The organism is Sphingomonas vulcanisoli, from assembly GCF_011761305.1.
GTDB lineage: Bacteria > Pseudomonadota > Alphaproteobacteria > Sphingomonadales > Sphingomonadaceae > Sphingomonas_I > Sphingomonas_I vulcanisoli.
The window spans coordinates 1-57,671 of record NZ_JAAOZC010000009.1 but is presented as its reverse complement, the minus strand read 5'-3'; the positions used below and the strand labels follow the sequence as shown (position 1 = coordinate 57,671).

Below are 57,671 nucleotides of genomic sequence, written 5' to 3'. Positions count from 1 at the left end.
CGCGGCAGGATCGGAATCAGCTCGTTGATCGTATCAGGCCGCGTCGTCGGCATGATCAGGCCGACGATTTTGTGATCACCCCGCGCTGCCGGCTCCGTTTTCAACAAGACGATTATCCTTCCGCAGTGGTGCTAACCTGGGTCGCTCGCCAACGCCTTGGTTAGACTGATCCATAATTGCCTTCGCCGACGGGAATGACAGCGCCGGCGAGTTAAGTGTTCGGCGCAACCATCGCGCGATATCGTGCGATGACCTCGGGCGGAGTTTGCGCGGCGGTCTGAATCAATTGCTTGATGCCTTCGCCGCTGACCGGACTGATATCGAGCTTGATCTGTTCGGCATCGGCCAGAAAGTCCGGGTCCGCCATCATCCTGGTAAAGCCATCCTGCAGCATCTTGGCCCGCTCGGCCGGCACGCCGGGAGGCGCCATGAACGGCAATGCCATCCGAAACGGCAATTCCGCAAAATCGATGACCGCAAGCTCGATGGGATCGCTGGTAAGTTCGCGACCGGTGGGAACATCGGGCAGGATCGGGTGGCGGGTCTGTCGACCGAACTGGACCAGTGGCCGGACCTTTTTGCCTTCCCAAAGCGCCGGTTGATTGGCCCGGATAGAGTTGATGCCAACGACCTGACCGTCCAGTTCGCCGGCCTGCATCGCTTTGAAGATGCTGGCCGCCCCGGTGTACTCAGTCGAGATGTCCAGCCTGTAGCCGAACAGGCTCTTGGCGATGGCGGCAATGGTGTAATTGGTCGAACTGATACCGACCGCCCCAAACCGAGCCGGGGTAGCCAAGGTCTTGAGGTCCTCGGCGGTGTATGCGGGATAATCGACGTTGACGAGGACCATATAGGCATCCTCGGCGAACGAGGACAGGCTTCCCAGCCAGGTGAATGCGAGCGGATCGAACGTGACTTCTGGATGACCCTCGATGGCCAGTTGCGGCACCGAACGCTGCACGACCGCGATCACCGATCCGTCGCGCGGAGCGTTGGCGGCAAATCCGTTGGCCAGCGCAATCCCGCCGCCGACCGGTTCATAATCGACCACGATCGTTGGGCTGCCTTCGATGAACCGGCCTAAATGGCGCGACACGAGCCGCGCAGAGAGATCGTCGATCCCACCAGGGGAATCGGGAACCAGTAACTTGATGCTGTCGCCCATGCGAAATTCCTCAACCGTTCGTGAACCCGGCGCAAAGCAGCCGTTATTCGCCTGCCATCATGACGGAACAGCCACCGTCGACGAAGATTTCTGTGCCAGCGATGAAGTCCGAATCGTCGGACACAAGGAACAATACCGCCCGCGCCAAGTCGATCGGCTCACCGGGCCGATTACGCAGGTTCACGACCTTGCGATCAGGATTGAAAGCATCCTTGCCGACCGGCGACCCGATCTTGTTGGGGACCACGCTGTTGACCCGGATATTGTGCGGCGCCAGCTGGATCGCTAGCGATCGGGTAAAATTAACCAGCCCGCCCTTGGCAGTAGTGTACGCCAGTGCACGCGCGCGGCCGAAATAACCGGAGGTGGACGTGACGTTGACGATCCGCCCGGACCGTTCCCCGGCGATCATTGCTTTGGCCGCGGCCTTGCTGGTCAAAAATGGGGCTGTCAGGGTGACGGCCATGACCTTATCCCATTCAGCCTTTTCGAGATCGAGCACCGACTTATTGTCCGAGATGGCGACGTTGTTGATGAGGATATCGAGCCCGCCGAAATCGCCGACAACCGAATCCATCAAGGCATTCACCGCAGCTTCGTCCGATACATCACAGACATAGCTGCGCGCGACACCACCAGCCTGCGCGATCCGTGACACTACAGCCTCCGCGCTCGCCTCGTTGAGATCGACGACGGCGATTTGCGCGCCTTCCGAGGCAAGCAGCACCGCCACTTCCTCGCCGATATTACGGCCTGCGCCGGTAACGATTGCGACCTTGTGGGCAAGCTTCATGCCGACCTCTCCCATGCGTACATTGTTCATAAAGTTGGCGTCACGCGCCTGCGGCGGCCGGCGCCGTCCAACCGGGCGGATTGGTCGCCTTGATCCGGCGGGCTTCCTTGACCATTTCCTTGACCGCTCCGGTCAGCGGCAGCGATAATCCCGCTTCATCGGTCATTGCCGAAACGATCTGCATGTCCTTGAGCGCCCAGGTGAAGCTGGTCTGCTCCCAATCCTCCAGTGCCTGGCTCTTGCCCGAACTGAGCATCAGCGCGGCGCGCAGCTTGGGCAAATCGATCCCCGTCGATTCTGCGATACGCCCTGCTTCGATGATCCCGATGGAGCCGATCCACAGCAGGAGGTTATTCAGGGCCTTGGCCACTTGGCCGTGCCCGACATCCCCCAGCGGCGCGATATCCGAACAGAACGCCCCATATACGATCCGGCCACGAGCGACGGCCTCATCGGCGCCGCCGAACAATGCCAAAAGCTTGCCTTCGTCAGCGAACCAGCGGCCACGGCAGATCGGCGCGTCTAGCACGTCACAGCCGCGTTCGCGGGCTGCCGCGGCCAAAGCCTTGACCGTCGCCGGAAACACCGTTGCGGACACCGCAATCAAAGTGCCCGGCGCCATCGTCGCAAACACACCGCCTTCTCCGGTCGTCACCGCCATAACCTCGGCGTCATAGCCAACACCCAGGATCACGAAGCTGACACTCGGTCCGAAATCCGCCGGCCTGGCCACGATCGTTGCGCCCAGCGCCCGGGCGGCATCGCAATTGCCCGGATTGATGTCGCAGGCGGTGACGGCAAACCCCTTGGCGATAAGGTGTTTGACCATCGGCAGCCCCATGCGACCAACGCCGACGATGCCGACGCTTTCCCGCTGATCCGTCATGACAAATGTTCCTTTTGGGTGCTCGAAGACGGCGGCCGGCTGACGCGGCCTTCATCGATATCTGCCGCACAGGCGGCGGGATCGCGCTCTGCAGCGGGGCCATAGCCACCCCCGCCTGCGGTCTGGATCATAAGGCGGTCACCCGCCTTGACGTCGAACCGCGCCGATGCGTTGAGGATGATCTCGTCCTCGCGCCCCGGATTGATCACCGATCGCGCGGCGCCGCCATCGGCGCCGCCAGCAACTCCGGAAGGCGGGAAGCGGCTCTTATCGAAACGGCGCACGACCGTGGCATCGGCCAGCATTTCATACTCGCGCTGCATCGCGAGACCGCCGGTCCACCGCCCTGCCCCGCCGCTGTCCGGCACGAGGTCAAAGCGCGAGATACGGCAGGGATATTCGGACTCGATTATCTCGATCGGGGTGATGTGCAGGTTGCTGAGGTGGACAGCCGTGGCCGATGTTCCGTCATGCCCCGCCCCTGCCCCGTAAGCGGACCCTACGATCTCATATTGCATCGAAGAGCCGCCCGGACGCGGAGTGTGCCAGTTGATGAGCACCGTCGAGGAAGAGCCAGCACCGGCGACCGCGCGTTCGGGGACGAAGTGTCCCATCGCCTCCAGGATCACGTCCACCAGCTTGAGGTTGGTCATCTGATAGCTGGAAACAGGCGCCGGCGCCTCGGCATTGGTGACGGTACGCGGCGCGACCACGATGCGCACGGCGTCGCGCATACCGTCGTTGAACGACAAATCCGGGCCGAGGCTGCCGATCAGCGCGTAGAAAACGCAGGCTTCGACCATCGACGGACGCAGGTTGATCGGGCCGCGGGTCTGGGGCGCACTATCGGAAAAATCGAACGTGGCGACGCCATCCGCCACCGTTATCGTGACGGCAAGGCGGACCGGCTGGTCCTTCACCACGCCATCGCTATCCATATAGCCGACGGCCGTGGAGGTGCCGCTTGGCAGCAGCGCAATCGCGGCGGCAAGTTCGTCACCCGCGCGACGGAGGATTGCAGCAAAAGCGTCGACCAGCGCTTGTGGCCCAAACCGAGAGCAAAGCTCTGCCACGCGCGCAGCGCCCAGTTCGGTTACCGCGATTTGAGCAGACATATCCCCCCGGACAAGCTCCGGCTGACGCGAATTGGCCAGGATCATCCGTTCGATATCGGGGCAAGGCGAGCCCGCCGCGCTGATTCGCACCGGCGGCACCAGCAGTCCTTCATGGAATAACTCGGTCGCATCCGCCGAGGTTGATCCGGCCACCGTACCCCCGATATCGGCCTTGTGCGCGATCGAGCCGGTGAAGCCGATCAGGCGTTCCCCTGCGAACACCGGCGCGACAAATGCCATGTCCGATGTATGAGGCAGCCCGGCTTCGTACGGGTGGTTCGCAACGAACACATCCCCAGCGGCGATCGTATCACCGTGCAGCTCAAGGATACGGCCGACCAGATGGCGGTAAACCGGGGCATGGAAGAACATGGGCGGGGCTACGATCACCCGTCCGGTCGCATCGAGAACGACACAGCTGAAATCGCGCGATTCCCGCACGATCGTGGAATATCCCGAGCGGTAGAGATGGTAATGCATCTCATCCATCAGGCTGGCGATCTTGTTCCGCAGGATTTCGATGGTGATCGGATCAAGCATGAGTCAACACCGCTCGATGATGAGATTGCGGAATTCGTCCACCCGGCCGCGCCAGCCAGGATTGACGACGACGGTGGAATCGAACTGCTCGATGATCGCGGGCCCTTCGAGCCGAGCGCCGATCTCCAGGCGTTCGCGCTCGTAGGTTTTGGCTTTTACGGCAGTCTTGCCGTCGAAATAGACGGCACGCTCGCCGGTTTCCGCCGCTCCGACATCTCCTGGCGTGACGGGAAACGGCTCTGAGCGCTGAATGTATTTGGGAACGGTGACCCGCGCGCGCAGACGATAGCTGACCACCTCGACCGGCCGATCGGCGGCAGCATGACCGTGGACCTGCTCGTGGCGATCGTCAAAGCGGGCGCGGGCCGCGGCCAACGCGGCCGCATCGAGCGGTCCGGCTGCCAGACCCTCGAGCGGAGTGCGCAGCTCATAGCCCTGCCCTGCATAGCGCAGATCCAGTTCGCGGATGAACGTCGCATCATCCGTCGACAGACCTTCATCCACCAGTTCGCGCGAGGCTTTTTCCTCAAGGGCGCGAAACACGTCTTCGACATATTCGGGCGCCAAGTCTTCGAACGCCCGAAGCTCGGACTTGATGTAATCGTGCATGACGTCAGTGCAAAGCAGACCAAGCGCCGAAAACGCGCCGGGATGCCGCGGCACCATAACTCGGGTGATCCCCAGTTCTTCGGCAACCGACACCGCATGGACGGCGCCGGCACCTCCGAACGGAAGGAGGGTGAACTTGCTCAGTTCGACACCGCGCTTGGCCGCGAAAACGCGCACTTCGTCCGCCATACGCATATCGACGATGCGGCGAATGCCGGCGGCAGCCTCAAGCGCATCAAGCCCAAGCGGATCGCCGATCTGACGTAAAAGCGCCTCACGCGCCGCGGCAATGTCGAGCCTTTGTTTGCCGCCGAGGAAATTATCGGGGTTGAGATAGCCGCAGACGATATCGGCGTCGGTCACCGTTGGCTGCGTGCCACCCCGACCATAACAGGCCGGCCCCGGCATGGCGCCCGCGCTCCGCGGCCCCACCGTCAGGAAGCCGCTGCTGCTGACCGCGGCAATCGATCCTCCCCCGGCGGAGATTGTCGTCATGTCGAGGGAGGGCACATCGATCTGCCGCCGGTCGATGATCCCTTCCGTCACTTCGAGCGGCACTCCGCCCTGGATAAAAGCAATATCCGCGCTGGTGCCCCCCATATCGAGGGTGACCAGTCCGTCACGGCTGCCTTCGTCAGCAAGATAGGCACTGGCTTGCGCACCGGCAGCGGGACCGGACAATAGGGTATGCACCGTCCGGCCACCCGAAGCCGCCGCATCGAACAGCATGACGCCGCCGTTGGACTGCATCAGGAACCGGCGGGGCGTGCGCACACCGACTTTGTCGAGGCCACGCGCCAGATGGTCGATATAGCGAACCAATACCGGCTCGAGATAGGCGTTCAGCAACGTGGTGGAGAGCCGTGGCCATTCGCGGATGCGCGGCAGAACTTCGCTGGACAAAGACACCGGCAGATCCGGAGCCACCTCCTTCAGAATGCGCCGCGTCTCCTCTTCGTGAGCCGGATTCATGAACGAGAACAGGAAGCATACGGCGACGGACTCGACGCCTTTGTCGATCATCTTGCGCGCGGCTTCACGCACCTGCTCGGCGTCCAGAGGGTGCAGCACATTGCCTTGGTAATCGGTCCGTTCGGCAATCTCGAACGTCAGACTCTGCGGCGCGATCGCCGCCGGCTTGACGTAGGAATAGTCGAACAGATTGCCATCCCGGGCCTGTTGCTGCACCTCCTGCACCGCGCGGTAACCCGCTGTGATTAACAGCCCGACACGGGCGCCACGCATTTCCAGCAGCGCGTTGGTGGTTATCGTGGTGCCGTGGGCGAAAAAGCCGACATCGGCGGGATCGATGCCCTTGGCAAAAAAGCGGGAGACTCCCTCCAACACGCCCAGCGCGGGGTTGGCCGGCGTGGACGACACCTTCTCAACCGAGAACGTACCCGCCTCAACGTCGAGGAGCACCAGATCGGTGTGCGTTCCCCCAACATCTACGCCGATCCGGTATCGGCCATCCTCCCGCACCATTTTTCGACCCAACATGATTTATCGTCTCTGATGCCGTTCATATGAACCGATCTGCATTCAGTAAATTCATACTTCTCTAACGGTAGGTTCAGTTATATTTAACCTGAATGCGGCCCGATGAACTCGATCTCAAACGCTTGAAGGCGTTCCGTTTAGTGGCTCGACACGGCAACCTGCGCCAGGCAGCGCAGCGCTTGCACCAAAGCATTCCTGCCGTTTCGGGCAAGCTGCGGAAGCTGGAGGAGGATCTCGGCGTCACGCTGTTCGAACGTGCGCCCAACAAGCTGATTCTTACCGAAGTGGGCCGACGCTTCCTCAATGAAGCCGACGCCGTGGTGGCCCGCGCGGAGCGTGCCATCGCATCTTTGCGGCAGCCATCGGAACCTGCGGGGCGTATCGCGGTCTCGATCGGCAGCGACCAGAGCTGGTATTTCGCGCCGCGCATAAGCGCTTTTCTCAAGCGATTTCCGAAAGTTGAGCTAACCTTATCGATCGTTCAGGCGGCGGATTCCTTGCAGCGGTTGCGCCAGGGCGATCTGGACCTGGCCATCGGAGTATTCCCGCCGCTGGCCGCCGAGTTTGATCAGTGTCAGGTCGTGGAGACGTCACTGTCGCTGTTATGCCGCAAGAATCATCCGTTATTGAGCTTGCTGAACCCAACGCTCGAAGAGATCGCAAACCATCGCCTTATCGTGCTGCCCAAGCATGCCGAAACGCGAAAGCTGGTCGATCGGGCGATGTCGCTGGCGCATATTGACGGGCTCAACATCATCGAAGTTGCCAATTGCCACACCGCGAGCACCTTCGTGGATTTGGATGTCGGTGTCGCGCTCGTCCATTCGATTTGCTGCGCAAACGCGGCAGGCGAAACGACCGCGCGCATGGAGTTGGGCCGGCAGTTCGGCAAAATCGGCTTCTCCCTCGTCAGCCGCACCGATGATCGTGACAACACTCTCCTGGCAACGCTGATCGAGCGGCTCGCATCCTGATCTTCCGGGACGCACGGGTCCCGACAACGCAGCATCATAATCAGGCTTAGACGCGCCGCTATGTTTGCGCTATGCCGCGTTAGGACCATCTGACGATACATGTTCTACTCAGGAGAACGTGTGGGACGAGGGGGTATTTGGCGGCGAGATCGGCGCAGGCTTGAACGGTAAATCCTACAAAATGAGACATGTAGTTTTGATTTGATCGAGGCGCCGCATAACATGCGAGTTCCTAAAAGCGGGGTAACCGCAGGGAAAATTGGTGGCGAGGATGTTTTGGGAGGGCAAAAACCATGAAATACAAACTATTGGCGACAACAGGGCTGTTAGTAGTTGCGCTGCAATCATCGATTGCCCCGGCGCAAGCTCAGACCACGGCCGCGGCAGCCGTTCAGGCCGATCCGACAGTCGGCGGTTCGTCGATCGCTGATATTATTGTTACGGCACAACGCCGATCAGAATCGGTACAGAAATCGTCGCTGGCCATCTCAGTGTTGCAGTCCGCTGCACTGAAGGACGCGGGCGTTAGCCAATTGCGCGATCTCATGGCGGCGACCTCCGGCGTTATTATCGGACAGGGCGGCCCGACGACGCAGGTCTATATTCGTGGCATCGGTGATGCCGGCTCCACCCCGAATACCAATCCGTCGGTGGCCACGTACATTGATGGAGTATATGTTGCGCGAGCCAATTCAATCGATGGCAACTTCTTCGATATTCAGCGCGTCGAAATCCTCAAAGGGCCGCAGGGCACTTTATACGGGCGCAACAGCGCCGGCGGTGCCCTGAATATTCTTTCCAATGTGCCGAGGCTGGACAAGGTCGAAGCCGCGCTCAATTTCGAAGGCGGCAATTACAAAGAGATCAACGTCGACGGCATGATCAACATGCCGCTGGGCGAAAAGGCCGCCCTGCGCGGCGCGTTTCAGGTGGTCAGCCGCGATGGTTATTCATCGCAAGGGTTCGATGATGATCACAAGCAATCAGGTCGCCTGACCCTATTGGTAAAACCCAGCAGCGATGTCTCATTGCGCGTTACCGGCGGCTATACCCACGTCGGCGGGACCGGGCCTGGCTATGATTTGAACATCAACAATTTCCCCACGGCAATCAGCTCGCAGCTTGCGCAGCTCTCGGGCGCTGGCCTGCCTGCCGGAGGCGTGACCGTTCCTACGGATCCGCGGATCAGTGTGACTGATCCGCGCGCGTTCAATGTGTTCTGGGGTGTGGAGCGACTGTCTTATGGACAGCGCAATGGCGGTCCCGGCGAAGTCGGTCCGTTCAACGGCGTGACGTCCCCGCCATGGTGCGTTCCGGTAGTCGGGGCAAACACGGCCTCGGTCAACGGAGTGGTCACGCCATTGCCGTTCCAGAATCCGGGGCTTTGCAACGCCTTGTTCAACGGAAGGGCGCTACCATCCCCTCCAGGCGGCTTGGTCACAACCTGGGATCCGTCGCGGTGGCAGGCTTATGCCCATCAGGACAATCGCTACTGGAACCTTAGTGCGGAGCTTACGGCAAATCTGGGCTTTGCTAATCTCACAATCCTGCCCGCCTATCGCAGCACCCAGATGGACTATTCGACCTATCCGGTCGCCTTGTTCGACAACGGCGGCCGTTCGCCCGAGACGTCGAAAAGCGGTTCACTCGAAGTTCGGCTATCCAAGGACACGAAATTGGTCAATCTCGTGATTGGCGGGTATGTATTCAAGGAAAAACAAGATCAGTACTCTGGCTCCGACACCGGAGAGCTGCAAAGTGGATATCTGTTCAATACCTATAACCCTACGCACATCCGGACCAATAATTTCGCGTTTTTCGGGCAGGGGACTTGGCATCTATCCGATCAGCTGCGTTTGATCACCGGCTTGCGCTATTCGCATGAGACCAAACGCAACTATGGCCAGAACATCTCTGTGTTTCCGAGCACGGACTTTCTTGCGGGGCAGCCTTGCTTCAATTCATCGACCACCGATTGTGTTACCGATGCATGGAACGGCCGGATCACATTCAATGCGGTCAACTGGAAGGCCGGTATCGAGTATGATCTGTCGCCGACCAGCATGCTCTATGCTACCGGTGCAACGGGATTCAAGGCAGGCGGCTTGAACACTCGATCGATCAATTATCCGACCGATGTCACTCCAATTCCGTTCAAGCCTGAAAAGCTGACCGCCTTCGAACTTGGGTCGCGCAATCGCTTTCTTGGTGGCCGTCTACAGGTCAACATAGAGGCGTTCTACTGGCTCTATAAGGATCACCAGGAAAGCGTCAGCTACGCCAATCCGGCCGGCAAGTTCCTGTCGGCAACGCTGAATGCGGGTTCGGCGAAGGTATATGGTGCCGATGTCGATATCGTTGCACGGGCAACGTCCGCCGACACGCTCCGCTTCAATGCCGAATACAATCACTCGCGGTATACCAAGTTCACCTATCTTTCGACCGGGAACATCCAGGGCGTGGATACCGGATGTGCCGTTACGCCAAGTGGGACCGGCCAATCTGTTGATTGCTCAGGCTTTCCGCTCTCCCGGGCTCCCTTGTGGACAGGTTCGGGTTCTTGGACGCATAGTTTCCAGTTTGGGGGCGGCAGCCATATCGATGCCACGCTGAGCGGACAATATTCCAGCAAATATTACTTGAGCAACTTCTTCAACAACCAAGTGCTTGCCCCTTCCAATTTCGTGGGCAATTTCACGGCCAACTATATTCCTGCCAACGGCCGCTGGTCCTTCGGTGCCTTCGTCCGCAATTTTACTGACGAAGTTGTCTATACCGGCGCCTTTGCCATCCGCGGGCTTAACCACGGAATCCAGGCGGTAAACGTCGGCGCGCCGCGGACCTACGGCGTGCGAGGAGGCCTTAAATTCTAAGTAGCCAGCCGGGAGCACTCGCACGGGTGCTCCCGGTGATTTAAACAAGAGGACGTGTGATGCTCGACCAAGTATCAAAGCCTGCTTACCCTGATTTCCATGCCTTGGTTGATCTCCAAGCTGGGCTTGTGGACCGGTCGATTTTTTCGGACGAGGAGATTTACAAGCTTGAGCTGGAGCGTATTTTCGCGCGCGGCTGGAACTTCATGTGCCACGAGAGCCAGATCCCCAAGCCGGGCGATTTCTTCCTGAGCTTTATCGGCGACGATTCCGTCATCGCAACGCGTGACAAGACCGGCAAGCTGCAGGTCTTCCTCAATACCTGCCGGCATCGCGGCAATGCGGTGTGCCGCGCCGAACAGGGCCACACCAAAAGCTTCCTGTGCACCTATCACGGCTGGACATATGGCCTCGACGGCAAGCTGATCGGCGTCCCCGGCTACAAGGATTTCTACCACGAGGATCTCGACCGTTCGCAATGGGGCCTCGTCGCCGCACCCCATGTCGAAAGCTACAAGGGCTTCGTCTTCGCCTGCATGGACCCCGATGCCCCCAACCTAAACGAGTTCCTCGGACCCGTCGGAAGAATGTGCATCGATCAGATTGCCTCGCGCGGCAAACTGGCCATCGTCGATGGCGTCTCCAAGAACATCATCGGCTGCAACTGGAAGCTCGCCGTCGATAACGTGTTCGATTATTATCATGTCATCACGCACATGTCGGCGTTCATGTCGGGCGGCACTGCACCGGTTATTCGCGGCGGCCCGGGTGGGAGCGAGCCGCAGCGGACGGTGCTGGGCGAATATGGCCACGCCATCGGCGGCCCCAAGCTGACCGAAGAAGACGTCGATGCGATGAAGGCCAGCCCCAACGATGCCGTCGCCCAGTCCCGTGATCTGTATCACCGGATGCTGCCCGAGGTGCAGGAAACATTGGGTGACGTCGGGGTCTACGCCCAAGGGCACCCGCATATCTTCCCCAATTTCTGGGTGAGCGGAAACCAGGTCAGCCTGCGCATTCCGCGTGGCCCGAACAAGACCGAGATCTGGTGGTTCACTTTCCTCGACGAGGATATGCCCAAAGAGACCCGGGACATGCGCATGCATCGTGCGATCCACGCCTTTGGCGCGGCCGGCATGCTCGAGCAGGAAGACGGCGAAAACTGGGACCAGTCGACACGTGCCACACGGGGCGTCCTGGCAAAGCGTTATCCGCTGAACTTCAGGATGGGGATGGGGCACGATATTGTTCAGAAAGACGAGAAGTCAGGCATTTCCTATATCGATACGCTCGTCAGCGAGCATCCCCAGCGCTGGACCTATCGTGCCTGGGCAGATTGGATGACCGCGGAATCATGGGCTGATCTCAAACGTGACCGCGCGCCCATTCCCGAAGGCATAGCTTAAACCAAGGCTCGGGCCCAATCTGGGCCCAGCCTGGCCGCCTCTATAAGAATAATATCGCGAACTCTAATTACCGATTCTGGCCTGCCCATTTGCTGAATTAATAGAACATAACGAGCCACATTGATTGGCGAGGAGAGAGTATGGGAACGTCTTCAGATCCAGCAGTCAGAACGACTTCACATGTCTTGATCCGCACGCCTTGGTATTACGGGTGGAATATCGTTGCGATCGCGGTTCTCTATCAGTCGGTGATCTGGGGAATAGGTCTCTCGTCCTTCACTTACTTTGTACATGACTGGATGGCGGCATTTCACGTCGGTCGCGCTCAGATCATGATCGCGCTTTCGCTGGAAATCCTGCTTGTGGGTGCGCTTGCACCTTTGGCGGGGCACCTGCTCGATCGCTTGTCGACCACGATGCTCGTAACCTTCGCCGTGCTGTGTTTCGGGATGGGGATGTTTCTCATTTCGATCGCAACCGCGCTGTGGCAAATCATCGTAGTTTACACCCTTCTCCTTTCCGTCGGGATGACCTTGGCTGGGCCATTGAGCGCGACCACGCTCGTGGTGCGGTGGTTCCGCGCGCGGCGAGGCCTTGCCATGGGATTCGCGTTGTTGGGCAGCCCGCTGGGAGCCATCGCAATTCCACAACTTGTGACACGCTGGATGGTCGGCGACAATTGGCGGGGAACACACGTTTATCTTGGTTTGATTTGCATCGCATTGCTGCCGATCGTTCTGCTGATCGTACGCGGGTCGCCAGCCGTAGCCGGCATCGAAATCGAAGCGGATAGCCCGCGTACCGCCGCGCTTGAGGCAAAACGTCCGCAGCAGACATGGTCAATCCAGCAGGTGATTAAGACGCCCGCCATTTGGATCATCGTGTGCGCCTTCGTGCCACTCAGTATCACCAACCTGGGAATGAGCGGCAATCTCGCTCCGTTTGCACTGGACCTGGGCCTGACACGGCCACAGGTCGGCGCACTCGTCCCGATTATCGGGGCGCTCGGTTTTCTGGCCAAACTGGCCTTCGGTTCGCTGTCCGACCGTATCGATGCCCGTATCCTCTTCTACACATCGGTCGTCTTCGTGGCGGCGGCCTTGATCATGATGTGCCAGAAACCGGGCTTTCAGATGATGATGGCGGCTTGCGGGATCTTCGGCTTTGGCGAGGGCGCCGCTCTGGTTTTGATCGGCGTCATGGTCGCGGCACGCTTTGGATCAGAAGCTTATGGCACGGCCGTGGGGATCGTTTATTTCTTTGTGATGACGCTGGCTGCACTGGGCCCGATCATAGGCGGTTATCTGCGTGACGTGACGGGCACCTATACAGCAATGTGTCTGGTCATGTTGGCGATGCTCTTTCCCGCTGCCTTGGCAATCACTTTGCTGCGTGCGCCAACAAGAAAAGCCCGTCCGCCCAAGCTGGCGCTGAATCCCAACCAATAAGGTTGGGTGGGGACGCCGGCATACGAGACTGCGAGATTGTGCGGCGCAGAACTGCTCCTCTCACAAGCTGAGTGAGATCTAGCGCCGCCATTCGCTTTTTCCGAGTAAACCGCTATTTCTCAAGACCATAATCAAGCACAACATCAAAGGAAGGGTGAGCGCCATGGCTTTACTTGACGGGGCAAACTCGAACAACAGCGGCCTCACCGACGAGGGGCTTATTCGTGTTCCCGGCCTCCTCAGTCGCTATGTCAAACTCGCCAATGGCGCCAAAGCGCATTATATGACCTCTGGAGAGGATGGTCCGGCGGTCATCCTGCTCCATGGTGGCATCGATGGGTCATCCGGTACGGCAGGATGGCGATTCATGGCGCCGATGCTGGGTGCCAACGGCTTTCGCGTCTACTGCCCCGATCGCCCTGGCTACGGCCTTTCCGATATTAGCAAGCCTGAGTTCCTGGTTCAGGATCGCAAGGCAAACGTAGATTTCGTGACGATGTTTGCTGATGCTTTGGGCATCGACAAGTTTCACATCGGCGGCAATTCTGCAGGCGGCGTTATTTGTGCCGACTATGCCGTACACAATCCGGAACGGCTGCTGAGCATCGCGTTCATAGCCTGCGACTTGGGCGATATCGCGCCGCAATTTCCCAACATCATGAAGCCGGCAGAGGGAAAGTTCACGCCCAATCCCGGATTCACGCCGCCGCCGCCGTTCGATGGCACCGACGAAAGCATGAAGGTGATGATGGAAAGCATCATCTACGCCAAAAAGGCGGTTTCGCCGGAGCTCGTGGCGATGCGCGCGAATGCTGCGCGGCGACAGCGCGAGGCGCGCCCTGGTGAAACGGCGCAGTCGCGCCGGAGGCTTTTGAATGCAAACCCCAACATGAAAATCGTTTTCACAACCAAGGATCGGATCGACAAGCTCGATATCCCCATGATCTACATGTATGGCATGCAGGATGTGATGGCGATCGTCGAGAACGGTTTCGTCCAGGAAGACAAAGTACCGAACGTACAATTCTTCTATCCTGACGAATGTGGTCATCAGGGCCAGACTGATCAGCCCGACCTATTCAACGATGTCTTCCTGGAATTCTTCCGCGACGGCAAGGTGAGCTGGGAGACGGCACAGCGGGCCAAGGTTTCGCGGCGTCGCCCAATCAACCCTGATCGCGTCGAGGAGCCGGCTGGTGGTTTTCCGAAGCCGGTGCCCGATGCCTATGTCGATTATCCCACCTTGATGAAGGCTTTGGCCGAATAAGCGATTTGGCCTGCCGTGGCCAGGCCAGTCCAAGAAAGCCGGACAGGAGGCATCAATGTTGAAAACCAAAGCTAAATCCAGACTGCCCGAGGACTTCCACGACTTGGTCGATCCGGAACAGGCGACGGTGGACCGGTCGATTTTTTCGGACGAGGAGATTTACAAGCTTGAGCTGGAGCGTATTTTCGCGCGCGGCTGGAACTTCATGTGCCACGAGAGCCAGATCCCCAAGCCGGGCGATTTCTTCCTGAGCTTTATCGGCGACGATTCCGTCATCGCAACGCGCGACAAGACCGGCAAGCTGCAGGTCTTCCTCAATACCTGCCGGCATCGCGGCAATGCGGTGTGCCGCGCCGAACAGGGCCACACCAAAAGCTTCCTGTGCACCTATCACGGCTGGACATATGGCCTCGACGGCAAGCTGATCGGCGTCCCCGGCTACAAGGATTTCTACCACGAGGATCTCGACCGTTCGCAATGGGGCCTCGTCGCCGCACCCCATGTCGAAAGCTACAAGGGCTTCGTCTTCGCCTGCATGGACCCCGATGCCCCCAACCTAAACGAGTTCCTCGGACCCGTCGGACGGATCGGCCTTGACCTGATCGCCGAGCGCGGGCGGATTGTGCCGATCGACGGCATCAAGAAGAATATCATCGGCTGCAACTGGAAGCTCGCGGTCGACAATGCGTTCGATTATTATCACGCACCGCTAACCCACGCCTCGACGATCATGGTGCGCAATCCGCGCGTCGACAAGGAGGGCAACGCCCTGCCTCCGCGGGCCAATTCCAGCGCAAACGATCATCGGGTCATGCTCGGGTCCTATGGGCATGCCATCAGCGGCCCCAAAGTGTCCGAAACCGAGCGCTCGCTGGCCGCCCTCCTGCCCGATCATAAGATCGAACCAAGGGTTGACCTGGCCTGGCGCGATAAGCCCGAAACGCTGGAGGCGATGGGCCCGGCCGGTATCGAGATCAACAGTCATCCCAATATCTTCCCGAACATGTGGGTAACGGAATCGTCGCAGGTGGCGCTGCGCATCCCCCGCGGCCCTCGATCGACGGAAGTCTGGTGGTTCAGCTTCGTCGATGCTGATCTGTCAGACGAACGGCAGAAGGCCTATGTCGAACATTCGAATTTTCTGCACGGCCCATCGGGAATGAACGAACAAGAGGACGGCGAAAACTGGGATCAATCGACCCGCGGCACCGCCAGCATCTTGGCGAAGAACTTCCCGTTGAATTATGCAATGAACCGCGATCGCGGCGAAGTTAAATTCGATAACGCGGGGGTTGCCTACATCGACACCCACGTCAACGAACATGCCCAATTATGGATGTACATGTGTTGGGCCGATTGGATGACCGCACCGGATTGGTCCAGCCTGAAGCAACGCCATGAATCTCCCCCGACCGATCGCTTCTGAGAATTGAGACGGTGTTGGCTACCAATCCCGGCGCGGATGGGATGCTGTGAGTAGAGCCTCAGAATAGCGCGCATGGTCTAGACCATACCGGGACAGGAGTAGAAACGATGCCGATCGGACTGGGAATTGGATTATCGCATGCGCCCGGCATGTACCTGTCGACCGAGCAGGAGTGGGACGTGCTGTGGCACAAGCTGACCACAGCACGCGGCGTACCGCAACCAACTAGCGTATCGGACGAAACCGGCGATCGGCTGAAGGAAAAAATCCACCGCATTCGGGCAGCGCATGTCGAAGTGAAGCGTCTGTATGAAGCCTATGCGCCGGACGTGCTGATCATCATCGGCGGTGACCAGACCGAAATGTTCGATCGCTCCAACGTACCACAATTTATGATTTTCCTAGGCGAAAGCGGCACCGGCCGCCGCCCGGACACCAGCCTGCCGCCGGTGGATATCGCGGTGGATGTCGCGTTTTCCAAATGGCTGCTCGACCGGCTGGTCAAGCAGGAAGGGTTCGACATCGCTTTTTCCTACGAGATGAAAAACCTCGGCAAGCATCACGGCTTCCCCCATGCCTATGGCTACCCGACTTCGTTTCTGTTCGAAGACGTCCAGACGCCGACGGTGATCATTTATGAGAACACGTTTGACGAACCCAGCCTGTCCGCCAAGCGATGCTATGATCTTGGCGCGGCCATTGCCCGCATCACCCGAAACGATCCCCGCCGGATCGCCATTCTAGGATCAGGAGGATTGGCGCACGATCCGCGCGGTCGGCGGGCGGGCTGGATCGACGAACCGCTCGATCGATGGTTTCTTGATCAGCTCGCAGCCGGCAACGGACGGGCGACGCAGGCCATGTATACCTTCGATTCCGATACGATGGTCGGAGGGACAGGCGAGATGCGGGCCTGGATCACGGTTGCCGGTGCCATGGAGGAGATGGGATCGAAGGCCCATGTGCTCGACTACATCCCAGCCGCCAAGACGGTAACCGGCATTGGGATTGCCAGCTGGCATGTCGATGAGCAACCGGCTGCCCTCGCAGCGGAATAGCGAAATAGCGTCAGCTTGTGCCGGCTCGCAAAACTTTACGCATGCCTTGCACGATGATGTCAGGAACGCGCTGATTGACGTGCGACGGATACAGAAAGGCTGGCCATAAGGATGGTTGGACAGCCGTTCTGATTAAAGCAGCTATTCCGCAGCGACCGCATGCTCCTGTTGATCGGTGAGCCAATAAGCGAGGCCCAGCCCCGTCACGCCCTTCGCCACAGGCATATAATCCAGGATTGTGGCGCGTGATCCCATCTCCTCCATGGCCCCTGCGGTGGTGATCCAGGCACGAGTTTCCCCGGTCCCGGCAACCATCGTATCGGAATCGAAGGTATAGAGCGCCTGCGTCGCCCGTCCGTTGCCCTGCGCCAGTTGCTCCAGGAACCACCGGTCCATGGGTTCGTCGATCCAGCCTGATCTTTTGCCACCGGGATCATGGTTGAGCCCGCCCGAGCCGACGATGGCGATTTTGCGCGGATCATGACGGGTCAGACGGGCGATCGCGGCGCCCAGGTCATAGCAACGCTTGGCAGACAGGCTCGGCGCATCGAACGTATTCTCATAGATGATCACCGTCGGCGTATTGTTGCCTTCGAACAGATAGGATGCCGGGTTTCCAAAGGCGTGGGACAGGCCATGGCCGCGCGCCAGAGGCTTGGCCTCGTAGGAAAACGCAATGTCGAAACCTTCCTGCTTCACCAATTTGTCGAGAAGCCACTTCGAAAATTCCACATCGATATCAATGTCCATCGGCGGTAAATTGGACATACGCGGCGAATAGGGCTGGCCTTTGGCCGGCATCGGACCGCCGGGATATTCCGCTTTCTCGCGCTCTCCCAAAAAGAACATCAATTGAGGAACATTGGATCGATCGAACATTTCATTCTGATCGCCCCCGATGATGATGCAGATGTCGGGATCGTAGAGATCGAATTGACGCTTCAGCTCAGCATGACCCGCATCGATCCGGCTTATGTATTCGCGCAGCTTAGGCCCGTCTTCCAGCTCCACCGAAGCAGGCTGCGGCACACCGCGATCGAGGCTGAGCAATTCCCAGGCCCGGTTCCAGTCGCTCTCCGTCTTCAGATACATGCCGGGGCCGTGAGAAACCCCAATCCCAAAACCGATAGGCATCGCAATCCCCTTTAAGAGTGATTTCAAACCGTCCAGGCGGCGAAGCCCAACCCAGTTATCGCGCGATAGGAGGGAATATAATCGATGATCTGGCCCCTCGCCTTGACGCTTTCAGCCGCCGCCGCAGCCGCCAGCCACGTCCGAATCTGACCCGTCCCGCCTTGGATGGCATCGGATTCGAGGTCGAACATCTGGCGCAACCGCTGCGCATTCCCGCGGCGCACGGCGCGATCCATCACGAACCGATCAAGCCTCTCGTCGACCCAGCCGGCGCGCGCGCCATTAGGATCGTGGGAAAGGCCGCCCACCGCCATGACGGCGAACTTTTGCGGCAAGCCATCGAGAATCTGGCCCAGTGCGGTGCCGAAATCCAGGCATCTGCCGCCGGACGGCATGGGATCGACCCGGCAATTGATCAGGACCGGAATCAGAGGAATGTCGAGACCGTCCAGAAACGACGCGCCAGGATACAGGAAGGCGGAGGAGGCGCCCCATTCCGGACGCCCCTGCGGATTTTGCACACTCATGTAGCTCATGTCGAATTCGCGATCGATCAATTCGCGATGAATTTCCCACGCCATTTCCGGGTTACACTTGAGCGTTACCTTGTGATCCTCAACCGCCTCGCCAAGCGCCGCGATCGCCGAGGATCCGGTCATCTCGGCTCCGGTATAGGTGCAAAACTGGGGCACCTGGACGCGATTGAACATCACACCATCGTCATAGCCGATAACGACCAAAGCATCAGGCCGGACAGACCCGAGGCGCTCCTGCAGCGCCGCCTGGGCGTGTTTTATGCGCGTGAGATGGTCGTCGAGCACTTCATCGGTTTCCGCCGCCAGCTCCCGCGGCGCAGGGATGCCTTCGGTCAACTGGCTCTCATACAATCTCAGCCAGTCGCGCTTGTCGCGATAGAGAGACGGCGCGTTCGAAGTGGCGAGGACAAGGCTCAACATTGCAAATCGTCTCCCAAATTCGTTGCCGACATGCTCTTCGACATGCTGCGAAAGTGATCACCGCGAATACGAACGGTAGATATCATCTGGCCGAGTAATCGCCCCGAATTCACTCCAATGCGAGGCGAATGACCAGAAGCAGATGCCGTACCGACCTGTCCCGCGCCCGCCAAACTACCCGTCTCAAAGAATGGGAATCATGCCCCCGCCGCGCCACCATCGCTTCAGCCTCGAACGTCTCGCGTTGATCGACAAACCCACAAGGCGCTCGGTTCAACTGCGCTGACTCAATGGCAGATCCGGGTGTGTAGGGAGCTGGGAACCGGCCTTGCTGGATCATCTTGTAAACCATTGATTTGCTGACACTGACAAGGCGCAAACCTCTTTTAACGGAATCAGCCATTCTGCTGCTTCGATTGCAGAAGCGTGTGGCGGCTTGTTCCCTTTTTAAGCAAAGAGCTGGGTAGGATGTTCCAGCAAGATCGTGCTTTTCGGCAAATGCTTCATCAGCTTCCAAGAATTCAGCAAGTATTGCAGGGACGAGCTCGGCCCGCGCCCCCCTTGCGTTTGCCACCAGCGGTCCGCGCCGCCGCCACGATGAAGCCATCGGCCCTATCAATCTCCTGAAAATTGGGGGGCGTAAGGGCAGCGGGCTGACGTCGAAACTGGCCAATCAGCGGGGCGCCATGCGGATCGCCCCGTCGAGCCGGATGACCTCGCCGTTGAGCATGGGATTGGCCAGGATCGACCCGACCAGCCGCGCATATTCCTCGGGGCGCCCCAGCCGGCTGGGATGCGGCACCTGCGTGCCGAGCGAATCCTGCGCGGCCTGCGGCAGGCCCATCAGCATCGGGGTGAGGAAGATACCCGGCGCAATCGTCATCACCCGGATGCGATGCTGCGCGAGATCGCGCGCCGCCGACAGGGTGAGACCGACCACTCCGCCCTTCGACGATGCATAGGCCGCCTGGCCGATCTGCCCGTCATAGGCCGCGACCGAGGCGGTGTTGACGATCACGCCGGCCTCCTCACCCTCGATCCCCGCCGCGATCAGGCGGGCGGCGAATTTCGAGAGCATATTGAACGTGCCGATCAGATTGATTTCGATCGTGCGGCGATAGGCATCGAGCGAATGCGGCACGCCGTGCTTATCGACAACCCGGCCCACCGGCGCGATGCCCGCGCAGTTGATCAGCACCCGCGCCGGCCCGTGCGCCGCCTCCGCATCCGCCAGCGCCGCGGCGACGCTGGCATCATCGCTGACGTCGACGCGCAGGAACTTGCCGCCGATCGCGCGTGCCGTTGCCTCGCCCACTTCGGCGTTGAGGTCGAACACGGTGACCTTCGCGCCGCCGTCGGCCAGCAGCTGCGAGGTCGCGCCGCCTAGGCCGGATGCGCCGCCGGTGACGATCGCGGCAACTCCAGCAACGTCCATAGACTTTCCACTCCCGTCTGTGTTCCGATGGCGGCGCTTACAAGGCGCGCGCGATCACCATGCGCTAAGCCGATCATGACCATGTCTTTGATGGCATAATCATGTCGATATCGGCTTTGATACGATATAATTACGGAAAAGATGATTACGTCAAAGTCTCCACTTTACTAGCACGCATTAGCTAGAATCCGGGGTTCATCTCCTAGCCGCAGCGGCTGCTAAAAAGCAGCGGCTTACCCATTGTAAAATATCCGGCGTTTTCGATCGCCTTGATAACGTTGGCGACTCCCTCGTTCTATTCGACGCTGGTCTCGTCGGCAGGCGGACATTTCGCAGAACGGCACGTGCCATACGGCCGTTCCTCCGCTGTCCTGTCGCCATCGAGGTGACCTGTGACGAAGACGCTTCCAACCGAATTCCGTTCTCGCGGCTGTGGGTGCGAGAGGGTCGCGTGACCCGGCCGCGCCGCGCTTACGCCGACGGTCCGTACGGCCAGATCCACTATCAGGTGCTGGGTGAAGGCCTGCCGCTGATTCTGTTGCATCAGGCGATGATGGCCTCGGGGCAATTCGACTGGGTCTACGCGCCGCTGGCAAAACGCGGCATCCGCGCGATCGGCATCGACATGCCCGGGTTCGGCATGTCCGACATGACCCCAATGGTGCCGCGCGTCGAGGATCTGGCGTGCTGCGTGCCGCCGGTGCTGGATGCGCTGGGTCTCACCAGTGCTGCGATCCTCGGCCATCATACCGGTGCCATGATCGCGACCGAGGCGGCGATTCAGTTCCCCCACCGCATCTCGGCGCTTATTATGAACGGCCCGATGCCCGTGACCGAAGCGGAGCGGCAGGATTTCCTGAACAATGGTTATCCGCGCGAAAAGGCCAATGTCGCCGTGAGCGGGGGCAAGCATTTCAATGTGGTGTTCGCGGGCCGCGAACGCCTTGCCGCCGGCACCGTCCCGCTCGATCGGATCAGCAACTATGTGGTACAGGCCTTCGTCGGCCAGGCACCCTATTGGTATGGCCACCATGCGGCTTTCCAATATCATCACGAGCTTTCGTTACCGAAAATCCCGTGCTGCGCGATGATCCTGACCAATACCGGGGACATCATCTACGAAAACGCCAAACGCGCCAAGGCGATCAGACCCGATATTCCGCTGGTGGCATTGGACGGCGGCGGCGTCGACATCGTCGATCAGCAGCCCGAGCAATGGGCTGATGCCGTCGCGCATTTCCTGAAGATTCCTCGATAGGGGTGCCGTCAGACAAAGTTGGTAGGTAGCATCCATCATTCATAATACGCGCGGGACTTTGATCTGCGTTGGACCCGCCTTCCAATCGCCTCGCGGAACTCTTTGAGCTGCCTTGATATGCCGATCGTTGGATCGGCTTCGACAGGCACGCCGATGAGGGCGATGAGGGCCTGCAACACCCCCGCGGGACATCCACGTATCTGGTTGCCAGATCCTCAGACGTCTGTCAGTTTTGCCCAGAGATCCGAATGAGAGGCTGAAAGATGGACCGTGAAGCTGCCACCCTCGTCCCGGAGCTTGCGACCGCGCATTCCGAGTCGGTTGCCGAAACCTTTCTCGCGATGCTCAAGCAAAAAGGCATCGATTACCTGTTCGTCAACAGCGGCACCGATGCAGCGCCGATCGCCGAGGCCTATGCGCGCCAGCATCTGTCGGGCCTCGATTTTCCGCAGCCCATCATCGGCACGCACGAAAATCTGGTGGTCGGCATGGCGCACGGTCACACTATGGTGACGGGCAAGCCGCAGGCGGTGATGGTGCATGTCAGCGTCGGCGCCGCCAACGCCGTGTGTGGCATCATGAACGCCAAGCGCGACGAAGTGCCGATGCTGTTCATCGCCGGACGCAGCCCTCTGTACGAAAAGGGACCACTCGGTGCCCGCTCCGGCGCGATCCACTGGGCGCAGGAAATGTACGACCAGGGCGGCATGGTGCGGGAACTGGTCAAATGGGATTATGAACTGCGAAGCGGCATACATGTCGAGGATGTGCTCGACCGCGCTCTCGCGATCACCCAGGCCGCGCCCGCGGGGCCCGTCTATTTGACCCTGCCGCGCGAAGTGCTCGCGGAAGTGACTGATTCTGCCCCGGTCGCGGGCAGCGCCGTCGTCGTGCCGCTCCCTCCGGCGCCCGACCCCGTCGGCGTGGCGGCGCTCGCCGAGATGATCGCCGCCGCGCGCTGCCCGATCCTGGTGACGTCGGCAAGCGGGCGCGATACCGCGACTGTCGTCCCGCTCGAAGCTTTTTGCGCGCGTTTCGGCATCGGCATCGTCGAGGCAAAGTCGCGCTATGTCTGTGCAACTGCCGACCATCCCTATCATCTCGGCCAGAACCTGCATTCCTATCTGGGCGAGGCCGATTTGCTGATCTGCCTGGAAAGCGACGTGCCGTGGCTGCCCGAGACGCGCGAGCCCGATCCCGCTACTCGGATCGTCCATATCGGCGTGGACCCGCTGTTTCAGGACTATCCGATCCGCGGGTTTAGAAGCGATCTGTCGATCACGTCGTCCGCGGCCAAGCTGTTTCCGGTGCTGACTGAGGCGCTTGCGGCGATCGATACCGCCGATGCCGCCACGCACCGCAAGGATGCGGTAGCGGCGCTTTCCGCGCAACGGCAGACGCGGCGCGCAAAGCGGTTGGCCCCCCTCGCCACCGTGCCGCAAATGACCAAGGATTGGCTGAACCTGTGTTTGAACGAGGCGCTCGACGACCAGGTGATCCTGGTCAACGAATATTGGGTCGACCGCGAGATTTTTGACGCAAAGGCTGCGGGCAGCTTTTTCATGCATTCGCCCGCGGCGGGCCTGGGCTGGGGCATGCCGGCCGCAATCGGCGCTGCTATTGCGGCACCGACGCGCACGGTAGTGGCCACGATGGGCGATGGCTCCTATTTATTCTGCAATCCCGGCGCGTGTCATCAGGCATCCGCAATGCACGACGCGCCGTTCCTGACGATCATCTGCAACAACGCGCGTTGGGCCGCAGTTCAGCAATCGACGATCGGTGTCTATCCCGGCGGTCACGCGGCCCGTGGGCCGAAGCCTGCGCCGCTCAGCGATTTAAGTCCCGTGCCCGACTTCGAGAAATATGTCGAAGCATCGGGCGGCTATGCCGAGCGCGTTACCGATCCAACAGCGTTAGTCGTGGCGATCCGGCGCGGCCTGGAGGTCGTCCGCCGAGAACGCCGTCAGGCGATGATCAACATCATCTGCGACTGAAGCGCCTGACCCTCCGCGAATCCCGATCACCCCAGCCTCAATCGCGTTGCCGATATCGGCCATTGTCCGCGCCGAGCGGGTCCAGGATAGCGGCGAGCCCGCAAGGGGCCGGTTCGCCTGGTCCGGCTCAGCGCTGACGAATGATCCTCAATAGCTGACGCGCAGGCCGAGTTTGTACGAACGGCCGATCCGATCGAACAGGCCTGTTACGCCCACTGCCGGGAAGGGCGGATCCTTGTCGGTCACATTGTTGACGATGCCGTAGAACTGGACCTTGCGGTTGCCCTGCTTGAGCACATCGACCGACGCCGACAGGTTCAGGTAAAACGCGCCGCTGACACGGTTGTTGGCGATCGATATCGGCGAGGCCGGATCGTAATCCCGGTCCCCCGGACCGACCAGCGTCTTATCGAGCACCCCGCCCTCGATATACCGGCCCTGCGCGGTCGCGGTCACCCGGCCGATCGCATAGGTCAGCGATCCGTTGAGGATCCAATGCGGCACGGCGGTCGCGCCGTTGGTGATCACGCCCGAGGTGAAGCCGCCCGATTGCCCGGCGCGGTCCACCACGCTGCCGACGTTCGTGATGACGCCAGCCGCATTGTAGGTGCGCGCAACGCCGGTGCCGTCATCGGTGATGAGGTGCGCGGTATAATTGCCCGACAGCCGCGTCGTCAGCCGGCCGCGTCCCAGCGGAAACCGGTAGCTCAGGTCGAAGTCGATGCCGCTGGTCTTGAGCTTCGCGACGTTCAGCAATTGGGTGCTGATCGAATTGATGACCGTCGCGGTGCCGGTGCCGGTGCGGTTGACGAACGAGCAATAAAAGCCCGGCGCGTTACGGCCCACTTCGGCGACGCACCCGTCGATGATCGTCTGGGCCGGGAATGTGCCGATCGCGCCATCGATGCTGATGTCGTAATAATCGACCGACAGGTTCAGTCCGGGCAGGAATTTCGGCGCAAGCGAAATGCCGATGGTCTTGGTATCGGCGATTTCTGGGCGCAACGTCGGGCTAGACTGGCTGATCACGGTGAACTGATCGGTCACGCCCGAAAAGCTGTTGACCAGGCTGGCGCGCACGCTGTTCACGGCGAAAAGTTCGCTGTTGTTGGGCGCGCGAATATCGCGCGATCGCGTGCCGCGGATCAGAACACCCTCGATCGGCTCCCACGTCGCGCCGACCTTCCAGGTCGTCACGCCGCCGGTCGTGCTGTAATTGGTGTAACGAACCGCGCCGTTGACATCGAGCTTGTGCAGCAGCGTGACATCCCGGGCGAGCGGCACGACGACCTCACCATAGCCTTCCTTGACCGTGATCGAGCCGTCGAACGCCTTGGGATTGTTGTAGTTGAAACCCGATGCCTGCGAAATCGCATCGGCATCGGCATGCGCCTTTTCCTGGCGATATTCGCCGCCGACCGCGATCGCGATAGGCCCGGCCCAGGTCGAGAAAGGCTCGCCACGAAGGTTGGCCGACCCAACCTGTTGGGTCGTGGCGACCTTGTAGATCGCCGTACCGTCGACATAATTGATCGCAGCCTGGCTCGGCGAGCCGACACCGAAAAGATTGATCGGCTGACACCCCAGCGCGCGCGCGGTCGTATCGCGGCAGACCGCTTGCCCTCCCACCAGGATCGAGTCCACGGCATAGCGATAATTCTGCTCGATCCGCAGATTGCGGATGGTCGAATCGAAGGTATTGCGGCCATATTCATAATAAGCGTCGAACGACCAGCCGCCGCCCAACTTGCCTTCGACGCCGCCGACGACCCGCTCAGTGGTGTTCTGGTTGCGCGCCAGCACCGGGCCGAAGTCATTGTTCTGACGGCCAAGGCTGAACGAACTGATGCCGTTCGCATCCATGATCGCGGCGATCTGCGCGGGCAGGAAGGCATTGCTGCGCTGGATGACGACCGCTCCCGCAGTCGTGTCGCGCGTGGACGGCGTGTGAAAGCTGGCGCCCGATCGCCCGTAGTTCGCATCGACGAAGACGGAGAGGCTGTCGGTCAGATCATAATCGACATGCGCCATCGCGACGCGGCGATCGACAGGCAGAACGAGTTGCAGGCTGTTGCGCGCATAAAGGCCGGGATCGCCGCCCGTGAAGTTGATCGACGAGGTGCCCACCACCGTGCCGTAAGGAAACGGCTGGACCGCACCGCCCGGACCGAACTGGATGCCGCGCAGCACATCGGCACCGTTCGCGGGATTGGTATCGGCATTCACGCCCAGGATGGTGCCGCCATAGGCATAAGCAATCGATTGCACCCCGGTCGCATAGAAGCGCGACGGTGTGCCCGCCGGCCGTGCGCCAATATAGGAGACGAGGTCGCCCTGCAGCCGCCCCCAGTCCCGATCGAAATAACTGTCGACCCCATCCGATTTTACATATTCGCCGCCGATCACGACATGGCCTCGGTCGCCCGCGAACGGGGTGCCGAAAGCGAGCGACAGCCGGCGCTCGGCGGCATCGCCTTCCTTCGAGATGCCGTAGGAAATATCGGACTTGAAGCCTTTCAGCCGTCGGTCGGTCACGATGTTGACCACGCCCGAAACCGCATCCGAGCCGTACGCCGCCGACGCGCCGCCCGTCACGACATCGACGCGATCGATCATCAGCGTTGGGATGAGGTTGAGATCGACCTGCCCCGTCGCCGAGGATGGCACGAACCGGCGCCCGTCGACCAGCGTCAGCGTGCGGGTGCTGCCCAGCGCGCGCAGATCGGCGAAATTCTGGCCGGCGCCGAGCGCGTTCTGCGGATTGGTCTGCGGTGTCTGAGTAGCGCGGAAGGACGGCACCTCGTTCAGGAAGTCGCCGATGTTCGATAGGCCGCGCTGATTGAGCAATTCTGCCGACAGAACCTTGGTCGGCGTCGGTGCGGTAAAGCCGCTCACGGCAACACGCGAACCGGTGACGATGATCTCCGGTCCGGGAGCAGCCGCCTGATCCTGCGCGCTGGCATCGCGCGCCGCTGCCGGCGCGGGCTGCACGGGATTGCCCGCCGCAGCGGATTGCGCCTGCGCTCCGGTCGAAATCAGCGCGAGCGCTGCCGATGCCGCGAGTAAATGCGTCCGATTCACTGTCATGATGTGCGTCCTCTCCCTGACCACCTACTTCAGGTTCGATTCAATCCGCTCATTCGGCGGTTTGGATGATAAGTCCCTCTTGTAAGGCTACCTGTCAATTAAAAAGTCAGACGTCTGCATTTCTCAGATACGGGAATTTGTCAGGCGGGACGTCCTGGTTCGGCGATCCGTATAGGTCGAGCGTCCGTCCTACACCTTGGAAAGGTGGGATTTTTTGCGCTATTTGCGCTCCTGGCGGCCACTGGCCGACGGTGCGTTTTTGCCGATGGCGCGCTTCTGCCGGCATCGAGGACCATTCCGGCGACGCCCGGGATCATCCATTAAGCAGCAGGGCTCACAGTCTCGCTTCCAGCCTAGAGCGGTAGCCCGACATAATTCTCCGCAATCGCCGTGCGCATCGCTTCGGATCCCGCGACATAGGCCAGTTCGGCCTTTTGCATGCGATGCTCGAACGGACCATCCTCGGGAAAACGGTGCATCAGCTTGGTCAGCATCCAGCTGAACCGTTCCGCCTTCCAGATGCGGGCCAGCGCCTTATCCTGATAGCCGGTCAGGCCCGCCTCCTCGCCATGCCGGTAATGGCGGATCAGCGCATCCGAGAGATAGGCGACGTCCGAAGCGGCGAGATTGAGGCCCTTCGCGCCGGTGGGCGGCACGATATGCGCGGCGTCACCGGCCAGAAACAGCCGGCCGTGGCGCATCTTTTCGAACACATAAGAGCGCAGCGGTGCGATCGAGATTTCAAGGGCTGGACCACGCACGACCGGCCGTTCCGCCAGCGGCGCAAAGCGCAGTTCGAGTTCATCCCAAAGCCGCTGCTCGGGCCAATCCTCGAGCTTCTCGCTGATGGGCACCTGGATATAATAGCGGCTGCGCGTGGGCGAACGCATCGAGGCGAGCGCGAAGCCGCGATCGCCGTTTGAATAGATCAGCTCGGGATGGCACGGCGGGACGTCGGCAAGGACGCCGAGCCAACCGAACGGATATTCCCGTTCATATTCACGGGCGAGAGCAGCCGGGATCGCCTTACGCGAAGGGCCGTGGGAACCGTCACAACCCGCAATGAAATCGCAATCGACGCGCTTTGTGACGCCGTCCTTGCCGAACGTGACGAACGGCGCATTGCTGTCGGGATCGTGGATCGCGACGTCGCTCGCTTCGAACACGATCTCCAGCCCGCGCTCGGGTGCGGCGGCGATCAGATCGCGGGTTACCTCGGTCTGGCCGTAGACCACGACCTGCTTGCCGGTCAGCTGCGTAATCTCGATCCGGATGAGATGCTCTTCATCGGCGAGGTTGAACCCTTCTTCCATCATCCCGTGAGCATTCAGGCCCGCATCGATGCCGAGTCTGTGAAGCAGATCGGTGGTAACCGTCTCCAGCACACCAGCGCGGATTCGGCTCTCGACATAGTCCCGTTTCTGCCGCTCGATGATGATGCAATTCACACCGGCCGCGCGCAGCAGATGGCCGAGCAACAGGCCCGATGGTCCTGAACCGATAATGGCGACCTGCGTCTTCACGCGCCGAGCTGCTGCTCGAGCGCGTCGAGAATGCGGTAGCAAGGCATCACTTTTTGTACGCTCGCATTAGGCTCGCGCCCCTCGCGGATCGCGGCCACGAATTCACGGTCCTGAAGCTCAATGCCGTTGGTCGAAACCGTAACGCCGGTCAGATCGACCGGCTCTTCCTTACCGGTGACGAGATCGTCGTAGCGCGCGATCCAGGTGCCGTTGTCGCAGATGTAGCGGAAGAAGGTGCCCAGCGGCCCGTCGTTGTTAAACGAGAGCGACAGAGTACAGATCGCGCCGCTTTCGCTCTTGAGCTGGATCGACATATCCATCGCGATGCCGAGTTCGGGATGGATCGGCCCTTGCAGCGCATGTGCGGCGACGATGGGCCCAGACTGGTAGGCGAACAGGTCGACGGTGTGCGCGGCGTGGTGCCAGAGCAGGTGATCGGTCCAGCTGCGCGCCTCGCCCTTGGCGTTGATGTTCTTGCGACGGAAAAAGTAGGTCTGAACGTCCATCTGCTGAACGGAGACCTCGCCCGCGGTGATCTGGTTGTGGATATATTGATGGCTCGGATTGAAGCGGCGCGTGTGGCCGACCATGCACACAAGGCCCGTCTGCTGCTGCAGTTCCAGAACGCGCTCGCCGTCCGCCAGAGTGTCGCAGAGCGGAATCTCGACTTGGACATGCTTGCCGGCCTCCATACACTGGATCGCCTGAGCGGCGTGCATCTGGGTGGGGGTGGCGAGGATCACCGCGTCGAGCCCCGGCAGCGCGAGCGTATCGCCGAGATCCGTTGTAACATGGCCGATGCCATATTTGTCCGCGGTCCGCTGCGTGCTTTCCAGCGTGCGGCCGACGACTGAGATGACCTCGACCCCGTCGATCAGCTTGAGCGCATCGAGATGCTTTTCTCCGAAGGCGCCGGCGCCGGCGAGAGCAATCTTCATCTGTTCAACTCCTGTTGGTCACTCAGGCAGGCCTGGATTTTCACAAAGCGCGTGGCCGCCCTCGCCGCGATGGCGACTAAGCAACCGGTTCGAGAACGATGTGCCCAACCGCGGTGTTGGAGGCCGGCACATGATAATGGCGGTGCAGTTCGCGCGTCGTCTTGCCCAACGCACCGCGCATGATCAGCCACATGACCATCTCAATGCCTTCAGAGCCCGTTTCGCGCAGATATTCGATGTGCGGAATGTGGCGCAGCGCATCACTGTCACCCACGAGACCATCGAGGAACCGGTTGTCCCATTCCTTGTTGATCAGGCCCGCCCGCGTGCCCTGCAACTGGTGGCTCATGCCGCCGGTGCCCCAGACCTGCACATTCAGATCCTCCTCGAAGCTCGCGACTGCACGCGCGATCGCCTCGCCCAGTGCCCAACAGCGATTGCCCGTCGGCGGCGGATAAGTGACGACGTTGACCGCGAGCGGAATCACCCGGCACGGCCATGCCGCCGGCTTGCCGAACATCATCGACAGCGGCACGGTCAGGCCGTGATCGACGTCCATCTCGTTGATGATCGTCATGTCGAATTCGTCGAGGATACAGCTCTGTGCGATATGCCAGGCGAGATCGGGATGGCCCTTCACCACGGGCACTGCGCGCGGCCCCCAGCCTTCGTCGGCGGGCTGGAACTCCTCCGCGCAGCCGATCGCGAAGGTCGGGATGATCTTCATGTCGAACGCTGAGGCGTGATCGTTGTAGACCAGAATGACCACATCCGGCTTTTCGGCCGCCTCCCAGGCTTTGGTCCATTCGAAGCCCGCGAAAGCAGGCGCCCAATAGGCCTCCCCCGTCCTGTCGAAATCGGATGCCACACCCAGCGCGGGGATATGGCTGCAGGCAACGCCTGCGGTGATCCGTGCCATCAATTCTTGTCCTTGATCGAGCGCATACCATCAGGCGAGCGCCCACCGGCGATCATCATCGCGGAATACTCCTCAAGGCTCATGCCACTCATCGTGCTGACGCCCTGCAAAAAGCTCTTCCCATCGGTCGCGAAAAGCTTTGCTAGGAAATAGATGTTGCCACCCAGGTCGAGCAGCCGGTTGTAATCGCGATCGAGAACCGCCGAGCGCTGATCCTCGCTAAGCCCCCACTCGTCCAGGTAGGCGCGTTCGTCGGCCTTCCAGCGCGCGCGATTCTCGGGCTTCATCAAGCTCATCGCGAACTGGTTGAGCTGGTAGCCCTGCCGTGCGCGCTTCGCCGTGAACACGCGCGTGCCGGGTATATCGTCAAACTCGGCGAGATAGGCGTGGATGTCGACCACGCCTTTGGGTTTCTGGCGGGTCATTCGGCGGCTTTCTGAAACGCGGTCGGTTGGATCGGCTGCATCAGGCGCGCGATGATGCGCCGCGCGCGAATGCCGCCCTGATCGATATTGTAGGCGTTGAGCTTGAGATCCGGGTTAGCGAGGATCGCGCGCTGCTGCGCCTCGAGGATCAACTTGTCCTCCGCGAAGACGCCGCCCTGCGATCGCTTGAAGCGAGCGGTGAAACCAGCATCGTCGATATCGAAGCTGCGCGCCATGCCCCAGAAATAGTGCATCGTCGTCTCGGTCTCAGGCGTCATGCAATCGACCACCATGCCGCGGACACCCTGGTCGTGATTTTCCAGCGTCGCGCCCGCACCGACCGGAGCAACGCCGACATCGATCATCACCGAGGACGGCGCGACGAATTCGCAAATCTGCCAGCGATCGACGGGCCCATCCTTCTTGAGCGCGCCGCGCCAGAAGGGCGGCGCATCGACGCCGGGCATCCAGCGGGTGATATAAGCGCGGTCGCCCTCGGTGCGCGCCTCGATCGGGGCCTCCATCAGCTCGGGCTGGCCGATCGATCCAGCGTGGACGTGCGTCTCGTGGGTCAGGTCCATGAGGTTATCGATCATCAGGCGATAATCGGCAGCGACGTGATAATAGCCGCCGTCGAAGGCCCAACCTTCGGCCGAGCAGGGCCAGAGATCGGGGATCAGCGCCGCATCGGCCAGCGCCTTTTCGCCCACCCAGATCCAGACGAAGCGATGCTTCTCCGCCACCACGAAGGTCTCGGCGCAGATGCTCTTGTTCACCCGGTCGGTCTTGAGCGGCATTTCCTCGGCGACCCCATCCGGACCGAGCTTCAGCCCGTGATATGTGCAGCGGATCGAATCCCCTTCGCGCAGCCCCATCGATAGAGGCAGCATACGGTGCGGGCAGGCGTCGCGCATTGCCACCACGCTGCGATCGAGCTTGCGATAAAGCATCACCGGGACGCCGCAGATCGTGCGCGCAATGGGCGTACGGTCAATCTCGGCATCCCAGCCGGCGACGTACCAGGCGTTGGTGATCCAGGTGGTCACCGACCCTGCGCCTTGAGTTTGGCATCGAGCCGAGGGAAGACCTTGCGTGCATTGCCCGAGAAGATCGCCGCACGCTCGGCATCCGAAATCTCCAGCGCATCGACGTAGCGCTTGGTGTCGTCGAAATAAAAGCCCGTCTGCGGATCGATGCCGCGCACCGCGCCGACCATCTCGCTGCCGAACAGGATATTTTTATTCTCGATCACGTCGGCCAGCAGATCGATCCCCGACTGGTGATAGACGCAGGTATCGAAGAAGATGTTGTTCATCAGATGCGTGTCGAGCGCGGGCTTCTTCAACATGTCCGCCAGGCCCCGGTAGCGACCCCAATGATAGGGCACCGCGCCGCCGCCGTGCGGGATGATGAACCTGAGGCTGGGGAAATCCTTGAACAGATCACCCTCCAGCAGCTGCATGAAGGCGATCGTATCGGCCGCGATATAATAGCCGCCGGTGGCGTGCATCGCCGGATTGCAGCTCCCCGAAACGTGGATCATCGCCGGCACGTCGAGCTCAACCATCTTTTCGTAAAAGGGATACCAGTAGCGATCGGTGAGCGGCGGATGGGTGAAGTGGCCGCCGCCGGGATCGGGATTGAGGTTGCAGCCGATGAAGCCGAGATCGGTAACGCAGCGCTCCAGCTCGACGATCGAATTCGCCATATCGGCCTTCGGGCTCTGCGGCAGCATGCAGACGCCGACGAAGGTCTCGGGGAAAAGGCCGACGACGCGCGCGATCAGATCGTTGCAGTGGATCGCCCATTCCTTCGCGACGCCCGCATCGCCGATGTGAGGCGCCATCGTGGAGGCGCGGGGCGAGAAGATCGTGAGATCGGCGCCCCGCTCCCGGATCAGGCGCAGCTGGTTGGCCTCGATCGTCTCGCGGATCTCGTCATCGGAAATGTCGGGATAGGGAGGCGCCGGGGTGCCGGCCTGGAACGCCGCTTTCTGCTCCTCGCGCCAGGCATCGTGCGCCTTGGGCAGCACGGTATAATGGCCGTGGCAATCGATGATCATGGTCATGCCGCTTCCTCCAGGCGGTCGTTCAGGATGGCGGCGATCTTGGCATTCAGGCCATCGGGCGCGGTTCCGCCCAGCAGGCCGATCGCGCGCTGACGGATGACCGTGCCGCGCGTCATCACCGAGCCGGTGCCGAGGCTGTCGAGCGTCTTGACGACCTCCTCCATTTCCTCAGCGCGGCGCAAGCCGTGGATCATCATGCGATCGAGATTATAGTCGCCCCGCACCGCCCAGCGGTCATCGGTGGCGCTGGCATCGAGCGAGGCTATCACCGCATCGCGCACCCCGGCGCGCGTCGCGGCGAGCAGGCACTCGGCGGTCAACGCCTCGATCCCCTTGACCATTACCGATCGGATCATCTTGATCGACGCGGCGGCGCCGACATCGCCCGGCTGGAAATGGACGTTGGTGAAGCCGAGCCCGCCGAGCGCGGCCAGCCCGGCCTGGGCGTGCGGCCCGCAGACCAGCAACGGCACCGCGCGCCGCTTGGGATGGACCGGCGCCATCACCGCGACATCGACATATCGGCCGCCGGCCGCCTCGATCGCTTTCGCGGCGGCGCGCTTGGTATCGGGCGCGACCGAATTCATATCGAGGAACAGCGCCTGCGGGCGAAGGTACTGCGCGGCCTCGCACGCGGCGGCCAGCGCCTGATCGGCGGTCACCAGTGACAGAATAATTTCGGCTGCGGCCACTGCATCGGCCGCGCTGGTGTATGCGGCAGCGCCCAGCCGCCGATACTCCGCCCGCTTGGCCATCGCCGTATCGGCCATATCGGTCATCCGGTCATAGGCGCCGAACGGTGCCGGCAGGCCCTCGGCGAAGGCCTGTCCTGCCTCTCCGAAGCCAAGGAATATCGTCGTCGGCCGCTTCATGCGCCATCCATGCGAAGTGGGCGGCGGCGGCGCCAATACGAATGACGGCGCGCTATTCGATTTCCTGAAGTCTTCGATCTTCGACCGCCGCCCGGAGCAGGCCGAGAAAGCGCGTTTGGACCGCGGTGGGGCGCCAGCCCTCGCGCGTGGTCAGCCCGATCGTGCGCTCGCCATGCACCGGCAACGCGCCGATCAAGGCAAGCATGCCGTTGGCGATCTCCACCGCCACCTGATCGGCGGAAAGCAGGGTGAGCAGATCGGATTGGCCGAGCACGCCGCGGATCACCATCACCGATCCGCACTCCAGCGGTGCCGCTGGAGTCGGGCCTCCCTCGAACAGCCGCTGCCAATGGCGGCGGAGCGGCGTATCGGGCTGGCCGATGACCCAGCCGTAGCGGCGGTAATCGTCCAGCGTCGGCGGCGGGCCGCCGAGCAGCGGATGGCCGGCGCGTCCGACGACGATCAGCCGATCCACGAACAGCGGCTCCTGGACCAGACCGGACGGCGGCGGATCGCGCAGCGCGCCCACCATCAGATCGATCGCGCCATCGCGCAACGGTTCGACCAATTCGCGCCACGAACCCTCCCGCACGTCGATCGTCACGCGCGGTTCGTTGCGCATCAGCGCCGCGATCGCGGCAGGCAGCAACAGCGCCCGGGAGAGCGGCATTGCGCCGATCGCGATCCGGGTGCCGACGCCCGGATCGGGCGAAACCTCGCTGATCGCGGCGGCGATCTCGGCGGCGGCAAGGCGGATGCCGCGCGCCAGCCTGCGGCCCGCCGCCGTTATGGTGAGGCCGCGCCCGGTGCGCTCGTCCAGCGCGATCCCGCACAATTGCTCCAGATCGCGCACGGCGCGGTGCAGCGCGGGCTGCGTGATGCCGGTGCGCGCCGACGCCGCCGCGAAGCTGCCGGCATCGGCCAGGCTGAGGAAGGCGTGGAGCTGGGTGCCGGTCATCAGCAGATCGGCACGCGCGAAGCCGCGCGCCCCGCCCCGCCCCATCGCGCGCACCGCCTTGGCGAGATGATCCAGCGCCGCGGTGGCGCGTTCCGCCATCACCAGCCCCGCGGGCGTGGCGTGAACGCCGTCGGTGCGGCGCAGGAACAACGGGATCCCGAGCTGACGTTCGAGCTTGGCGAGCCCTTGCGTCAACGCGGGCTGTGACAGGCTCACCGCCTCCGCCGCCGCGCTCACATTGCGATGCGCAACGATGGCGGCGAGCGCGCGCAGATGCCGCAAATTGAGCGCGAACGGCGTGATCATCGCCGCACGATTAGCAAATACTTATCGCCGGCGTCCATTTGTGATTGGAAGCGGTGATGCGGCGGGCGTCAAGCAGCGCGGCAAAGGAGAGCTTCATGGCTGGGCGTGTCATCCGCACCATATCCCGCGCCGATCCTGCCGTGATCGACGGACTGGCCAAGGCCGGCGTGGCGACGGTGCATGAGGCACAGGGCCGCATCGGCCTGCTCGCGCACCATATGCGTCCCATCTACCCCGGCGCGCGCATCGCCGGATCGGCGGTCACCATCTCCGCGCCCCCGGGCGACAATTGGATGGTGCATGTCGCGATCGAACAGCTGCAGGCCGGCGACATCCTCGTGCTTGCGCCGACCAGCCCCTGCGTCGATGGCTATTTCGGTGATCTGCTGGCGACCTCGGCGATGGCGCGCGGTTGCCGCGGCCTGGTGATCGATGCGGGCGTGCGCGACGTGCGCGATCTGACGCAGATGGGCTTCCCCGTCTGGTCCAAGGCGGTGTTCGCGCAAGGAACGGTCAAGGCGACGCTGGGATCGGTCAACGTGCCGATCGTCTGCGCGGGCGCGGGCGTGGAGCCGGGCGATGTGATCGTCGCTGACGACGACGGCGTCTGCGTCGTCAAGCGCGCCGATGCCGCGGGCGTCTTGGAGAAAGCGCAGGCCCGCGAGGCGAACGAAGAGACGAAGCGCCAACGCCTGGCGGCAGGCGAACTCGGCCTCGATATCTACGATATGCGCGGCAAGCTCGCCGAGATGGGCCTCACCTATGAGTGACAGCGCACCCTGTATGTGGATGCGCGGCGGCACCTCCAAGGGCGGCTTTTTCCTGGCGAGCGATCTGCCGGCCGACACCGTCGCGCGGGATGCCTTCCTGCTCCGCGCCTTCGGTTCGCCCGATCCAAGGCAGATCGACGGCATGGGCGGCGCCGATCCGCTGACCTCCAAGGTGGCGGTCGTCGCCAAATCGGCGCGGGACGGCGTCGATGTCGATTATCTCTTCCTTCAGGTGTTCGTCGATCAGGCGATCGTCACGGATAGCCAGAATTGCGGCAACATGCTGGCCGGTGTCGGCCCCTTCGCGATCGAACGCGGGCTGATCGCCGCGGCGGGCGAGGAGACGCGCATCGCCATCTTTATGGAGAACACCGGCCAGGTCGCGGTGGCGACGGTCCGGACGCCGGGCGGCACGGTGGCCTATGCCGGCGATGCGGCGATCAGCGGTGTACCCGGCACGGCGTCGCCGATCCCCCTCGCCTTCCGGGATACCGCGGGCTCCTCGTGTGGGGCGCTGTTGCCGACCGGAAACGGCGTCGACGAGATCGACGGCGTGACGGTAACATTGATCGACAATGGCATGCCCTGCGTCGTCCTGCTCGCCGCCGATGTGGGCATCACCGGCTATGAGGACCGCGATACGCTCGATGCCGATAGCGCGATGAAGGCCAGAGTGGAGGCGATCCGCCTCAAGGCCGGGCCGCTGATGAACCTTGGCGACGTGAGCGAGAAATCGGTGCCCAAGATGATGCTCGTCGCCCCGCCCAGGAACGGCGGCGCCATCGCCGTGCGCTCGCTGATCCCGCACCGCGTCCATGCCTCGATCGGCGTGCTCGGCGCGGTGAGCGTCGCCACCGCCGCGCTGGTTCCGGGCTCGCCCGCCGCCGCCGTCGCCAAGGTGCCCGAGGGAGGGACCAAGACCTTGGGCGTGGAGCATCCCACCGGCGTCACCGAATGCGTGGTCACGGTCGACCATGCCGGGCAGCCGATCGAAGCGGGAATGCTGCGCACGGCGCGCAAGCTGATGGATGGGATTATCTTCGCATGAGCACCGACGGCGTTACCGATTCCTCGGGCCGGGTCCGCAGTTGGACCCTCACGCCTTCGACGCCGCGCTTCGTGCCGCCGCCGGGCGCGGTCGATGCGCATTGCCACGTCTTCGGCCCCGCCGCCGATTTCCCGTTCAGCGCCAAGGCCAAATATCAGCCGCAGGACGCCACCCCCGAGATGCTGTTCGCGCTGCGCGACAAGCTTGGCTTCGCGCGCAACGTGATCGTGCAGGCGAGCTGCCATGGCACCGACAATGCCGCGACGCTGAACGGCATCGCCAAATCGAACGGACTGGCGCGCGGGGTAGCTGTGGTCGATCCGGCGATCCCGGATGCGGACCTCGACGCACTACACGCAGGCGGTATCCGCGGCATCCGCTTCAACTTCCTCAAGCGCCTGGTCGATGATGCGCCCAAGGACCGGTTCCTGGAGGTGGCGCAGCGGATCGTGCGGCTCGGGTGGCATGTCGTGATCTATTTCGAGGCCGATATCCTGGAGGAGATGCGCCCCTTCATCGCCGCGCTCCCCGTGCCGGTGGTGATCGATCATATGGGCCGCCCGGACGTAACGCAGGGCCCGGACGGCGCCGACATGGCCGCGCTGCGCACGCTGATCGACAGCCGGCCCGATATCTGGGTGAAGGTCACCTGCCCCGATCGCCTCGATGCCGGGGGAGCGCCCTATGAGGATTTCGTCACGGCCGTCCGTCCGCTGGTCGAGGCCTATCCCGACCGCATTCTCTGGGGCACGGACTGGCCGCATCCCAATATGGAAACGCGCATCCCCGACGATGGGGCGCTGGTCGACGTCATCCCGCGCATCGCGGTGACCGAGGAGCTGCAGCACAAGCTGCTCGTCGACAATCCGATGCGGCTCTATTGGCCTGATTAACGAAACGGCGGGCTTCGGCCCGCTCACAGGATATACGATCGGCACTTCCGTGAGGATCGCGTTCAGGCGATCGGGGGCTTCAAAGCCCGTTGCCGGTCGGCACCCGCTCCGCCTCGCCGATCGCCGCTTCGCGCTTGTCGACACGGCGGCTCAGCACTTCGATCCGCCGGTTGATATCCAGCCGCTCGTGGCGCGCGTCCGACAGGCTGGTTTTGATCTCGCGCGTTGCCCGCGCGATGAACAGCAACGTCAGCACATCCAGAAATATCGAGGTCCAAGCGACCCAGGACATCCAACCCCCTAATAGCTGAGAGCCGCGTCGCCGCGCGGCCCTCGCTTCGTCATGCCTGTTCGGCTTTGCTTGGCAGATCGCCCTTCTTCTGCCCCTTCTTTTTGGCTTTCGGAGGGGCCGAGACGATCTCGAACGCGAGCGCGCCGTCCTTCATATGGACCTTCACTTCACCGCCGTTGACCAGCTTGCCGAACAATAGCTCCTCGGCGAGCGGCTGCTTGACCTTCTCCTGGATCAGGCGGCCCATCGGTCGCGCGCCGTACATCTTGTCGTAGCCGCGCTCGGTCAGCCAAGCCTTCGCCTCTTCATCCAGGCTGATATGCACATCGCGGTCGGCGAGCTGCAGTTCCAGCTGGAGGATGAACTTCTCGACAACGCGGCCGATCACCGGCGTCGGCAAATAGCCGAACGGCACGATCGCATCGAGACGGTTTCGGAATTCCGGCGTGAACATCTTCTTGACCGCTTCCTCATCCTCACCCTCGCGGGTGAGGTTGCCGAAGCCCAGGCTCTCGCGCGCCATGTCGGAAGCGCCCGCATTGGTCGTCATGATCAGGATCACGTTGCGGAAATCGACCGACTTGCCGTGCTGGTCGGTCAGGCGGCCGTTATCCATCACCTGGAGCAGGATGTTGAACAGGTCCGGATGCGCCTTTTCGATCTCGTCGAGCAACAGCACGCAATGCGGCTGCTGATCGACCGCGTCGGTCAGGAGGCCGCCCTGATCGAAACCGACATATCCCGGAGGCGCGCCGATCAGACGGCTGACCGAGTGGCGCTCCATATATTCGGACATGTCGAAGCGCTGTAGCGGAATGCCGAGAATCGAAGCAAGCTGCTTCGCCACCTCGGTCTTGCCGACACCCGTGGGGCCCGAGAACAGATAATTGCCGATCGGCTTCTCGGGATCGCGCAGGCCGGCACGGCTGAGCTTGATCGCCGAGGACAGCACCTCAATCGCCTTGTCCTGTCCGAACACGACCCGCTTGAGATCCTGCTCCAGCGTCGCCAGCGCCTTGGTGTCGTCCGAGGAAACCGTCTTCGGTGGGATGCGCGCCATCGTCGCGATGACGGCCTCGATCTCCTTCGAGGTAATCACCTTCTTGCGCTTGGACGGCACGACCAGCATCTGCATCGCGCCGACCTCGTCGATCACGTCGATCGCCTTATCGGGCAACTTACGATCGTTGATATAGCGCGCGGACAATTCGACCGCCGACTTGATCGCATCGGGCGTATATTTCACCGAGTGATGCTGTTCGAACGCCGAACGCAGCCCCGCGAGGATCTTGATCGTATCCTCGATCGTCGGCTCGTTGACGTCGATTTTCTGGAAGCGGCGGAGCAGCGCCCGGTCTTTCTCGAAGTGGTTGCGGAACTCCTTGTAAGTGGTCGAACCGATGCAACGGATCGTGCCGCCCGACAGCGCGGGCTTGAGCAGGTTCGATGCATCCATCGCGCCGCCCGAAGTGGCGCCCGCGCCGATCACCGTGTGAATCTCATCGATGAACAGCACGGCGTGCGGCAGCTTCTCGAGTTCGTTGACGACCTGCTTCAGCCGCTCTTCGAAATCGCCGCGATAGCGCGTGCCCGCCAGCAGCGCGCCCATGTCGAGCGAATAGATCACCGCTTCCAGCAGCACGTCGGGCACCTGCTTCTCGACGATCTTGCGCGCGAGGCCCTCGGCGATGGCGGTCTTGCCGACGCCGGGATCGCCCACATACAGCGGGTTGTTCTTGCTGCGGCGGCAGAGGATCTGGATCGTGCGATCGACCTCGGGACCACGCCCGATCAGCGGATCGACGCGGCCGTCCTTGGCCTTCTCGTTCAGGTCCACGCAGAATTGCTTGAGCGCGCTCTCGCCCTTCTGCTTGCTTTCGGACTTGGAGCTCTTCTCGTCGTCCTGGCCCTTCACTTCGCGTTGCTCCGTGGATTGGCCGGCCTTGCCGACACCGTGGCTGAGGAAGCTTACCGCATCGAGGCGGCTCATGTCCTGCTGCTGCAGAAAATAAACGGCATAGCTCTCGCGCTCGCTGAAGAGCGCGACGAGCACGTTGGCGCCCGTCACCTCCTCGCGGCCCGAGGACTGGACGTGAAGGATCGCGCGCTGGACGACGCGCTGGAAGCCGCTGGTCGGCGATGGATCGGCGTTGCCGCTCGATTTCAGCGCGTCCAGCTCGGTATCGAGATAGGTGGTGACGGCGGATTTCAGTTCGCCGAGATCGACGCCGCAGGCGCTCATCACCTTGGCGGCATGCTCGTCACCGATCAGCGCGAGCAGCAGATGCTCCAGGGTCGCATATTCGTGGCGGCGCGACGAGGCGGCCGTCAGCGCGTTATGCAGCGTTTGCTCTAGTTCGCGGGCAAAAGATGGCATGTTACGTGTCTCCCGCTGGACCACTAAAGGGGGAGCGATCCGGCTCACCCTCTATTTCGTGACGCTTTTCCCGCCTTTCAAGAAGCGTGCCAGAAAGCCCTTCTTGCCAGACGAGAAGCCCAATCATCGCTTGAATAAGCTTTCAGCGTTTGCGCGATGGTTAATGGCGAAATTAATTTTGGCGCGGCAGCGGGCGATTTCGCCCTCCAGCGCAGCGATGCGCGCATTCAATTCTTCGACCGAAAGCGGATCGAGATCCTGACGCACCAGCTGGGCGAGAGGATCGCCGGAGGAGCTGGGCAGGATATCTTCGAGATCCATGGCCATGATCGTTGACCCTCAGAGGACGCCTGTCAATAAAGCGCGCCCGCGCTGCGGCGGTTCCCTGGGGATAAGTGATGGCCGATCTTCCGAAATCCATGATCGCCGTCGATCCGGCCGAGCCGGGCGGGCCCGAGGTGCTGGTGCCCGTCGAGCGGCCGGTGCCGCGTCCTGGCCCGGCCGAAGTGCTGATTCGTGTGGCAGCCGCCGGCGTCAATCGCCCGGAAATCATGCAGCGCGAGGGCAAATATCCGCCGCCGCCCGGCACCACATCGATCCTGGGCATGGAGCTGGCGGGCGAGGTCGTGGCGCTCGGCGAAGGCGCGGACCCGAGCCTGCTGGGGAGCAACGTCTGCGCCCTGGTCGCGGGCGGAGCCTATGCCGAATATGCGGTCGCCCCGGCCGCGCAATGCCTGCCCGTGCCAGAGGCGTTAAGCCTGATCGAGGCCGGCGCGATGCCCGAAACCTTGCTCACCGTTTGGGGCAACGTCTTCCATCGCGGCCATGCCCAGGCCGGGGAGACTTTGCTCGTCCATGGCGGCACGAGCGGCATCGGCACGATGGCGATCCTGCTGGGCAAGCTGTTCGATCTCAAAGTAATCGTCACCGCCGGCGGTGCGGACAAATGCGCCCGCGCGCTGGAGATCGGCGCGGCGCATGCGATCGACTATAAGGCCCAGGACTTCGTCGCTGAGATCGAGGCGCTGACCGGCGGCAAGGGCGTGGAAATGGTGCTCGATATGGTCGGCGGCGATTATGTCGCGCGCAATCTTCAGTGCCTGGCCGACGAAGGCCGCCACATCTCGATCGCCGTGCAACGGGGGCCCGATGCCACGATCCCGATCTGGCAGGTGATGCGCCGCCGTCTCCACCTGACCGGATCGACCCTGCGCGCACGCGAAGCGGCGTATAAGGCGCTGCTCACCGCCGAGATCGCCGCCAAGGTGTGGCCCTATGTCGCTGCGGGTGACTTGCGTCCGGTCATCGATCGCACCTTCCCGCTTGCGCAGGCAGCGGACGCCCATCGTAACGTCGAAAGCGGCGCCCATGTCGGCAAAACGATATTGACGATGGATTAGGCCTTACTAACAATCGCCGCCTTCTTTCCTTCAAAGGATGGCCGACAATGAAAATTTACATTTCGGCTCCGTAATTTTCCCGAATATCTGCGATGATTTCGTCATGTATAGTGGCGCTTGTCATTGAGGCGGAGGGAGCTTTCTTTTCACCCCCCATTACCCCCGAAAGGGCGGCGGATCTCCGCCTCAATGATTTCCTTCGCGTTTAGGGCCACCCGAAGACGCTTGACGGCGCAAGGCATTTGGCACTTTCCTTGCCCGATGAGCAAAGCCCCCCTCGCCATCCTGGCAGCCCTGTTCGCCACCACCGCACTCGCCGCCACGGGCCAGCCCGTGACGAGTCCGCCCAACGATATCCCGGCCAAGTTCGAACAGCCGACCGAGGCCAACGATTATATCAAGCGCAAGGTCGATATCCCGATGCGCGACGGCGTGAAGCTGCACACCGTGATCGTCATCCCCAAGGGCGCGCACGGCGCCCCGATGCTGCTCACCCGCACGCCCTATAATGCCGACAAGCGCGCGGAGCGGAAGGCAAGCAACTCTATGCTGTCGCTGCTCGCGCAGGGCGACGAGGTGTTCGTGCAGGCGGGCTACATCCGCGTCTTCCAGGATATCCGCGGCAAATATGGATCGGAGGGCGATTATGAGATGACGCGCCCGGTGCGAGGGGCCCTCAACCCCACCAAGACCGATCACACCACCGATGCCTGGGATACGATCGACTGGCTGGTGAAGAATGTGCCCGAATCGAACGGCAAGGTTGGCATGCTCGGCTCAAGCTATGAGGGTTTCACCGTCGTCATGGCGCTGCTCGATCCGCACCCGGCGCTCAAGGTCGCGGCGCCCGAGAGCCCGATGGTCAACGGCTGGATGGGCGACGATTTCTTTCATTATGGCGCGTACCGCCAGGGCGGGAACGACAGCTATTTCGTCAGCCAGGAGGGATCGCGGAAGGGAGGGGACGATCTCATCACCTCAAACGCCGATCAATATGATGCTTACCTGGCCTACAGCTCGAACGGCGATTTCGCGCACGCGCACGGCGTCGATCAGACGGGCATGTGGAAGCGCGTTTCGCAGCACCCGACCTATGACGCTTACTGGCAGGGGCAGGCGCTGGAGGATCTGATCGTCAAACATCCCTCCACCGTCCCCACGATGTGGGAGCAGGGGCTGTGGGATCAGGAGGATATGTGGGGCGCGATCCACAGCTATGAAGCGCTCAAGGCCGCGGGCCATGGCGCGACGAATTATATGGTGATGGGCCCGTGGCGGCACAGCGGCGCCAATTATGACGGCTCCAGCCTCGGCGTGCTCAAGTTCAACGGCGATACCGCCACTGAGTGGCGGCGCGATTATCTGCTGCCCTTCTTCAACGCTTATCTGAAGGACGGCGCACCCGCGTTTGAGCCGCCCAAGGCGCTGATCTACAATCCCGGTCTCAATCACTGGGAGAAGTTCGCCGATTGGCCGCTGGCCTGCCCCAAAGGCTGCCAGCTGCCACTCAAGCCACTCTACCTGCAAACCGGCTTCGGCCTCTCGTTCGACAAGCCCGCGAGCAAGGGCGGGGACAGCTACGTCTCCGATCCCGCCAAGCCGATCCCCTACGTGCCGAGGCCCGTGGGTGGCCGCGACCAGTGGACGACCTGGCTGACCACCGATCAGCGCAACGTCTCAACCCGCCCCGACGTGCTTGCTTATCAAACGCCGGTGCTGACCGCCCCGGTGAAGCTCTCGGGGCAGGTGATCGCGGACATTTTCGCTGCCACCACCGGCAGCGATGCCGATTGGGTGGTCAAGCTGATCGACGTCTATCCGCCCGAAACGCCCTCGACGCCCGAGATGGCCGGCTATCAGCTGCCGATCGCGATGGACATCTTCCGCGGCCGCTATCGCACAAGCTTCGAACATCCGAGCCCGATCCCGGCGGGCAAGGTGGAGAAATATAAATTCCGCCTGCCGATGGCGAACCACGTCTTCCAGCCGGGGCACCGCATCATGGTCCAGATCCAGTCGAGCTGGTTCCCGCTCTACGATCGCAACCCGCAGACCTATGTCCCGAACATCTTCTTCGCCAAGGCGTCCGATTACAAGACCGCGACGATGACCATATCGCGCAGCCCCGCCGCGGCGAGCGCGGTTTGGCTGCCCGTTGTGGAGAGTGTACAATAAACTTTCTTCGGTCCCCAACGGAGAGATCACATGGTTCGCTTTGCATATCTTGTCTTGATCGCCGGGGCGGCCACGGCGGCGGCGCAGACTATCCAGAAGCCCGCGCCGGACATTGTCGTCGAGGGGCAGAAAGAGGCTGCGGACATCGCGCGCTTCACGGCCAACCCGCGGCTGCCCGGTGCCTTTCAGCTCGAAGCGCAGCGCAACATGAGCCAGGCGCAGATCTTCACCAAATGCGCCAAGCCCGATGCCGCTACCTTGCGTACCATCCTTGAGGGGCCGCCCAATGACGCCCACACCATCTCGGCACAGGGCGATTTCGTCGAACGGCATATCACCTGCCATCTGCTATATGCGGGCGCGGGCGGGGAGACGAGCCTGGGGCCCACGATCCAGGGGCGAATGATCGGTTCAAGCGCTACCGATTTGAATAGTAGCGGCAACACGAGCGATCAGCGGATTGGCGTCGAAAACACCGTCCACCCTGATCGCCAAGAGCTCGCGCGCGGGCTTCAGGGTCTCTACGATCGCGGCGCCTTGCGCGATTATGCGATCGCCACCTATGCGCCGGACATCAGCTTGACCAAGTCACAGACGCATGATGATGCGGTCGTCTCTCGCTTCATGGCCATCGAACAAGGGCGAAATCGCTTCCGCGATTCCACCGATCTCGATTATTTCAAGACCGCCGTCTGCATGGTCCACGCGGAGCCGGGCATCGCCAGCCGGATCGCACATACGAAGCCTAACTCAGCAGAGTCGAACAGCCTCGGCTACACATTGCTATCCCGCGCGCGCGGCTGCGTGCCGGGCGCCAAGCGTATTCAGGTCGAGCCCAACCAGTTCCGGATCTACGTCGTCGAGGCGCTCTACCGTTGGGTGGAGGCGGCGCGCGGCGTCGACAGCCTGATCCCCAGCGTTTGGGAAGAATGATGCCCCGTTTGCATGTTTTTATCGCCGGCCTAGTGGTCATTGCTTGTTCTCAGGGCGCGCCGGCGCAGGACTCCAAAGCCTCCCAAGGCCCCGACATCATCGTCAAGGGTGAAAAGGAGGCAAAGGATATCGCCAAATTCACGCGCAACCCGCGCGTCCCCGGCGGCTACCAGATCGAATCGCACAACGAACTCAGCGAGTCGGAGATTTTCCTGACCTGCGCCAGGCCCAGCGCCGCGCTGCTGCGGCAAGTCATCGAAGGCCCGCCCAACGCCGCCGATACGATCACCAGGCAGGGCGAGTTCGTTGAGCAACATTTGAACTGCCACCAGCATTACAATGCATCCGCGTTCACCGGCTCTTCGGGCTTCGGCCCGAGCCTGATGCCCAAGGAGTTCGCCACCGATAAGGACGCGCAAAGCCTTGGCCGAAGCTACCAGGGCTTCTTCGATCGCGCCGCGATGCTGGATTATGCGATAAAGACCTACGCGCCGGACATCGGCCTGACCAAGGCAGAAACGCATGACGATGCCGTGATAGAGCGCTTCAACAACACGGAGCGGGCGCGCAACCGCTACCGCTGGCCGGAGGATCTGCGATATTTCAAGGTGGCGATCTGCATGGTGCAAGCCGAACCTGATCTCGCCACACAGATGATCCATACGCCGACCGGATCCAACCAATCGGCTAAGTTGGGCTTCAACATGCTGTCCCGCGCGCGCGAATGCGTTCCGGGCGCCAACCGCATCCAGGTCGATCCTGTCCAGTTTCGCGTCTACGTCACCGATGCGCTGTATCGCTGGGTGGAAGCAGCGCGCGACGTTGAAAGTCTGATCCCCGCGAGCTGATGGCCGAAGCGCCGGCCCTGCGCTCCCATGCTCGGACGTCTCGCCGGATTTGGGTCGATCCTGCCAAATTTCATGCCTATATCCACGATGCTTTTATCGCTGACTGGAGGCAGCGGAGAAGCGTCGAGCACCTCGTTCCCGGAAGGTGAGAATGACCAAGAGCCAATTCCTCGTGCCCCTCCTTGCCGCTTTCGGGCTCGCGCATGCCGCCGCTGCTCAGCAAACCGCGCCGCCGCCCGCCGCATCCCAGGCTCCGGCGCCGACGATCGTCGTCACCGGCACGCCCGATGAGTCCAAGAATCCCATCGCTGCCAATCCGCGGATTCGTGCGGATATGCAGATCGAAAGCCGCACCAATTACAATCAGTCGAGCATCTTCGTTCATTGCGCACCGCCCGATGCCGCCACGCTCCGCTCCGTTCTCGATGGGCCGCCCAATGAGCAAACCACCGTCTTCACGCTCGGCCGCTTCGTAGAGAAGCATATCCAGTGTCATCAGCATTATGATTATTCGAATCACCCCGATCCGGTCGATCTCGGCCGCAGCCTGCAGGGCTTTTACGATCGCGGCGCGATGCTGGAATACGCGCTCAACACCTATCAGCCCAACCTGAAGCTGAAGCGTTCCGATACGCACAAGCAGGCGATCATCGACCGCTTCAACGCCGTAGAGCAAGGCCGCAACCGCTATCGTTGGCCGGAGGACATTGCCTATTTCAAGGTTGCGATCTGCATGGTGCAAGCCGAGCCCGATCTCGCTGGGCAGATGATGCGGAGCGATCCCGGAAGCCCGCAATCGGAAAGGATCGGCAAGACTATCATCGCGCGTGCGCACGCCTGCCGCCCGGACGCCAAGCGGATCGAAGTCGATCCTACGCAGTTTCGCATCTACGTCCTCGATGCTTATTACCGGTGGGCGGAAGCGTCGCAGGGGTTGGAGAGTCTCATTCCTGGAGGTTAAGCGATGAAACCCACGTTGTTTTTTCTCCCTCTTTCCATCGCTGTCGTGGTGCTACCCGTCAGCGCGCAGCGGATATCCACGAACAATGCGGATAATGCCCCGCCGATCACCGTGCGCGGTATCCCCGATGCCCCTCCCAATCCGAAGGCGACATTGAACCCCCGCGTGCCGGGCAGCTTCCAGATTGAGTCCAGCAACGCCTACAGCCGCGCCGACATTTTCGTGCGCTGCGTTGGGCCCGATGCGAAGGCACTGTGGCCGATTGTCGAAGGGCCGCCCAACGAAACGACAACTGCGACCATGCAGGGTCTTTTCGTCATGCATAATAGGGCCTGCCGGATCGCGGGAAGCGAATTAGGCTTAGCAAACCCCACAGACCTGGGGCGTTACAGCAACGCGGGGACGCCTAATAGCGATAGCCAGGTGTCTGGGTCGCCAACGGCATTTTATGACCGTGGCGCGCTGATCGAATATGCGATTAAGAAATATGCCGCGGACGTTCGGGTCACTAAGGCGGATACGCACAGCGAGCCGGTGGTCAACCGCTTCATCGCCGTGGAGCAGGGCCGCAATCGCTTTCGCTGGCCCGAGGATCTTGCGTACTTCAAGATCGCGGCCTGCATGGTCCAAGCCCAGCCTGAGCTTTCGAGCGATCTGATCGCTAGTAAACCGGGCTCTGTAAATGCCAGCCGCATCGGTTTTACGATCATCGCGCGCGCGCATCTTTGCGTGCCTCGGGCACGCCACATCGAAGTCGATCCCACCCAATTCCGGGTTTACATCGCCGACGCATATTATCGTTGGGCAGAAGCTACCAAGGGCGTGGATGCACTAGTCCCTGCGCGCGATGAAGCGTCCTGACTCCACAAGTTGCCCCACTCCAGCGACGGAGCGAGGCACGTCCGTCTCCTGTTGGTCGTTTCACATCCGACCATAACGATAGGAGATTGATATGCGTACCCTGATATATGCAGCAACGTTCGCCCTGCTGCCCGCTGGCGCGCTCGCGCAATCGACGACGACTACGCAGACCACAACCCAGCCTGCCGATCCGAGCGTACCGGCAACGACGAGCACGACCTCGACGGTGAACACCTCCGATCCGACTGATCCCGCGGCCACCACCGGCACGGCGCAGACCACGACCACCGTGGCTCCCGATCCGAACAGCCCGACGGGCGCGACCAAAACGAAGACCAAGACCAAAACCAAGAGCAGCCCTTACTGATCGGCTGAACACGGTTAGGAAACAGACGGCGGGGCTTCGGCTCCGCCGTATTTCTATGCTTGCTACCAGTTCGGAGCGGCGCGGTCCGGCCTACGCGCATGCCATGCCCGATAAGCGGCCTCGAGCTCGACCGGAATGTCGTCTTCGAAAGCGGCATCCAAAGGATAATGAGGCATCGCCAGCCACACCGCGTCCAGCAATTCTCGGCCCTGAATGCGATCCTTATTGCGCTTGAGTGGATCGCGCTTCGCCTGCTCCGCCATCCAGAGCTTCTGCAGCGCGAACCAGCGCGGATCGGGCGCGACGACGCGCGCGACGCTCGCGTCGCGGCAGGGCACCACCTGATCGACAGCACGACCGAGCAGCAGCCATTCCTGTTCGGGCAAGGGCACAGGCCGAGGCCAATCGCGCTTCGGCAATGTGTGAACCAGCGACGGCGCAACGAGCAGCTCGACCTCATAAGCCTTGGCGTTTCGCGCCTGGAACGTCCGTTCCGTGTTCATCGTGTAAGTGGGATCGATCGCCTTGAGCAGTGGACCGATAGCAGGCGCCTCCATGGCCTCGGCCGCCGTCCAAGCAAGCTCGAAACCCTCGGTTTCGTCGGGCGCGTCGGGGAGGCTGGCACTGGCCTCCAGGGCATAAGCCGCCATCGCATTTGTGCCGACGACAAGCAGGGCGCCATCGAGCAGGCCGCGACGATCCGCCTCCCGCAGGATCGGTCCGGCGGCGCTGGCCAGCATAGGGGTGCGCAACGCGCGCGCGAGCCGAGCCGTCTCCTCGATACGCGCCCGTCCGCCGTCGCGCTGTTCGCGTAACAGCGCTTTGCGTTCGTCATAGGCGCGGAGCACCGCCTCCTTCTCAGGCGACCAGGGACCAAGGCTGCGGCCGTTGCCGATGCGATCGGCGATTTCATACAGATAGGATCGGCCGCCGACCTGCTTGCGCCGCAGATCATAGGGTAAGCCCATCATCTCTCGCTCGACCGCGATCCAGCCTTCGTATCGCTGGCGTAGATTGACCAGCACACGCGCTTGTTCATCGCTAAAAGGGCGGATCGCCATACGCTCTTATCCAGCAAAAGGGCGATTTTGGCAATTTGCTGGACAAATACCTTTAATTCAATGTCTTACGCAGCCTCGCCATCGAACTGCAGCTTGGCCAACCGCGCGTATAGCCCGCTCTTCTTGACCAACGCATCATGCTTGCCCTGTTCGACAATGCGGCCGTGATCCATCACGATGATGCGGTCCGCCATCCGCACCGTCGCCAGGCGATGCGCGATCACCAGCGTCGTGCGGCCTTTCATCAGCCGTTCCAGCGCGCGCTGGACGAGGCGTTCGCTTTCGGCATCCAGCGCCGAGGTCGCCTCGTCGAGCAGCAGCAAAGGCGCATCGCGGAGCAAAGCGCGCGCGATCGCGACGCGCTGGCGCTGGCCGCCCGATAGCCGCGCCCCGCCCTCGCCGAGGTAGGTATCGAGCCCCTGGGGCAGGGTTTCGAGGAATTCGGCGGCGTTGGCGGCGCGCGCCGCGTCCCAGATCGCCGCATCGTCGGCATCCCAGCGGCCGTAGCGGAGATTGTCGCGCGCCGAGGCCGCGAAGATCACCGTCTCCTGCGGCACCACCGCGATCCGCGCCCGGACGTGCGCGGGATCGGCCTGGGTCAGCGCCACGCCATCGATGCGCACCGTTCCCGCCGTGGGATCGTAGAAGCGCTGGGCGAGCTGGAAGAGCGTGGTCTTGCCCGCGCCGGACGGGCCGACGATCGCCACCGTCTCGCCGGGCTCTACGCTCAAGCTGAAATCCGCCAGCGCCGCTACTTCCGGCCGCGTCGGATAGCGGAACTCGACATGATCGAAGCTGAGCGCGCCGCGCGGCGGCAGCGGCAGCGCCTGCGGCTTGGCCGGCGGCGCGATCGTCGGCTGCTCGGCAAGCAGCTCGCCCAGCCGCTGCGCCGCGCCCGCGCCGCGCAGCAGATCGCCATAGACCTCGGTCAGCGCGCCCAAGGCACCCGCCACCAGCCCCGCGGTGATGACGAACGCCGCGATATCGCCCCCGCTCATCCGCCCGGCAACGACGTCGATCGCGCCCTCCCACAGCACGAAGGTGATCGATCCGAACACCATGCCCATGATGATCGCGGTCATCATCGCGCGCATCAGGATGCGGCGCCTGGCGGTGGCGAAGGCGGCTTCGACATGGTCGGTGAAGCGGCGGCGCTCGCGGCCTTCCTGCCCGAAGGCCTGGACGATCTTCATCGCGCCCAGCACCTCGGTCACCGCGGTGCCGATATCGGCGATGCGATCCTGCGTGGTGCGCGAATAAGCGCGCACGCGCCGGCCAAGCAGGCGGATCGGGATGACGATCACCGGGATCGCCAGCACCATCAGCCCCGCCAGCTTGGGTGCCAACGCAAACATATAGATCACCCCGCCGATCGCGGTGCAGATATTGCGCAGCGCGATCGAGACCGTGGAGCCCACGATCTGTTCGACCAGCGCGGTATCGGAGGTGAGTCGCGATGCGATCTCGCTCGGCCGATTCTCTTCGAAATAGGCGGGCGAGAGGCGCAGGAGATTGGCGTGCACCGCGCGCCGCAGATCGGCGACGGTTCGCTCGCCCAGCCAGGAGACGAAATAGAAGCGGAAAGCGGTGGCGATCGCCAGCGCCACCACGATCATCAGCATGTAGTGGAAGGAAGCGCCGATGCTGGCCGCGGTGCCGCCGGCCAGAAAGCCGCGGTCGATGATCCGCTTGAAAGCGTACGGAAAGGCCAGCGTCGCAGCCGAAGAGACCGCCAGCGCCGCGATCGCCGCTGCAATGCGGCCCGGATATTTGGCGGCCGAGCTCCATACCAGGCGAAGCTCGCCGATGCGCTTTTTCGGTTCGGGCGAGTCCGAGGTGGCCATGGCGATGGGCCTAGCAGGCGTCCGACCCCGGCTCAATCATATCGCAAGGCTCTTGTTGCATAGCAGCACGTTCAGCGCCACATGGGGCTCAGGAGACAAATGTGCTGTACGAAGCTTTTGAACTTCAGCGCAATTGGTTTGCCGGTGCGGGCGCGCTGGCCGAACTGAGTGCCGATTGGTGGAACAACCCGGCCAATCCCTTGGCGAAAACGGCGCTTGGCACGGTGATGGCCTCGGGTCTGGACGTGTTCGCCCACGCCTCCGCCATCTACGGCAAACCAGCGTTCGGCCTGGATACCACGCTGATCGGCGGCACGCCCTTCGCCATCGTCGAGGAGATTGAGGAGGCCAAGCCCTTCGGCCAGCTGATCCATTTCACCAAGCCGGATTACACCGGCCCCGCTCAGCCGAAGCTGCTGATCGTCGCGCCGATGTCCGGCCATTACGCGACGCTGCTGCGCGGCACCGTCGAGCGGCTGCTGCCGGGGCATGACGTCTGGATCACCGATTGGGCCGATGCGCGCGCCGTTTCGCTGGCAGAGGGCCACTTCGATCTCGAAGATTATGTCGATTATGTCATCGGCTTCCTGCGCCACATTGGCCCCGGCACGCACGTGCTGGCGGTGTGCCAGCCGTCGGTGCCGGTCTATGCGGCAACCGCGCTGTTGTCCGCCGTAAAGGATCCCGCCCGCCCGCGCACCCTGACCATGATGGGCGGCCCGATCGACACGCGCGAGGCGCCGACCGAGGTCAACACCGTCGCCACCCAGCGGCCGTTCAGCTGGTTCGAGCAGAATGTCATCGCCACCGTGCCCTGGAATCATCCGGGCGCGGGCCGGAAGGTCTATCCGGGCTTCCTGCAGCTGACCGGCTTCATGGCGATGAACTTCGGCAACCATCTCGCCAGCCATTGGCAGATGTTCCGGCAGCTCATCGACGGCGACCAGGAACATGCCGACGCCACCAAGGCCTTTTACGACGAATATCGCTCGGTCTGCGATATGACCGCCGAATTTTACCTGCAGACGATCGACGTGGTCTTTCAGCGCCACCTGCTGCCCAAGGGCGAGATGACGCATCGCGGCCAGAAGGTCGATCCCGGCGCGATCACCGATGTCGCGATCCTCGCGATCGAGGGCGAGAAGGACGATATCTCCGGCCTCGGCCAGACCAAGGCCGCGCTGAAGATCGCCACCAACCTGCCTAACGCACTCAAGAAATATCATATGGCGAAGAGTGTCGGCCATTACGGCATTTTCAACGGCCGCCGTTGGCGCCAGGAGATCGCACCGGTGATGGAGCAGTTCATCGCCGATGCCGAAGTGCGGGCGGCCGGGACGCCGCGCGCCGCTACGATCGCGCCGGTTATTGTCAAGCCCAAGCGCCCGGTGCGCCCACCGAAAGGCACTTTGGTCGCCTGATCGGTCCTACGCTGGCGTGGGCTGGGCTAGTAAGCGATCATGAGTTTCTGCATCGCCGCACGCATCGAACGCTGGCCCGTGCGCGGCGCTTTCACGATCGCGCGCGGTGCCAAGACGCACGTCGACGTCGTCGTCGCCGAAGTGAGCCGTGACGGGATCACGGGCCGGGGCGAAGCCACGCCGATCTATTATCATGGCGAGACGGCGGAGACGGTCCTCGCCGCGATCGAAGCCCTGGGCAGCGATCTCCTGAGCCGCGCCCATCTCCAGCACCGCCTGCCGCGCGGCGCGGCGCGCAATGCGCTCGATTGCGCGCTGTGGGATTGGGAAGCCAAGCACGCAGGCCGGCCGGCCTGGTCGCTCGCCGGACTGCCTGAGTCACAGCCGCTCACCACGGCTTTCACCATCTCGCTCGGCGAACCTGATCGCATGGAAGCCGACGCCCGCGCCGCCGCGCATCTGCCCTTGCTCAAGCTCAAGCTCGCGGGTGAGGGCGATGAGGCGCGGGTGGCGGCGGTGCGGCGGGGTGCGCCTAACGCGCGGCTGATCGTCGATGCGAACGAGGCATGGACCGGGCACGATGTGGCTGCCGAAGCGGCCAGGCTCCTGCCATTCGGCGTCGAGCTGATCGAGCAGCCGGTCAAGGCGGGCGAGGATCATTGCCTCGATGGCGTGCGGAGCCCGATTCCGCTCGCTGCCGACGAAAGCTGCCAGGATCGCAGCGATCTGCCCCGGCTCGCCGGCCGCTATCAGGCGGTCAACATCAAGCTCGATAAATGCGGCGGGCTGACCGAAGCGTTCGCGCTTGCGGACGAGGCGAAGGCGATGGGGCTGGAGATCATGGTCGGCTGCATGCTCGCCACCTCGCTCGGCATCGCCCCCGCAATGCTGGCCGCGCAGGGCGCGCGCTGGGTGGATCTGGACGGTGCGCTGCTGCTCGCCGAGGATCGCCCCCATGCCCTGCAGCAAAACGGCGGGCGACTTGCGCCACCCGCCGCGGAGTTATGGGGCTGATAATAACCCCTCTCCCCTTGTGGGAGAGGGCGACTCGCGCGAAGCGCGGCGGGGTGAGGGGTAAGCGGCGATGCCGATGCTCGCTACGCTCGCCCCTCTCCCAACCCTCTCCCAAAATGGGAGAGGGCTTTACAGCGTCACAGTTGTCATATTGTCTTTGTAATCTTCCTTGGGATCCTTCCCCAGCAGCTTGTCGATCGCCGCGCCGATGAAGCTGCCGCCCTTCCAGATCGTTGCTTTCTCAGGATCGAGCCGCAGCAGCGCCAGCTTGGGATCGGCCTTGCCGCCCTCGAACCAAGCCTCGACATGGCTGTTCCACAGCTTGTCGACCACCGCGCGATCGGTATCTTCACGCAGGGCACCGTGGATCGTGGCAAACAGGTCATGCCCCTTGCCCGTGTAGGTCGCGATGGCGCGGTTCGATTCGCCCAGCGCCGCGATCAGCGAATTATCCTTGGTGGTGAAGAACCACAAAGTGTTGCCGGTATCCTCGTCATGCTGTGCCGTCATCGGCTGGGCATGGCCATCGCGCGCGCCATCGACGCCGAGCATCAGGAACGGACTGGACTTCAGCTCCTTCCAGAGGCGGCCTTCCAGATCGGCTTTATCGTCAAACATCGAAAATCTCCCGTAATCGGGAGAAGAACCGGCGAATGTCGCAGGCGGTTCCTCATTCCTATTCCGGGGCTTCTTCCGGGCCTACCGGCATCGGCGCAGGATCCGCGAGATTGCTCCGCGCGGCGGCCTTGTTCACGCCGGCCGAGGGCCTGACCGGCTTGCCGTCCGGCCCCGCCTCGATCGTGGTCTGCGTTGGCCAGGCGAAATCGATGCCCGCATCGTTGAACGCCTGCAGGATGCGAACCGAGACTTCGTGCCGGGCGTTGAACACCTCGTCATACAGGCTCGACTGAACATCATATTGCAGCTGGAAATCGAGGCTGGAGGCGCCGAATTCGGAGAGGCCGCAGCGCACCAGCTTGCACTTGGGCACGTCCTCGACGACCTTCTTCACCATCTGCGGCACCCGCTCGCACACCTCGGGCGGCGTGTAATAAGCGAGCCCTAGCGTCGTCACGATCCGCCGCCGATTGAGCCGCGCCATATTGTGCAGCTCCTTGTTCAGCAGGTTGGTGTTGGAGATCACCACCTCCTCACCCGTTACGGCGCGCACCCGCGTGGTCTTGAGGCCGATCGCCTCCACGGTGCCGCTGGTCTTGTCCCAGGTGATCGAATCGCCCTGGCTGAACGGCCGATCGAAAATGATCGACAGCGCCGAAAAGAGATCGTCGAAGATGCCCTTGGCGGCCAGACCGATGGCGATGCCGCCGATGCCGAGCCCCGCGATCACGCCGGTGACGTTGACGCCGAGGTTATCGAGGATCGCCACCGCGGTGATCGCGAACAGCACCGTCGTCACCAGCATGCGGATGATGCCGACGGCGCTGGAAAGCCCGGCGTGATTGCCGCCGCCGGCGCGATGCTCGACCAGGCTCATCACCAGCTCGCGCACCCAGATCGCCACCTGGATCGCGGAGGCGATCGTGAAGAGCACGTTGATGGTCTGCGCCACCATCACCGGCGGATCGGCATAGCCATCCACCAGCTTGGCCGCGAACAGCACCATGAAGACGATGCTGGTCTTGCTCGTCACGCGGCCCAGCGTGCGCGGCCAATGCGTCAGCCACTTGTCCTGCCGCGCGCACAGCCGCGTGGCGAGCGTGCGCAGACCGAGCATCGCCAGCACCAGCACCGTCGCGACCGCAACCGCGATGCCGATCTGGAGATAATGGCGCAGCAGCCAGTTCCAGCTCTGATCGAACAATTGCTGGAACGCGGTGCGCGAAACGATCAGCGGCGGCGGCTTGTGGGCTGCTACGGCTGCATTGGTGGTTGTGGCATCAGGCATGACAGCCTCGCATAAGCGCGATCGGTACTCCGGCGAAGGCCGGAGTGCTGGAAAGTAGGCGCGGCGCGGGTGGCCGGCGCTCCGGCCTACGCGGGAGCATGGTTTCACATTGGATCATCATGCGGCCTTGGCTTGGGCTTTCGCGGCTTTCCGCTCCAAAGAGGCGATCTCGTCCAGAAACGCGATCAACGCGCGTTCCGGGCCACGCATCCATTTGGTCGCGCGCGGAAGCTTGAGCTCGCAAAGCCCAGTGGCGTCGCCGGTGCGACACAGCTCGATCAGCGCGGGATGGACGTAGGATTTGCGGCTGATCGCGGGCGTGTTGCCCAGGCTCGCCGCCACCCGTTCCAGCATCGGCTTCAACGCAATCTTGCCGCTGTCCTGCGCGGTTTCGAGGATATGCTCGAACGCCAGCAGGCTCGCCCCCCAGGTGCGAAAATGCTTGGCGGTGAAGGCCCCGCCGGTGGCTTCACGGATATAATCGTTGACCTCGCCCGATCCGACCGGGTGCGGTGCGCCCTCGCTATCGAGATATTCGAACAGATGCTGGCCCGGCAAATCCTGCGTCTTCTTGACCAGCGCCGCCAGCCGCCGGTCCTCGATCGTCAGCTGCTGCTTCTTGCCCGATTTGCCCATGTAGGCGAGCTTCAGCCGGGCGCCTTTGACCTGCGCATGGCGGTTGCGCAGCGTCGTCGCGCCGAAGCTCTTGTTCTGCTTGGCATAAGCTTCGTTGCCGACGCGGATGTGGCCGAGATCGAGCAGGCGGACGACCGCCGCGACCACCGTATCCTTGTCCAGCTTACGGCTCGCCAAATCCTCCGCGACGCGCGCCCGCAGCAGCGGCAACGCGCGGCCGAAGTCGGCGCATTTTTCATATTTCTGCGCATCCTGCTGCGCGCGGAAGGCGATATGATAACGATATTGCTTGCGCCCCTTATCGTCGATCCCTGTCGCCTGGATATGGCCGTGCGGGCTCGGGCAGAACCAGGCGTCCTTATAGGCCGGCGGCAAGGCGATAGCGTTTAGCCGATCGATCTCGTCGCGGTCAGTGATCCGTTTTCCTTTTGCATCGCTATACGCCCAGCCATGGCCCGCCTTCTTGCGCGTGATGCCGGGCAGCGCATCATCGACGTAGCACAGATTTGTTTCACTCATGCCGCAGCCAACGGCACAAAAGCGCGCTTCGTTCCGCATGTCGTCCCGCCATACCCCTCGCCTTGCCCCTCGGCGCATTGCCGTTGGGGCGGAAATACGTCCGCGCGTTCGATCGTCAGCGCCTCGATTAAGACCATCCGCCGCTCTCCTAAGATCACGCTCTCGGTCACTACAATGTCGGCCAGCAGATGCTCCCTGAGATCGAACTCAGCGTCCTCGATCCCCTCAAGGAAGGCCGTCGCTTCATCGGCGGCGATCACCAGCCGCAGCGTGTGGTGAGCACCGGTGAAGGTCACGCTCGCCCACGGCCGCTCGTCGGCGGCCAGCACGCAGCAAGGGCCGCGATCCATCAGCGCCCGCACCAGCATATCCACCGCAGCCCTCATATTGCGGCCTCCTCATCCTTGAGGAAGCGTTCGATCCGTTCGGCGGTGTCCCGCCGCAGCCGCCGCCCGGCGCGCAATCCCCGGATGAGATGCGGATCGTTGACCACCAGCCGCCCGAAGCGGCTCGGCGTCATATGATGCGCCCGCAAATAGCCCTCGATCTCCTGCAATATCCCCACGACTCGACTCCTGCGTACCTATTACGTTCTTGTTGCAGGACATTTCCCACTTTGCTAGGAGATTTCCTATTGTGGGAAAAATTGAGGGAAATGAAGAGGCGCGCGCCGCACTGCAGGCGCTGATCGAGGATCGGCGGGAGGATTATGCCGGCCTGTCGCGCCTGCTCGGCCGCAACGCCGCTTATGTTCAGCAATTCGTCAAGCGCGGTAGCCCCAAGCGCTTGTCCGAGGCTGACCGTGCGACGCTGGCAGCCTATTTCGGCGTCCCCGAAAGCCTGCTCGGCGGCAAGCCGGAGGCGGCCCCGGCGGAGCTTTATGCGGTGCCACGCCTCGATGTCGGTGCGTCGGCCGGACCGGGCAGCCTCGATCCTGCCGAGCGCGCGCGCGAGCAACTCGCCTTCCCGCCACGCCTGCTCCGCGATCTCGGCGCGCGCGATCTCAGCGCTTTGTCGCTGATCCGCGTCACGGGCGATTCGATGCGCCCGACGCTCTCCGACGGCGACGACATCCTCGTCGACCGCAGCGACGCCGCCACGGGCTTGCGCGACGGCATCTACGTGTTGCGCATCGAGGAAGCCTTGCTCGTCAAGCGCATCGCGCTCGGTCCTGCCGGCCGCATCGCCATTCGCAGCGACAACCCCGATCATCCGAGCTGGGAGGATCAGGACAAAGCGACACTGGCGATCGTCGGGCGGGTGCTATGGGCAGGTAGACGGCTTTAGGTGTTCAGGGCCGCGTCGCCGATCGCCTAGGTTGTATCGACATTTAGGATTCCAAAAGGGTTTGATGTCTGATTCATGAGGTTCCGTGTTGAGACGCGGAGCGGACGATGGGGATCAAACGG

At 62.3% G+C, this 57,671-nt stretch carries 50 protein-coding genes (1 of these 50 running past the window's edge); 22 read left to right on the top strand and 28 right to left on the bottom strand.

The window, feature by feature from the left end:
* The 6 genes from FHS31_RS14135 to FHS31_RS14110 form a co-directional block, all read right to left on the bottom strand.
* Positions 1–53, bottom strand: the beginning of a protein-coding gene (locus tag FHS31_RS14135; protein ID WP_167074659.1) for an aspartate racemase/maleate isomerase family protein. Its footprint begins 658 nt before the window's first position; 53 of the gene's 711 nt are visible here — the first part of the coding sequence; the start codon lies at positions 51–53; the stop codon falls past the left edge of the window.
* A gap of 158 nt (positions 54–211) precedes the next feature.
* The gene (locus tag FHS31_RS14130) at positions 212–1,165 is read right to left on the bottom strand and encodes a Bug family tripartite tricarboxylate transporter substrate binding protein (protein ID WP_167074657.1); all 954 of its coding nucleotides are present in this window, start codon (positions 1,163–1,165) and stop codon (positions 212–214) included.
* Between the two features lie 43 nt (positions 1,166–1,208).
* Positions 1,209–1,988 carry an SDR family NAD(P)-dependent oxidoreductase gene (locus FHS31_RS14125; RefSeq protein ID WP_208408734.1) on the bottom strand — a complete coding sequence of 260 codons (780 nt, stop codon included), beginning with the start codon at positions 1,986–1,988 and terminating at the stop codon, positions 1,209–1,211.
* Between the two features lie 10 nt (positions 1,989–1,998).
* Complete coding sequence (locus FHS31_RS14120; protein WP_167074655.1) at positions 1,999–2,844, bottom strand: NAD(P)-dependent oxidoreductase; 846 nt, start codon at positions 2,842–2,844, stop codon at positions 1,999–2,001.
* A complete protein-coding gene (locus FHS31_RS14115; RefSeq protein WP_167074653.1) occupies positions 2,841–4,499 on the bottom strand; it encodes a hydantoinase B/oxoprolinase family protein in 1,659 nt (552 codons plus the stop codon). The genes FHS31_RS14120 and FHS31_RS14115 overlap by 4 nt, the downstream gene beginning before the upstream one ends.
* A gap of 3 nt (positions 4,500–4,502) precedes the next feature.
* Positions 4,503–6,593 (bottom strand): hydantoinase/oxoprolinase family protein, encoded by a 2,091-nt coding sequence (locus FHS31_RS14110; RefSeq protein ID WP_167074651.1) that lies wholly within the window; start codon positions 6,591–6,593, stop codon positions 4,503–4,505.
* Positions 6,594–6,700: 107 nt separating this feature from the next.
* On the opposite strand from FHS31_RS14110, the gene FHS31_RS14105 reads away from it, so the two are divergent.
* The 7 genes from FHS31_RS14105 (at position 6,701) to FHS31_RS14075 (ending at position 17,060) form a co-directional block, all read left to right on the top strand.
* Positions 6,701–7,582: a LysR family transcriptional regulator gene (locus FHS31_RS14105; protein WP_167074649.1), complete on the top strand. Its 882-nt coding sequence runs from the start codon at positions 6,701–6,703 to the stop codon at positions 7,580–7,582.
* Positions 7,583–7,875: 293 nt separating this feature from the next.
* Positions 7,876–10,455 carry a TonB-dependent receptor gene (locus FHS31_RS14100; RefSeq protein ID WP_167074647.1) on the top strand — a complete coding sequence of 860 codons (2,580 nt, stop codon included), beginning with the start codon at positions 7,876–7,878 and terminating at the stop codon, positions 10,453–10,455.
* 59 nt (positions 10,456–10,514) lie between these two features.
* A complete protein-coding gene (locus FHS31_RS14095; protein WP_243843479.1) occupies positions 10,515–11,861 on the top strand; it encodes an aromatic ring-hydroxylating oxygenase subunit alpha in 1,347 nt (448 codons plus the stop codon).
* Positions 11,862–12,046: 185 nt separating this feature from the next.
* Entirely contained in the window at positions 12,047–13,309 is a 1,263-nt protein-coding gene (locus FHS31_RS14090) for an MFS transporter (RefSeq protein ID WP_167074643.1), read from the top strand.
* A gap of 163 nt (positions 13,310–13,472) precedes the next feature.
* Complete coding sequence (locus FHS31_RS14085; RefSeq protein WP_167074641.1) at positions 13,473–14,576, top strand: alpha/beta fold hydrolase; 1,104 nt, start codon at positions 13,473–13,475, stop codon at positions 14,574–14,576.
* Between the two features lie 55 nt (positions 14,577–14,631).
* Complete coding sequence (locus tag FHS31_RS14080) at positions 14,632–16,002, top strand: aromatic ring-hydroxylating oxygenase subunit alpha (protein WP_167074639.1); 1,371 nt, start codon at positions 14,632–14,634, stop codon at positions 16,000–16,002.
* Between the two features lie 107 nt (positions 16,003–16,109).
* A complete protein-coding gene (locus FHS31_RS14075) occupies positions 16,110–17,060 on the top strand; it encodes a DODA-type extradiol aromatic ring-opening family dioxygenase (RefSeq protein ID WP_167074637.1) in 951 nt (316 codons plus the stop codon).
* Positions 17,061–17,201: 141 nt separating this feature from the next.
* On the opposite strand, the gene FHS31_RS14070 is transcribed toward FHS31_RS14075, so the two are convergent.
* The 3 genes from FHS31_RS14070 to FHS31_RS14060 all read right to left on the bottom strand — a co-directional run bounded on the left by FHS31_RS14070 (position 17,202) and on the right by FHS31_RS14060 (position 20,585).
* The gene (locus tag FHS31_RS14070; protein ID WP_167074635.1) at positions 17,202–18,152 is read right to left on the bottom strand and encodes a DODA-type extradiol aromatic ring-opening family dioxygenase; all 951 of its coding nucleotides are present in this window, start codon (positions 18,150–18,152) and stop codon (positions 17,202–17,204) included.
* 65 nt (positions 18,153–18,217) lie between these two features.
* Positions 18,218–19,150, bottom strand: a complete 933-nt coding sequence (locus FHS31_RS14065) for a DODA-type extradiol aromatic ring-opening family dioxygenase (RefSeq protein ID WP_167074633.1) — start codon at positions 19,148–19,150, stop codon at positions 18,218–18,220.
* 673 nt (positions 19,151–19,823) lie between these two features.
* On the bottom strand, positions 19,824–20,585 hold the full coding sequence (locus FHS31_RS14060; RefSeq protein ID WP_167074631.1) for an SDR family NAD(P)-dependent oxidoreductase: 762 nt from the start codon (positions 20,583–20,585) through the stop codon (positions 19,824–19,826).
* Between the two features lie 451 nt (positions 20,586–21,036).
* Here FHS31_RS14060 and FHS31_RS14055 point away from each other — a divergent pair, with 451 nt between their 5' ends.
* The gene (locus FHS31_RS14055) at positions 21,037–21,843 is read left to right on the top strand and encodes an alpha/beta fold hydrolase (RefSeq protein WP_341786366.1); all 807 of its coding nucleotides are present in this window, start codon (positions 21,037–21,039) and stop codon (positions 21,841–21,843) included.
* Between the two features lie 263 nt (positions 21,844–22,106).
* Entirely contained in the window at positions 22,107–23,840 is a 1,734-nt protein-coding gene (locus tag FHS31_RS14050) for a thiamine pyrophosphate-requiring protein (RefSeq protein ID WP_167074629.1), read from the top strand.
* 147 nt (positions 23,841–23,987) lie between these two features.
* Here the strand turns inward: FHS31_RS14050 and FHS31_RS14045 are convergent, their stop codons facing one another.
* The 9 genes from FHS31_RS14045 to FHS31_RS14005 form a co-directional block, all read right to left on the bottom strand.
* The gene (locus FHS31_RS14045; protein ID WP_167074627.1) at positions 23,988–26,927 is read right to left on the bottom strand and encodes a TonB-dependent receptor domain-containing protein; all 2,940 of its coding nucleotides are present in this window, start codon (positions 26,925–26,927) and stop codon (positions 23,988–23,990) included.
* Positions 26,928–27,280: 353 nt separating this feature from the next.
* Positions 27,281–28,450: a 4-hydroxybenzoate 3-monooxygenase gene (gene pobA / locus FHS31_RS14040; RefSeq protein WP_167074625.1), complete on the bottom strand. Its 1,170-nt coding sequence runs from the start codon at positions 28,448–28,450 to the stop codon at positions 27,281–27,283.
* On the bottom strand, positions 28,447–29,388 hold the full coding sequence (locus FHS31_RS14035; RefSeq protein ID WP_167074623.1) for a Gfo/Idh/MocA family oxidoreductase: 942 nt from the start codon (positions 29,386–29,388) through the stop codon (positions 28,447–28,449). Before FHS31_RS14035 ends, pobA begins: the two co-directional genes overlap by 4 nt.
* A gap of 76 nt (positions 29,389–29,464) precedes the next feature.
* The gene (locus tag FHS31_RS14030; protein WP_167074620.1) at positions 29,465–30,307 is read right to left on the bottom strand and encodes a class III extradiol dioxygenase subunit beta; all 843 of its coding nucleotides are present in this window, start codon (positions 30,305–30,307) and stop codon (positions 29,465–29,467) included.
* Positions 30,307–30,732 carry a protocatechuate 4,5-dioxygenase subunit alpha gene (gene ligA, locus FHS31_RS14025; RefSeq protein ID WP_167074618.1) on the bottom strand — a complete coding sequence of 142 codons (426 nt, stop codon included), beginning with the start codon at positions 30,730–30,732 and terminating at the stop codon, positions 30,307–30,309. The genes FHS31_RS14030 and ligA overlap by 1 nt, the downstream gene beginning before the upstream one ends.
* Positions 30,729–31,778: a Rieske 2Fe-2S domain-containing protein gene (locus tag FHS31_RS16515; protein ID WP_167074616.1), complete on the bottom strand. Its 1,050-nt coding sequence runs from the start codon at positions 31,776–31,778 to the stop codon at positions 30,729–30,731. The genes ligA and FHS31_RS16515 overlap by 4 nt, the downstream gene beginning before the upstream one ends.
* Complete coding sequence (locus FHS31_RS14015) at positions 31,775–32,800, bottom strand: amidohydrolase family protein (protein WP_167074614.1); 1,026 nt, start codon at positions 32,798–32,800, stop codon at positions 31,775–31,777. The genes FHS31_RS16515 and FHS31_RS14015 overlap by 4 nt, the downstream gene beginning before the upstream one ends.
* The gene (locus FHS31_RS14010) at positions 32,797–33,672 is read right to left on the bottom strand and encodes an NAD(P)-dependent oxidoreductase (protein ID WP_167074612.1); all 876 of its coding nucleotides are present in this window, start codon (positions 33,670–33,672) and stop codon (positions 32,797–32,799) included. The genes FHS31_RS14015 and FHS31_RS14010 overlap by 4 nt, the downstream gene beginning before the upstream one ends.
* A gap of 52 nt (positions 33,673–33,724) precedes the next feature.
* Entirely contained in the window at positions 33,725–34,936 is a 1,212-nt protein-coding gene (locus FHS31_RS14005) for a LysR family transcriptional regulator (protein WP_167074610.1), read from the bottom strand.
* Between the two features lie 95 nt (positions 34,937–35,031).
* Here FHS31_RS14005 and FHS31_RS14000 point away from each other — a divergent pair, with 95 nt between their 5' ends.
* From FHS31_RS14000 to FHS31_RS13990, 3 genes are read left to right on the top strand one after another with little or no spacing between them, the layout of a single operon-like run.
* Positions 35,032–35,706 carry a 4-carboxy-4-hydroxy-2-oxoadipate aldolase/oxaloacetate decarboxylase gene (locus FHS31_RS14000; protein WP_167074608.1) on the top strand — a complete coding sequence of 225 codons (675 nt, stop codon included), beginning with the start codon at positions 35,032–35,034 and terminating at the stop codon, positions 35,704–35,706.
* Positions 35,699–36,754 (top strand): 4-oxalomesaconate tautomerase, encoded by a 1,056-nt coding sequence (locus tag FHS31_RS13995; RefSeq protein ID WP_167074606.1) that lies wholly within the window; start codon positions 35,699–35,701, stop codon positions 36,752–36,754. The genes FHS31_RS14000 and FHS31_RS13995 overlap by 8 nt, the downstream gene beginning before the upstream one ends.
* Positions 36,751–37,647 (top strand): amidohydrolase family protein, encoded by an 897-nt coding sequence (locus tag FHS31_RS13990; protein ID WP_167074604.1) that lies wholly within the window; start codon positions 36,751–36,753, stop codon positions 37,645–37,647. The genes FHS31_RS13995 and FHS31_RS13990 overlap by 4 nt, the downstream gene beginning before the upstream one ends.
* 79 nt (positions 37,648–37,726) lie before the next feature.
* On the opposite strand, the gene FHS31_RS13985 is transcribed toward FHS31_RS13990, so the two are convergent.
* The 3 genes from FHS31_RS13985 to FHS31_RS13975 form a co-directional block, all read right to left on the bottom strand.
* On the bottom strand, positions 37,727–37,939 hold the full coding sequence (locus FHS31_RS13985) for a hypothetical protein (RefSeq protein WP_167074602.1): 213 nt from the start codon (positions 37,937–37,939) through the stop codon (positions 37,727–37,729).
* Between the two features lie 49 nt (positions 37,940–37,988).
* Positions 37,989–40,316, bottom strand: coding sequence for an ATP-dependent Clp protease ATP-binding subunit ClpA (gene clpA, locus FHS31_RS13980; RefSeq protein WP_167074600.1), 2,328 nt, complete (start codon positions 40,314–40,316; stop codon positions 37,989–37,991).
* 123 nt (positions 40,317–40,439) lie between these two features.
* Entirely contained in the window at positions 40,440–40,637 is a 198-nt protein-coding gene (locus tag FHS31_RS13975; protein WP_167074598.1) for a DUF1192 domain-containing protein, read from the bottom strand.
* 77 nt (positions 40,638–40,714) lie between these two features.
* Here FHS31_RS13975 and FHS31_RS13970 point away from each other — a divergent pair, with 77 nt between their 5' ends.
* The 7 genes from FHS31_RS13970 (at position 40,715) to FHS31_RS13940 (ending at position 47,861) form a co-directional block, all read left to right on the top strand.
* Positions 40,715–41,716 (top strand): NAD(P)H-quinone oxidoreductase, encoded by a 1,002-nt coding sequence (locus FHS31_RS13970; protein ID WP_208408732.1) that lies wholly within the window; start codon positions 40,715–40,717, stop codon positions 41,714–41,716.
* A gap of 261 nt (positions 41,717–41,977) precedes the next feature.
* Entirely contained in the window at positions 41,978–43,891 is a 1,914-nt protein-coding gene (locus tag FHS31_RS13965; RefSeq protein WP_167074596.1) for a CocE/NonD family hydrolase, read from the top strand.
* Between the two features lie 30 nt (positions 43,892–43,921).
* Positions 43,922–44,824: a hypothetical protein gene (locus FHS31_RS13960; protein ID WP_167074594.1), complete on the top strand. Its 903-nt coding sequence runs from the start codon at positions 43,922–43,924 to the stop codon at positions 44,822–44,824.
* Positions 44,821–45,672, top strand: coding sequence for a hypothetical protein (locus tag FHS31_RS13955; RefSeq protein WP_167074592.1), 852 nt, complete (start codon positions 44,821–44,823; stop codon positions 45,670–45,672). Before FHS31_RS13960 ends, FHS31_RS13955 begins: the two co-directional genes overlap by 4 nt.
* Positions 45,673–45,823: 151 nt before the next feature.
* Positions 45,824–46,633, top strand: a complete 810-nt coding sequence (locus tag FHS31_RS13950) for a hypothetical protein (RefSeq protein ID WP_167074590.1) — start codon at positions 45,824–45,826, stop codon at positions 46,631–46,633.
* Between the two features lie 3 nt (positions 46,634–46,636).
* On the top strand, positions 46,637–47,494 hold the full coding sequence (locus FHS31_RS13945) for a hypothetical protein (protein ID WP_167074588.1): 858 nt from the start codon (positions 46,637–46,639) through the stop codon (positions 47,492–47,494).
* A gap of 91 nt (positions 47,495–47,585) precedes the next feature.
* Positions 47,586–47,861 carry a hypothetical protein gene (locus FHS31_RS13940; protein WP_167074586.1) on the top strand — a complete coding sequence of 92 codons (276 nt, stop codon included), beginning with the start codon at positions 47,586–47,588 and terminating at the stop codon, positions 47,859–47,861.
* 62 nt (positions 47,862–47,923) lie between these two features.
* Here the strand turns inward: FHS31_RS13940 and FHS31_RS13935 are convergent, their stop codons facing one another.
* Both FHS31_RS13935 and FHS31_RS13930 read right to left on the bottom strand, forming a co-directional pair.
* Positions 47,924–48,922, bottom strand: a complete 999-nt coding sequence (locus FHS31_RS13935) for a GSU2403 family nucleotidyltransferase fold protein (RefSeq protein ID WP_167074585.1) — start codon at positions 48,920–48,922, stop codon at positions 47,924–47,926.
* Positions 48,923–48,987: 65 nt separating this feature from the next.
* Positions 48,988–50,766: an ABC transporter transmembrane domain-containing protein gene (locus FHS31_RS13930; RefSeq protein ID WP_167074584.1), complete on the bottom strand. Its 1,779-nt coding sequence runs from the start codon at positions 50,764–50,766 to the stop codon at positions 48,988–48,990.
* Positions 50,767–50,867: 101 nt separating this feature from the next.
* Here FHS31_RS13930 and FHS31_RS13925 point away from each other — a divergent pair, with 101 nt between their 5' ends.
* Positions 50,868–52,187, top strand: coding sequence for a polyhydroxyalkanoate depolymerase (locus tag FHS31_RS13925; protein ID WP_167074582.1), 1,320 nt, complete (start codon positions 50,868–50,870; stop codon positions 52,185–52,187).
* A 39-nt stretch (positions 52,188–52,226) separates the two neighbouring features.
* Positions 52,227–53,201, top strand: coding sequence for an N-acetyl-D-Glu racemase DgcA (dgcA, locus tag FHS31_RS13920; protein WP_167074580.1), 975 nt, complete (start codon positions 52,227–52,229; stop codon positions 53,199–53,201).
* Between the two features lie 129 nt (positions 53,202–53,330).
* On the opposite strand, the gene FHS31_RS13915 is transcribed toward dgcA, so the two are convergent.
* From FHS31_RS13915 to FHS31_RS13895, 5 genes are all read right to left on the bottom strand, one after another.
* Positions 53,331–53,819 (bottom strand): pyridoxamine 5'-phosphate oxidase family protein, encoded by a 489-nt coding sequence (locus tag FHS31_RS13915; protein ID WP_167074578.1) that lies wholly within the window; start codon positions 53,817–53,819, stop codon positions 53,331–53,333.
* 58 nt (positions 53,820–53,877) lie between these two features.
* Positions 53,878–55,107, bottom strand: coding sequence for a mechanosensitive ion channel domain-containing protein (locus tag FHS31_RS13910; RefSeq protein WP_167074576.1), 1,230 nt, complete (start codon positions 55,105–55,107; stop codon positions 53,878–53,880).
* Positions 55,108–55,224: 117 nt separating this feature from the next.
* On the bottom strand, positions 55,225–56,262 hold the full coding sequence (locus FHS31_RS13905) for a DNA topoisomerase IB (RefSeq protein WP_167074574.1): 1,038 nt from the start codon (positions 56,260–56,262) through the stop codon (positions 55,225–55,227).
* Positions 56,259–56,648: a hypothetical protein gene (locus FHS31_RS13900; protein ID WP_167074572.1), complete on the bottom strand. Its 390-nt coding sequence runs from the start codon at positions 56,646–56,648 to the stop codon at positions 56,259–56,261. Before FHS31_RS13900 ends, FHS31_RS13905 begins: the two co-directional genes overlap by 4 nt.
* The gene (locus tag FHS31_RS13895) at positions 56,645–56,827 is read right to left on the bottom strand and encodes a hypothetical protein (protein WP_167074570.1); all 183 of its coding nucleotides are present in this window, start codon (positions 56,825–56,827) and stop codon (positions 56,645–56,647) included. The genes FHS31_RS13900 and FHS31_RS13895 overlap by 4 nt, the downstream gene beginning before the upstream one ends.
* A gap of 80 nt (positions 56,828–56,907) precedes the next feature.
* Here FHS31_RS13895 and FHS31_RS13890 point away from each other — a divergent pair, with 80 nt between their 5' ends.
* Complete coding sequence (locus FHS31_RS13890; RefSeq protein ID WP_167074777.1) at positions 56,908–57,549, top strand: S24 family peptidase; 642 nt, start codon at positions 56,908–56,910, stop codon at positions 57,547–57,549.
* The last annotated feature ends 122 nt before the right edge of the window (positions 57,550–57,671 follow it).

What these genes read in the sequence shown, in the direction of transcription:
- FHS31_RS13930 (WP_167074584.1), bottom strand. Translation starts at nt 50,766, where the DNA reads ATGGCCACCTCGGACTCGCCCGAACCGAAAAAGCGCATCGGCGAGCTT.
- FHS31_RS13960 (WP_167074594.1), top strand. Translation starts at nt 43,922, where the DNA reads ATGGTTCGCTTTGCATATCTTGTCTTGATCGCCGGGGCGGCCACGGCG.
- FHS31_RS13940 (WP_167074586.1), top strand. Translation starts at nt 47,586, where the DNA reads ATGCGTACCCTGATATATGCAGCAACGTTCGCCCTGCTGCCCGCTGGC.
- FHS31_RS13995 (WP_167074606.1), top strand. Translation starts at nt 35,699, where the DNA reads ATGAGTGACAGCGCACCCTGTATGTGGATGCGCGGCGGCACCTCCAAG.
- FHS31_RS14060 (WP_167074631.1), bottom strand. Translation starts at nt 20,585, where the DNA reads ATGGACGTTGCTGGAGTTGCCGCGATCGTCACCGGCGGCGCATCCGGC.
- clpA (WP_167074600.1), bottom strand. Translation starts at nt 40,316, where the DNA reads ATGCCATCTTTTGCCCGCGAACTAGAGCAAACGCTGCATAACGCGCTG.
- FHS31_RS14075 (WP_167074637.1), top strand. Translation starts at nt 16,110, where the DNA reads ATGCCGATCGGACTGGGAATTGGATTATCGCATGCGCCCGGCATGTAC.
- ligA (WP_167074618.1), bottom strand. Translation starts at nt 30,732, where the DNA reads ATGACCCGCCAGAAACCCAAAGGCGTGGTCGACATCCACGCCTATCTC.
- FHS31_RS14050 (WP_167074629.1), top strand. Translation starts at nt 22,107, where the DNA reads ATGGACCGTGAAGCTGCCACCCTCGTCCCGGAGCTTGCGACCGCGCAT.
- FHS31_RS14080 (WP_167074639.1), top strand. Translation starts at nt 14,632, where the DNA reads ATGTTGAAAACCAAAGCTAAATCCAGACTGCCCGAGGACTTCCACGAC.
- FHS31_RS13990 (WP_167074604.1), top strand. Translation starts at nt 36,751, where the DNA reads ATGAGCACCGACGGCGTTACCGATTCCTCGGGCCGGGTCCGCAGTTGG.
- FHS31_RS13945 (WP_167074588.1), top strand. Translation starts at nt 46,637, where the DNA reads ATGAAACCCACGTTGTTTTTTCTCCCTCTTTCCATCGCTGTCGTGGTG.
- FHS31_RS13985 (WP_167074602.1), bottom strand. Translation starts at nt 37,939, where the DNA reads ATGTCCTGGGTCGCTTGGACCTCGATATTTCTGGATGTGCTGACGTTG.
- FHS31_RS14130 (WP_167074657.1), bottom strand. Translation starts at nt 1,165, where the DNA reads ATGGGCGACAGCATCAAGTTACTGGTTCCCGATTCCCCTGGTGGGATC.
- FHS31_RS13970 (WP_208408732.1), top strand. Translation starts at nt 40,715, where the DNA reads ATGGCCGATCTTCCGAAATCCATGATCGCCGTCGATCCGGCCGAGCCG.
- dgcA (WP_167074580.1), top strand. Translation starts at nt 52,227, where the DNA reads ATGAGTTTCTGCATCGCCGCACGCATCGAACGCTGGCCCGTGCGCGGC.
- FHS31_RS13905 (WP_167074574.1), bottom strand. Translation starts at nt 56,262, where the DNA reads ATGAGTGAAACAAATCTGTGCTACGTCGATGATGCGCTGCCCGGCATC.
- FHS31_RS13935 (WP_167074585.1), bottom strand. Translation starts at nt 48,922, where the DNA reads ATGGCGATCCGCCCTTTTAGCGATGAACAAGCGCGTGTGCTGGTCAAT.
- FHS31_RS14010 (WP_167074612.1), bottom strand. Translation starts at nt 33,672, where the DNA reads ATGAAGCGGCCGACGACGATATTCCTTGGCTTCGGAGAGGCAGGACAG.
- FHS31_RS14105 (WP_167074649.1), top strand. Translation starts at nt 6,701, where the DNA reads ATGCGGCCCGATGAACTCGATCTCAAACGCTTGAAGGCGTTCCGTTTA.
- FHS31_RS13975 (WP_167074598.1), bottom strand. Translation starts at nt 40,637, where the DNA reads ATGGATCTCGAAGATATCCTGCCCAGCTCCTCCGGCGATCCTCTCGCC.
- FHS31_RS13910 (WP_167074576.1), bottom strand. Translation starts at nt 55,107, where the DNA reads ATGCCTGATGCCACAACCACCAATGCAGCCGTAGCAGCCCACAAGCCG.
- FHS31_RS14045 (WP_167074627.1), bottom strand. Translation starts at nt 26,927, where the DNA reads ATGACAGTGAATCGGACGCATTTACTCGCGGCATCGGCAGCGCTCGCG.
- FHS31_RS13965 (WP_167074596.1), top strand. Translation starts at nt 41,978, where the DNA reads ATGAGCAAAGCCCCCCTCGCCATCCTGGCAGCCCTGTTCGCCACCACC.
- FHS31_RS13955 (WP_167074592.1), top strand. Translation starts at nt 44,821, where the DNA reads ATGATGCCCCGTTTGCATGTTTTTATCGCCGGCCTAGTGGTCATTGCT.
- FHS31_RS14015 (WP_167074614.1), bottom strand. Translation starts at nt 32,800, where the DNA reads ATGACCATGATCATCGATTGCCACGGCCATTATACCGTGCTGCCCAAG.
- FHS31_RS14000 (WP_167074608.1), top strand. Translation starts at nt 35,032, where the DNA reads ATGGCTGGGCGTGTCATCCGCACCATATCCCGCGCCGATCCTGCCGTG.
- FHS31_RS14115 (WP_167074653.1), bottom strand. Translation starts at nt 4,499, where the DNA reads ATGCTTGATCCGATCACCATCGAAATCCTGCGGAACAAGATCGCCAGC.
- FHS31_RS14110 (WP_167074651.1), bottom strand. Translation starts at nt 6,593, where the DNA reads ATGGTGCGGGAGGATGGCCGATACCGGATCGGCGTAGATGTTGGGGGA.
- FHS31_RS13900 (WP_167074572.1), bottom strand. Translation starts at nt 56,648, where the DNA reads ATGAGGGCTGCGGTGGATATGCTGGTGCGGGCGCTGATGGATCGCGGC.
- FHS31_RS14100 (WP_167074647.1), top strand. Translation starts at nt 7,876, where the DNA reads ATGAAATACAAACTATTGGCGACAACAGGGCTGTTAGTAGTTGCGCTG.
- FHS31_RS13915 (WP_167074578.1), bottom strand. Translation starts at nt 53,819, where the DNA reads ATGTTTGACGATAAAGCCGATCTGGAAGGCCGCCTCTGGAAGGAGCTG.
- FHS31_RS14065 (WP_167074633.1), bottom strand. Translation starts at nt 19,150, where the DNA reads ATGTTGAGCCTTGTCCTCGCCACTTCGAACGCGCCGTCTCTCTATCGC.
- FHS31_RS14120 (WP_167074655.1), bottom strand. Translation starts at nt 2,844, where the DNA reads ATGACGGATCAGCGGGAAAGCGTCGGCATCGTCGGCGTTGGTCGCATG.
- FHS31_RS14095 (WP_243843479.1), top strand. Translation starts at nt 10,515, where the DNA reads ATGCTCGACCAAGTATCAAAGCCTGCTTACCCTGATTTCCATGCCTTG.
- FHS31_RS14035 (WP_167074623.1), bottom strand. Translation starts at nt 29,388, where the DNA reads ATGAAGATTGCTCTCGCCGGCGCCGGCGCCTTCGGAGAAAAGCATCTC.
- FHS31_RS14030 (WP_167074620.1), bottom strand. Translation starts at nt 30,307, where the DNA reads ATGGCACGGATCACCGCAGGCGTTGCCTGCAGCCATATCCCCGCGCTG.
- FHS31_RS14125 (WP_208408734.1), bottom strand. Translation starts at nt 1,988, where the DNA reads ATGAACAATGTACGCATGGGAGAGGTCGGCATGAAGCTTGCCCACAAG.
- FHS31_RS13950 (WP_167074590.1), top strand. Translation starts at nt 45,824, where the DNA reads ATGACCAAGAGCCAATTCCTCGTGCCCCTCCTTGCCGCTTTCGGGCTC.
- FHS31_RS14085 (WP_167074641.1), top strand. Translation starts at nt 13,473, where the DNA reads ATGGCTTTACTTGACGGGGCAAACTCGAACAACAGCGGCCTCACCGAC.
- FHS31_RS14070 (WP_167074635.1), bottom strand. Translation starts at nt 18,152, where the DNA reads ATGTATCTGAAGACGGAGAGCGACTGGAACCGGGCCTGGGAATTGCTC.
- FHS31_RS14005 (WP_167074610.1), bottom strand. Translation starts at nt 34,936, where the DNA reads ATGATCACGCCGTTCGCGCTCAATTTGCGGCATCTGCGCGCGCTCGCC.